The 50,196-nt window shown below is 58.5% G+C and carries 42 protein-coding genes, 2 pseudogenes and 1 riboswitch; of the genes and pseudogenes, 14 read left to right on the top strand and 30 right to left on the bottom strand.

Features of this window, described 5'->3' with window-relative positions; translation table 11 throughout:
- Positions 1-118 precede the first annotated feature (118 nt).
- Positions 119-1,033, top strand: a pseudogene (locus ACIQ3A_RS04725) (IS5 family transposase); the annotation flags it as partial.
- A gap of 717 nt (positions 1,034-1,750) precedes the next feature.
- Here the strand turns inward: ACIQ3A_RS04725 and ACIQ3A_RS04730 are convergent.
- From ACIQ3A_RS04730 to ACIQ3A_RS04795, 14 genes and pseudogenes are all read right to left on the bottom strand, one after another.
- The gene (locus tag ACIQ3A_RS04730) at positions 1,751-2,185 is read right to left on the bottom strand and encodes a BLUF domain-containing protein (protein ID WP_396430607.1); all 435 of its coding nucleotides are present in this window, start codon (positions 2,183-2,185) and stop codon (positions 1,751-1,753) included.
- Between the two features lie 51 nt (positions 2,186-2,236).
- Positions 2,237-2,485, bottom strand: a pseudogene (locus ACIQ3A_RS04735) (NAD(P)(+) transhydrogenase (Re/Si-specific) subunit beta); the annotation flags it as partial.
- 15 nt (positions 2,486-2,500) lie between these two features.
- Positions 2,501-3,514 carry a Gfo/Idh/MocA family protein gene (locus tag ACIQ3A_RS04740; protein ID WP_396430608.1) on the bottom strand — a complete coding sequence of 338 codons (1,014 nt, stop codon included), beginning with the start codon at positions 3,512-3,514 and terminating at the stop codon, positions 2,501-2,503.
- A gap of 99 nt (positions 3,515-3,613) precedes the next feature.
- On the bottom strand, positions 3,614-5,035 hold the full coding sequence (pntB, locus tag ACIQ3A_RS04745) for a Re/Si-specific NAD(P)(+) transhydrogenase subunit beta (RefSeq protein WP_396430609.1): 1,422 nt from the start codon (positions 5,033-5,035) through the stop codon (positions 3,614-3,616).
- 143 nt (positions 5,036-5,178) lie between these two features.
- Positions 5,179-6,783, bottom strand: coding sequence for a Re/Si-specific NAD(P)(+) transhydrogenase subunit alpha (locus ACIQ3A_RS04750; RefSeq protein WP_396430610.1), 1,605 nt, complete (start codon positions 6,781-6,783; stop codon positions 5,179-5,181).
- Positions 6,784-7,046: 263 nt separating this feature from the next.
- Positions 7,047-7,520: a CBS domain-containing protein gene (locus ACIQ3A_RS04755; protein ID WP_396430611.1), complete on the bottom strand. Its 474-nt coding sequence runs from the start codon at positions 7,518-7,520 to the stop codon at positions 7,047-7,049.
- 90 nt (positions 7,521-7,610) lie between these two features.
- Positions 7,611-9,326 (bottom strand): IlvD/Edd family dehydratase, encoded by a 1,716-nt coding sequence (locus ACIQ3A_RS04760; protein ID WP_396430612.1) that lies wholly within the window; start codon positions 9,324-9,326, stop codon positions 7,611-7,613.
- A gap of 73 nt (positions 9,327-9,399) precedes the next feature.
- Entirely contained in the window at positions 9,400-10,860 is a 1,461-nt protein-coding gene (locus ACIQ3A_RS04765) for an NAD-dependent succinate-semialdehyde dehydrogenase (RefSeq protein ID WP_396430613.1), read from the bottom strand.
- 23 nt (positions 10,861-10,883) lie between these two features.
- Complete coding sequence (locus tag ACIQ3A_RS04770; RefSeq protein ID WP_396430614.1) at positions 10,884-12,797, bottom strand: thiamine pyrophosphate-binding protein; 1,914 nt, start codon at positions 12,795-12,797, stop codon at positions 10,884-10,886.
- Between the two features lie 13 nt (positions 12,798-12,810).
- Positions 12,811-13,899, bottom strand: a complete 1,089-nt coding sequence (locus tag ACIQ3A_RS04775) for a Bug family tripartite tricarboxylate transporter substrate binding protein (protein WP_396430615.1) — start codon at positions 13,897-13,899, stop codon at positions 12,811-12,813.
- On the bottom strand, positions 13,877-14,914 hold the full coding sequence (locus ACIQ3A_RS04780) for a xanthine dehydrogenase family protein molybdopterin-binding subunit (protein WP_396430616.1): 1,038 nt from the start codon (positions 14,912-14,914) through the stop codon (positions 13,877-13,879). The genes ACIQ3A_RS04775 and ACIQ3A_RS04780 overlap by 23 nt, the downstream gene beginning before the upstream one ends.
- The gene (locus tag ACIQ3A_RS04785) at positions 14,911-16,887 is read right to left on the bottom strand and encodes a molybdopterin-dependent oxidoreductase (RefSeq protein ID WP_396430617.1); all 1,977 of its coding nucleotides are present in this window, start codon (positions 16,885-16,887) and stop codon (positions 14,911-14,913) included. Before ACIQ3A_RS04785 ends, ACIQ3A_RS04780 begins: the two co-directional genes overlap by 4 nt.
- On the bottom strand, positions 16,880-17,788 hold the full coding sequence (locus tag ACIQ3A_RS04790) for an FAD binding domain-containing protein (protein WP_396430618.1): 909 nt from the start codon (positions 17,786-17,788) through the stop codon (positions 16,880-16,882). Before ACIQ3A_RS04790 ends, ACIQ3A_RS04785 begins: the two co-directional genes overlap by 8 nt.
- A 13-nt stretch (positions 17,789-17,801) precedes the next feature.
- Positions 17,802-18,953, bottom strand: a complete 1,152-nt coding sequence (locus ACIQ3A_RS04795) for a zinc-binding dehydrogenase (protein ID WP_396430619.1) — start codon at positions 18,951-18,953, stop codon at positions 17,802-17,804.
- Positions 18,954-19,489: 536 nt separating this feature from the next.
- Between ACIQ3A_RS04795 and ACIQ3A_RS04800 the strand changes: the two genes are divergently transcribed.
- The 6 genes from ACIQ3A_RS04800 (at position 19,490) to gltA (ending at position 26,099) form a co-directional block, all read left to right on the top strand.
- Positions 19,490-20,446 (top strand): helix-turn-helix transcriptional regulator, encoded by a 957-nt coding sequence (locus ACIQ3A_RS04800; RefSeq protein ID WP_396430620.1) that lies wholly within the window; start codon positions 19,490-19,492, stop codon positions 20,444-20,446.
- Between the two features lie 235 nt (positions 20,447-20,681).
- Positions 20,682-21,644, top strand: a complete 963-nt coding sequence (locus ACIQ3A_RS04805) for a Bug family tripartite tricarboxylate transporter substrate binding protein (protein ID WP_396430621.1) — start codon at positions 20,682-20,684, stop codon at positions 21,642-21,644.
- A gap of 10 nt (positions 21,645-21,654) precedes the next feature.
- Positions 21,655-22,152 (top strand): tripartite tricarboxylate transporter TctB family protein, encoded by a 498-nt coding sequence (locus ACIQ3A_RS04810; RefSeq protein WP_396430622.1) that lies wholly within the window; start codon positions 21,655-21,657, stop codon positions 22,150-22,152.
- Positions 22,153-22,164: 12 nt separating this feature from the next.
- A complete protein-coding gene (locus ACIQ3A_RS04815; protein WP_396430623.1) occupies positions 22,165-23,658 on the top strand; it encodes a tripartite tricarboxylate transporter permease in 1,494 nt (497 codons plus the stop codon).
- A gap of 112 nt (positions 23,659-23,770) precedes the next feature.
- Positions 23,771-24,787, top strand: coding sequence for an XdhC family protein (locus tag ACIQ3A_RS04820; protein ID WP_396430624.1), 1,017 nt, complete (start codon positions 23,771-23,773; stop codon positions 24,785-24,787).
- Positions 24,788-24,800: 13 nt separating this feature from the next.
- Entirely contained in the window at positions 24,801-26,099 is a 1,299-nt protein-coding gene (gene gltA, locus ACIQ3A_RS04825) for a citrate synthase (RefSeq protein ID WP_396430625.1), read from the top strand.
- 61 nt (positions 26,100-26,160) lie between these two features.
- Here the strand turns inward: gltA and ACIQ3A_RS04830 are convergent, their stop codons facing one another.
- The 10 genes from ACIQ3A_RS04830 to ACIQ3A_RS04875 form a co-directional block, all read right to left on the bottom strand.
- On the bottom strand, positions 26,161-26,766 hold the full coding sequence (locus ACIQ3A_RS04830) for a CDP-alcohol phosphatidyltransferase family protein (RefSeq protein ID WP_396430626.1): 606 nt from the start codon (positions 26,764-26,766) through the stop codon (positions 26,161-26,163).
- Positions 26,759-27,439, bottom strand: a complete 681-nt coding sequence (locus ACIQ3A_RS04835) for an ATP-binding cassette domain-containing protein (RefSeq protein ID WP_396430627.1) — start codon at positions 27,437-27,439, stop codon at positions 26,759-26,761. The genes ACIQ3A_RS04830 and ACIQ3A_RS04835 overlap by 8 nt, the downstream gene beginning before the upstream one ends.
- Positions 27,436-29,169, bottom strand: coding sequence for an ABC transporter permease (locus tag ACIQ3A_RS04840; RefSeq protein ID WP_396430628.1), 1,734 nt, complete (start codon positions 29,167-29,169; stop codon positions 27,436-27,438). The genes ACIQ3A_RS04835 and ACIQ3A_RS04840 overlap by 4 nt, the downstream gene beginning before the upstream one ends.
- Entirely contained in the window at positions 29,166-30,392 is a 1,227-nt protein-coding gene (locus ACIQ3A_RS04845; protein ID WP_396430629.1) for an ABC transporter substrate-binding protein, read from the bottom strand. The genes ACIQ3A_RS04840 and ACIQ3A_RS04845 overlap by 4 nt, the downstream gene beginning before the upstream one ends.
- A 109-nt stretch (positions 30,393-30,501) precedes the next feature.
- Positions 30,502-31,230 carry a cytochrome c biogenesis CcdA family protein gene (locus ACIQ3A_RS04850; protein WP_396430630.1) on the bottom strand — a complete coding sequence of 243 codons (729 nt, stop codon included), beginning with the start codon at positions 31,228-31,230 and terminating at the stop codon, positions 30,502-30,504.
- 32 nt (positions 31,231-31,262) lie between these two features.
- A complete protein-coding gene (locus tag ACIQ3A_RS04855) occupies positions 31,263-31,658 on the bottom strand; it encodes a thioredoxin family protein (RefSeq protein WP_396430631.1) in 396 nt (131 codons plus the stop codon).
- Between the two features lie 33 nt (positions 31,659-31,691).
- A complete protein-coding gene (locus tag ACIQ3A_RS04860; RefSeq protein ID WP_396430632.1) occupies positions 31,692-32,195 on the bottom strand; it encodes a DoxX family protein in 504 nt (167 codons plus the stop codon).
- Complete coding sequence (locus tag ACIQ3A_RS04865) at positions 32,192-32,926, bottom strand: DUF2063 domain-containing protein (protein ID WP_396430633.1); 735 nt, start codon at positions 32,924-32,926, stop codon at positions 32,192-32,194. The genes ACIQ3A_RS04860 and ACIQ3A_RS04865 overlap by 4 nt, the downstream gene beginning before the upstream one ends.
- A complete protein-coding gene (locus ACIQ3A_RS04870) occupies positions 32,926-33,828 on the bottom strand; it encodes a DUF692 domain-containing protein (RefSeq protein WP_396430634.1) in 903 nt (300 codons plus the stop codon). Before ACIQ3A_RS04870 ends, ACIQ3A_RS04865 begins: the two co-directional genes overlap by 1 nt.
- Before the next feature lie 104 nt (positions 33,829-33,932).
- The gene (locus ACIQ3A_RS04875) at positions 33,933-34,259 is read right to left on the bottom strand and encodes a hypothetical protein (RefSeq protein ID WP_108406015.1); all 327 of its coding nucleotides are present in this window, start codon (positions 34,257-34,259) and stop codon (positions 33,933-33,935) included.
- Between the two features lie 184 nt (positions 34,260-34,443).
- Here ACIQ3A_RS04875 and ACIQ3A_RS04880 point away from each other — a divergent pair, with 184 nt between their 5' ends.
- Together ACIQ3A_RS04880 and ACIQ3A_RS04885 are read left to right on the top strand one after the other, a co-directional pair.
- Positions 34,444-35,004, top strand: coding sequence for a sigma-70 family RNA polymerase sigma factor (locus ACIQ3A_RS04880; protein ID WP_396430635.1), 561 nt, complete (start codon positions 34,444-34,446; stop codon positions 35,002-35,004).
- Positions 35,001-35,639, top strand: a complete 639-nt coding sequence (locus ACIQ3A_RS04885; RefSeq protein WP_396430636.1) for an NrsF family protein — start codon at positions 35,001-35,003, stop codon at positions 35,637-35,639. Before ACIQ3A_RS04880 ends, ACIQ3A_RS04885 begins: the two co-directional genes overlap by 4 nt.
- A gap of 12 nt (positions 35,640-35,651) precedes the next feature.
- Here the strand turns inward: ACIQ3A_RS04885 and ACIQ3A_RS04890 are convergent, their stop codons facing one another.
- Positions 35,652-36,836, bottom strand: coding sequence for an NAD(P)/FAD-dependent oxidoreductase (locus tag ACIQ3A_RS04890; RefSeq protein ID WP_396430637.1), 1,185 nt, complete (start codon positions 36,834-36,836; stop codon positions 35,652-35,654).
- A 101-nt stretch (positions 36,837-36,937) separates the two neighbouring features.
- A complete protein-coding gene (locus ACIQ3A_RS04895; RefSeq protein ID WP_396430638.1) occupies positions 36,938-37,948 on the bottom strand; it encodes a LysR family transcriptional regulator in 1,011 nt (336 codons plus the stop codon).
- A gap of 193 nt (positions 37,949-38,141) precedes the next feature.
- On the opposite strand from ACIQ3A_RS04895, the gene ACIQ3A_RS04900 reads away from it, so the two are divergent.
- The 4 genes from ACIQ3A_RS04900 (at position 38,142) to ACIQ3A_RS04915 (ending at position 43,258) form a co-directional block, all read left to right on the top strand.
- Complete coding sequence (locus tag ACIQ3A_RS04900; protein WP_108405963.1) at positions 38,142-39,113, top strand: TAXI family TRAP transporter solute-binding subunit; 972 nt, start codon at positions 38,142-38,144, stop codon at positions 39,111-39,113.
- A gap of 50 nt (positions 39,114-39,163) precedes the next feature.
- Positions 39,164-39,601: a DUF1850 domain-containing protein gene (locus tag ACIQ3A_RS04905; protein ID WP_396430639.1), complete on the top strand. Its 438-nt coding sequence runs from the start codon at positions 39,164-39,166 to the stop codon at positions 39,599-39,601.
- Positions 39,602-39,611: 10 nt separating this feature from the next.
- Positions 39,612-41,792, top strand: a complete 2,181-nt coding sequence (locus ACIQ3A_RS04910) for a TRAP transporter permease (protein ID WP_396430640.1) — start codon at positions 39,612-39,614, stop codon at positions 41,790-41,792.
- An 83-nt stretch (positions 41,793-41,875) separates the two neighbouring features.
- Positions 41,876-43,258: a formimidoylglutamate deiminase gene (locus ACIQ3A_RS04915; protein WP_396430641.1), complete on the top strand. Its 1,383-nt coding sequence runs from the start codon at positions 41,876-41,878 to the stop codon at positions 43,256-43,258.
- A gap of 27 nt (positions 43,259-43,285) precedes the next feature.
- Here the strand turns inward: ACIQ3A_RS04915 and ACIQ3A_RS04920 are convergent, their stop codons facing one another.
- Positions 43,286-44,365: a DUF6352 family protein gene (locus ACIQ3A_RS04920; RefSeq protein WP_396430642.1), complete on the bottom strand. Its 1,080-nt coding sequence runs from the start codon at positions 44,363-44,365 to the stop codon at positions 43,286-43,288.
- Entirely contained in the window at positions 44,362-47,073 is a 2,712-nt protein-coding gene (gene metH, locus ACIQ3A_RS04925) for a methionine synthase (protein ID WP_396430646.1), read from the bottom strand. The genes ACIQ3A_RS04920 and metH overlap by 4 nt, the downstream gene beginning before the upstream one ends.
- Before the next feature lie 55 nt (positions 47,074-47,128).
- Positions 47,129-47,229: riboswitch (S-adenosyl-L-homocysteine riboswitch) on the bottom strand.
- 137 nt (positions 47,230-47,366) lie between these two features.
- Between metH and ACIQ3A_RS04930 the strand changes: the two genes are divergently transcribed.
- Positions 47,367-48,107 carry a tyrosine-protein phosphatase gene (locus ACIQ3A_RS04930; RefSeq protein ID WP_396430643.1) on the top strand — a complete coding sequence of 247 codons (741 nt, stop codon included), beginning with the start codon at positions 47,367-47,369 and terminating at the stop codon, positions 48,105-48,107.
- 20 nt (positions 48,108-48,127) lie between these two features.
- Here ACIQ3A_RS04930 and ACIQ3A_RS04935 read toward each other — a convergent pair whose 3' ends face one another.
- Together ACIQ3A_RS04935 and queC are read right to left on the bottom strand one after the other, a co-directional pair.
- On the bottom strand, positions 48,128-49,174 hold the full coding sequence (locus tag ACIQ3A_RS04935; RefSeq protein ID WP_396430644.1) for a homocysteine S-methyltransferase family protein: 1,047 nt from the start codon (positions 49,172-49,174) through the stop codon (positions 48,128-48,130).
- Between the two features lie 26 nt (positions 49,175-49,200).
- On the bottom strand, positions 49,201-49,920 hold the full coding sequence (gene queC / locus ACIQ3A_RS04940; protein WP_396430645.1) for a 7-cyano-7-deazaguanine synthase QueC: 720 nt from the start codon (positions 49,918-49,920) through the stop codon (positions 49,201-49,203).
- Positions 49,921-50,196: the final 276 nt, after the last annotated feature.

Consider the following 50,196-nt stretch of genomic DNA (forward strand, 5'->3'; position numbering starts at 1 on the left):
GAGAGTTTGAAGATCAAAAAACCGACACAAGACGCCCAGATGACCCTCTTGTAGTGGCAAATTTCGAGCTGGCCCTATATGAATCAAGGACTTACGTCATTTTGTGTCGAACTCGGGGGCCCGCTCCAAAGTGGTTGAGGAGGCCAAAGCCCATGGCCTCGAGCTCAAGCAAACCTACGCCAAAGAAGGCCAGCTGCTGGGCTACAAGGCTGGGCGCTACGCTCATGCCCGGCAGTTCAAGCGCATGCGCAAAGTCATCAAACGCCAGCGCACCATCGTTGGACGCTTGCAGCGCGAGGTGGCTCGCAAGATGACAGCACTCGGTCAAGCTGTGCAAGAAACCCTAGGCCAGACCTTGGACAAAGCCAAACGTCTGGTCGCGCAGACGGCCAGCCGCAAAGCGGTGGACAACCGTGCAAAGCTTTACAGCTGGCACGCGCCTGAGGTCGAGTGCATCAGCAAGGGCAAGAGCCGCAATCCTTACGAGTTCGGCGTGAAGGTCGGTTTAGCCATGACGCTCAAAGGCAACCTGATCGTGGGCGCCAGGAGCTTTCCCGGCAACCCGTATGACGGTCACACGATGCACGAGCAGATCGAGCAAAGCGCCATCCTGATGCAAGGCTTGGGCGTCAAGCCCGAGGTGGTGTATGCCGATCTGGGCTACCGGGGTGTGGACAAGGACAACCCGGACATCCAGATCAAACACCGGGGCAAGGACAAGCGGCTGACCGATGAAGAACGCAGACTGCTCAAACGACGCCAAGCGATCGAGCCGATCATCGGGCACCTCAAAGCTGATCACCGCATGGACCGCTGCCACCTCAAAGGCTCAGAAGGCGATGCACTGCACGCGGTGCTGTGCGCGGCGGGCTACAACATCCGCTGGCTGCTGCGGATGATCGTCAAAAAAGGCTTGGGCCTTTTGTTGTGCCTGTTGCAGATGGGCAGTTTGACGGGCTTGTTGGAGAAATTGGCCGAAATCATCGGCCGTAACCGGCTGCAAAACTCAGATCAGCGCTGGGTGCTGGCTTGAAATGAATTTTGCAGGGACGACTATTTATTTGGGCATAGTGGACTGCTTCATGCCTGCTGCGCTGGAAGGTGCGGGAGGGAAGTCGCAAGGGGCTGTGTGTCAGGTTTGGGCTGCACATTCAGTCCTGCGTGCACCTACAGCGCTTGGCCTGAAACCCATGGCGCAAGCCGCTTGCAACGATTTCAACTAACAGATGTATCGACACGGACCGGGTGTATCAACCGGGTAGCTTCACCCACACACAAACCGCTTTGCAACAACAACCTTCCATCTCGTGATGCAATACTTGAAAAACTTGAGCAGGCCCTAGACCTTTTGCGGTCTATCGCTAAACTGAACTGATCTCCGTCTAGTGTGTGCCAATTCGGCCAGCAGCTCGCGTCGCCAGAGGCCGTAACCACTCTTGGTTAGAACAACGCTCTGCTTCATCGACCTCACCTCCACGCAACGCGCATGCCCATGGTGTGAGCGTACAGCGAAGAATAGCGATAAGCAGCGCATAAAAATGTGCTGGAACAACCGCGTCATGGTTAAGACCGTTTGATTTCGGCCGCTTCTGTCAAGCCCCTGAAAAGGGAAAGCTTTTGTTAGGCACAAGGATATCGGTCGAGCCAAACTTTTCGATCAGCGCGACAAATACCCGAGGACTTCCTGAATCCAAACAAAAAATCCGTCGCGTAAGCTCGTGAAAACTCTAAGTGCTGAGCAATACCCCACTCAGCTGGCGCTGTGAAAAAACTTCAAAAGTTTCAAGGCTTCTTCGTTGGACTGCTGAAATGTCGCTGGATTGAAAGTGCTGTCGCCAAGGCGAGCATGCCCTGGGAGGTCTGACAGCGTCGCATCGTCAATATTTTTAAAACCCATGGCCCACTCGCTGAACATACGGTTTTCAATATTCCCTTCACTGAGCGTCAGCACTGTGTGGTGACGTTTGTCGAGTCTGATCTTGTCATACACGGAACGCACTTCGGCTTTATCACCCTCCAACATCTGGATGAAGTGACCGCTTTTCCCTTCGCTCGAATACCGGTAAATCAACAGGCCCGATAGAGACTTCGAAGTATTCCATGCTCGGCTTTTTTGCAGCAACTGCTCAAGTTCGGGGGTAAGCATGGGTTTTGTGGATTGGCTAACATAAATCATGTAATACATTTTTGTCCTTGGGTTTTAGGTCTTGAAAGCCATCAACACTTCGTCCTGCATCTACTTGGCATCACCAAACAACATGCTGTTGTTGTCTTTGCATAACAGTAGATTATCCACGCCCGTGTACCCATTGCGCTTCATCACGATGCTGGTGCGCGACTTTCGCACTTCGAGCACCAGCATGCCGGTGCTCGGAATGGTCGTGTCGTATTGCGCCGCCGGACTCACGATGTTGTTGGCACCAATGACGATCGCTACATCGGTGCCAGGGAAATCGTCGATAGGTCCATCCATCTCGAGCACGATGGGCAGAGTGCAAAACTAAGCAAGAGGGTCAGCGAGCACCTCCGCGAGCTGCACACGCCTGCCTTCACGGGCTGAGATTATCCCTGCGCGAATCACACCGAGCGAACGAGTTGCATAGTCGCCACCTGTTTCAGGAGTTCCTTGGCCTCGCACTGCCGCCGCGAACTCGTCGAGTTCGTCTACGAAAGTATCGTTTTTCGTGAAAGGCACTGCCTCTGCCTTTTCGGTTCCCCGTTTGATGAAGCGAAGGCCGCCATGCAGGTCGTAATAAGCGCTGGCTTCCTTGCCATAAATATTCATTACATAATTTTCAGTGGCCGATGCGTAACTCGCGTTGACTGTCGAAAGCGCCCCGTTCTCATGCTGCAACAACAGCGTCGCCACATCGGGGTTGTCACCTGGCAGCACCAGTTGGGCCGCTTGTCCACTGACCGCCATGATCGGGCCCATCAGGTACTCCAGTACGTCGACATAGTGCACACCAATTTGAAGCATCACGCCGCCCGGCATGCCGGCTGCCTGGTAGCGCCAAGAATTAAGATCAATTTTGCCGAGTCGATCGCGGCTGATGTTTGCCTCTGCGTTGACCAGTTTGCCAAACACCCCGGCGTCGATCTGCTTCTTGATCCAGCGGAACTGGCTTTCTCTCCGGCGCTGGTAGCCCAGCGCCAGCACGACGCCTGCCTTGCGACAGGCTTCGGTAATCGCGCGCCCCTCCGCTAGGGTGTTGGCAATCGGCTTGTCAAGAAACACATGCTTGCCCGCTTCAGCGGCTTGTCGCGTGGTTTCCAAGTGCACGTTGTTGGGTGTGGTGTTGATGATGGCGTCGATAGACGGGTCGGCCAGGATGGCTTCGTAACTGCTCGCCGCAGCACAGCCATACTTTTCGGCAAAGGCTGCGCGCTTTTCTTCCGAACGCGTGTAGCAGGAGCGAATGACAAACTTGTCCGATCTCTTCATGGCATCGGCCAGAACATCGGACCACCAGCCCATGCCGAGGCAGGCAACATTGATAGGTGCAAATGACATCAGTTTTTCTCCAGTTGAGTAAGTGAATTTCAAATTTGTAACAGGCGAGGTGCTTATCGACCAAATAGCTGGTTAAGCGAACTCGGTAAGAAGGTTGCTTTAGCCCCGCAGGGCAGCCAACACCTCATCGAGCATTTTCTTGGCGTCGCCAAACAGCATGCGGTTGTTGTCCTTGTAAAACAGCGGGTTGTCCACGCCCGCATAACCACTGGCCATGGAACGCTTCATCACGATGCTGGTGCGGGCTTTCCAGACTTCAAGCACCGGCATGCCGGCGATCGGGCTGGTCGGGTCGTCTTGCGCGGCCGGGTTCACGATGTCATTGGCACCAATGACGATGGCGACATCGGTGTCGGGGAAGTCGTCGTTGAGTTCGTCCATCTCGTACACGATGTCATAGGGCACCTTGGCCTCGGCCAACAAAACGTTCATGTGGCCCGGCATCCGTCCGGCCACCGGGTGGATGCCAAAGCGAACGTTCACACCTTTTTCGCGCAGGTATTTGGTGATTTCAAACACCGTGTGCTGCGCCTGTGCCACAGCCATACCGTAACCGGGCACCACGATCACATTTTTGGCGTCGCGCAGCAACTCGGCGGTCTCAACGGCCAAGATGGGACTGACCTCACCGACCGGCTCTGCCGAAGCATCACCAGCCGCTTTGGGCGCAGCAGCGGTGGTGCCAAAGCCACCTGCAATCACGCTGATGAAGCTGCGGTTCATGGCGTTGCACATGATGTAGGACAAGATCGCGCCGCTGGAGCCGACCAGCGCACCGATCACGATGAGCAAATCGTTCGAAAGCATGAAGCCCGTGGCCGCAGCCGCCCAGCCCGAATAGCTGTTCAGCATGGACACCACCACCGGCATGTCCGCGCCACCAATGGCCATGACCATGTGGATACCGAACAGCAAAGCGATGGCGGTCATGATGAACAAGGGCAGCATGCCGTCTTGCACCGTGTGGGCGTTCATGAACTCTCGGCCAAAGTAAATCACCGCGATCAAGCCCACCAGGTTGAGCCAATGGCGGCCAGGCAGCAACAAGGGGCTGCCCCCAATACGGCCAGACAACTTGCCAAACGCGGCCACCGAACCGGAGAAGGTCACCGCGCCAATGAAGATGCCAATGTAGATTTCGCCCGCATGGATGGCATGCGCCGCACTGTCCAGGTTTTTGGACGCTTCGGGGTCCACATAGGTGGCATAGCCCACCAACACTGCCGCCATGCCCACCATGCTGTGCATCAGCGCGACCAGCTCGGGCATTTGCGTCATCTGCACTTTGCGCGCAGCGTACAAACCAATGACCGCGCCCACCAGCATGGCGCCGACGATCAAGGGAATGCCTTCAGCGGTCACTTGGGGGCCGAACACCGTGGCCAACACGGCCAAGCTCATGCCAACCATGCCGTAGAGGTTGCCGCGCCGTGCGGTTTCCTGGTTGGACAAACCGCCCAGACTGAGGATAAAGAGAATGGTCGCGCCGATGTAGGCGACCGTGGCCAAACTTGAGGTCATAACTGTCTCATTTCTTAATCGGTTGGGGACCGCGCTGAAGGTCTGTCCCCAAAATCATCTTTCGGTTGGGGACAGAGCTAAAGATCCGTCCCCAAAATCATCTTTCGGTTGGGGACAGAGCTAAAGATCTGCCCCCAAAATCATTACTTTCGGAACATGGCCAGCATGCGCTGGGTGACTGCAAAACCGCCAAACATGTTGATGGCCGTCAGCACCAGCGCCAATGCAGCCAAGATGCCAATCAGGGTGTTGGGCCGACTGGCCGCGTTGGCCATGGGCGAGATCTGCACCAGCGCACCGATGGCGATGATGGAACTGATCGCGTTGGTCACGCTCATGAGTGGGGTGTGCAGTGCGGGCTTGACGTTCCAAACCACCATGTAGCCCACAAAACAGGCCAACACAAACACCGTCAGGTGCGACAAGAACGCAGCAGGTGCGTAAGCCCCCACCAGCGCCAGCAGCACAGCGGCCACCGCGGCCACGATGAGCAACTGGCCCACGGGCATGGGGCCCGAAGGCTCGCCGTGGCCATGGCCTTTTTTCGCAGCCACAGCGGCAGCCGGCTTGGGTGCAGGCTTGGGCGCCACCACCAGCGGCGGCGCAGGCCAGGTGATTTCGCCGTCCTTGATGACCGTCAGGCCCCGAATGGCATCGTCTTGCATGTTGACGTCAATCACGCCGTCCTTGGTCTTGCACAGCTCTTCGGTCAGGCGGAACAAGTTGGTGCTGTACAGCGTGGACGACTGACGCGCCATGCGTGAGACCAAGTCGGTGTAGCCGACGATGGTCACGCCATGCTTGACCACCGACTTGCCCGGCTCGGTCAGTTCGCAGTTACCGCCTTGCTCAGCGGCCATGTCAATGATCACGCTGCCGGGCTTCATACTTTTCACCATCTCTGCGGTGATCAGCTTGGGTGCGGGTTTGCCAGGAATCAGCGCGGTGGTGATGATGATGTCCACCTCGCGGGCTTGGCTGGCATACATCTCGCGCTGTGCCGCCTGAAAACCTTCGCTCATGACTTTGGCGTAACCGCCACCGCCCGAGCCTTCTTCTTCATAGTCGACCTTGACGAATTCGCCGCCCAACGAGACCACCTGGTCAGCCACTTCGGCACGGGTATCGTTGGCGCGCACAATGGCGCCCAGGCTCGCGGCCGCGCCAATGGCGGCCAAGCCAGCCACGCCGGCACCGGCGATGAACACTTTGGCTGGAGGCACCTTGCCTGCAGCCGTGATCTGGCCATTGAAGAAGCGGCCAAACGCATTGGCCGCCTCCACCACAGCGCGGTAACCGCTGACGCCGGCCATTGAAGTCAATGCATCCATCTTCTGGGCACGGCTGAGCGTGCGCGGCAAGGCGTCGATCGACAGCGCCGTGACCTTATTGGCCGCCAGCTGCTGCATCAAATCGGGGTTTTGGGCGGGCCATAAAAAGCCGATCAGCGTCTGCCCTGGGTGCATCAAGGCCACTTCTTCAGGCGAAGGGGCGCGCACTTTGAAGACGATGTCGCTGCTGCTCCACAGGTCAGCGGCACTGGTCGCAATGGATGCACCAGCTTCAACATACGCCTCGTCAGACAGGTCGGCAAGTACCCCCGCGCCCTGCTCCACCACCACGTCAAAACCAAGTTTGACCAGTTTAGTCACCACATCGGGCACGGTAGCCACCCGTTTTTCACCGGGGAATATCTCTCGCGGCACACCAATGCGCTGAGGCTTGGGGGCGCTATCGCCTGTTTGCATGAATGTCTCCTAACTCAATTTACAAAAAAATTACCTTCGTAACACCAACTCATTTTTCGCCAAGATAAACGTCATGGGTCACGTCAAATTTGATGGGCATCAAGGTGAAATTGTCAGTACCAATCTAGTTCATGGATCCAAATTAAGCGCTGGGTTTATCCCTCAATAGGGGGATGAATATTTAAATCGAAAATTGAATACTTCACGAAGAAAATATAAATTTGCAACTTTAAAAACTACCAAGCCCAGTGTTTGCAATGAAATCAGAGTTGCGATCTATAAAGAGGCCAATCGCCTATGTAATGCTTCAACAACTTGTTTTCATTTTCTTGCTCTGCGAATACACTGCGAGCCACATCGTGAAATGACAAAATACCGATCAGTTCACGTTTGTCGAGAACAGGTATGTAACGCTGGTGATGGCTGATCATGAGCGCGCGAAGGTCATTCAAGTCCATATCTGCCGTGGTGCAAATCGGCGCCGAATTCATGACATCCCGCACCTTGAGCTCAGCCACTGGTGGTGTCGGTCCAGAACGCAGTTCCTTTTGACGTTGCGCCAAAACAAGAATAACTTCACGAAATGTCAGGAGTCCAACCACTGCGTTGTTGTCTATAACAACCAAGGACCCCAGGTCTTCGTCAGCCATGGTAATGATGCATTCCGAAAGCAATGTGTCGGAATTCACGGTCAATGGGTTTCGATCTTTCGATTTAATAATATCGATTACTTTCATGGCTATCTCCTTTGGTAGCGCTCAATCACGAATGTTGTCCAGTGCTCAGTTTGTGTGCCCTGAAGTTACCGCCCAACGGGGTATGGCATTTCAAATCGGTGGAGGGACTGCCCGCAGAAAATCAAAATCACACCCCTCATCGGCCTGCAGTACATGGTCTTGGTAAAGCTTGGAGTAGCCGCGCTGCGCCAATGCGGGCCGAGGCGGCAGATCGGCCCGTCGACGCGCCAGTTCAGCTTCATCGACCAACAGGTCAACGCGGCGCTCCTTGACAGATAGGCGGATACGATCGCCAGTGCGCACCAGCGCCAACGGCCCGCCCGCAGAGGCCTCGGGCGTGACATGCAAAACGATGGTGCCAAACGCCGTACCACTCATCCGCGCATCAGAAATGCGAACCATGTCCTTCACACCGGCGATTGCCAATTTTTTGGGAATCGGCAAATAACCCGCCTCAGGCATGCCACTTCCACTGGTGGGGCCAGCATTTTGTAGCACCATGATGTCATCCGCTTGGATGTCAAGTTCCGGATCGTCCACGCGCTCAGACAAGTCTTGCAGCGAAGTGAAGACCACTGCACGGGCCTCTTTTTCGAACAAACTTTTGTCGGCAGCAGAACGCTTCAAGATAGCGCCGCCCGGCGCAAGAGAACCAAAAAGCGCCACCAAGCCACCCACGGGCTCAATCGGATTAGACGCCTTGCGCACCACACGATGGTCGGCCCATTCACCTTCCTCGGCAGCCAAGCGTTCACCTAAGGTTTCGCCAGTGACCGAGAGCGTGTCCAGATGCAGCAGTGGCTTCAATTCGCGCAGCAATGCGCCCATCCCTCCAGCTGCATAGAAGTCTTCCATGTAGTTGTCACCAGTCGGCTTCAAATCAACCAGTACAGGCGTGGTGTCACTCAGTTGATTGAGCACGTCCAAGGAGACCGGGATGTTCAGCCGACCGGCCACGGCCGTGAGGTGGATGATGGCGTTGGTGCTGCCGCCCAGCGCGAGCAACACGCGCAGCGCGTTGTGCACCGACTTCGGTGTGATGATTTGGCTGGGCCGAATGGGGTTGTGGATCAACCGCACTGCATGTTCTCCGCTCGCCTCGGCAGCGCGCAAGCGGTCAGCGTGGACGGCTGGAATGGCGGCTGTACCCGGCAGCGACATGCCCAGGGCCTCGGCGATGCAGGCCATGGTGCTGGCCGTGCCCATCACGGCGCAGGTGCCTGCTGTGGTGGCCAGGCGCCCTTCCACAATATCGATCGTCTTGCGTTCAATCTTGCCTGCACGGTAACTGCCCCAAAAGCGGCGGCAATCGGTGCAGGCACCCAAACGCTCACCCTCGTGCCTGCCGGTCATCATGGGGCCAGTGACCAGTTGAATCGCGGGCACGTTGGCCGCAGCAGCGCCCATCAGTTGCGCGGGCACAGTTTTGTCACAACCACCGATCAAGACCACCGAATCCATGGGCTGTGCTCGCACCATTTCTTCGACGTCCATGCTCATCAGGTTGCGAAACATCAGGCTGGTCGGGTTGAGGAACACCTCACCCAGCGAGATGGTCGGAAACTCGATCGGCAAGCCGCCCGCAGCCAGCACGCCACGTTTGACGGCCTCCACCAACTCAGGCATGGCACGGTGGCAATTGTTGAAGCCCGACCCACTTGAAGCTATGCCCACCACCGGACGCTCCAACAGCGCCGTGGAATACCCCATCGACTTGATGAAGCTGCGGCGCAAATAAAGCGCAAAGGCGCGATCGCCATAATTGGTAAGGCCTCGTGCAATACCGTGCTCTGGAATATCTGCCATGAAAACTCCTGGTGAAAACCGCTTCTCAAACAGTCCATGAAACGGGGGGTGAATGGGGAAAACGCCCGTTATCCTATAACCGTGTCTTGATGTATTTGGCTTCCAAATAATCGCGGATACCCAGCGAGCCACCTTCACGTCCCATGCCGCTGTCTTTGGTGCCGCCAAAAGGCATCTCTGCGCTGGCAATGGCCAGTTCATTGACGCCCACCATGCCGGCCTCGATCGCCTCGCTGGCCAAGGTGGCGGTTTTCAGTGAACGGGTGAACAAGTACGAGGCCAAACCATATGGTGTGGCGTTGGCCAGAGCGATGGCTTCGTCAAAGCTGGCAAAGGATGCGATCGGTGCCACCGGGGCGAATGGCTCATCTTGCATGATGCGTGCGCTCTGCGGTACATCGGCCAATACCGTGGGGGCCAAATAGTATCCTTTGGTGCCCAAACCTTGTGGGCGCTCGCCACCCGCAACCAAGCGTGCGCCGCTGTCCAGTGCGTTGGCAATCAGCGCCTGAGCGTGCACCAGACCTCGCCGATTGGCCATGGGTCCAACATCTGACTCGGCCATCAACCCAGGCCCGACCTTCAAAGATCGCGCAACTTCTGCAAAGCGCTGGACAAAAAGGTCGTACCCGCTCTCGTGCACAAAAAAGCGCGAAGGCGAGGCACAGACTTGGCCGCAATTGCGGTATTTAAAGCGCGCACATTGCTCGGCCGCCGCCTCGATGTCAGCGTCTTCGAACACCAGCACGGGGGCGTGACCACCGAGCTCCATCGATACCCGCTTGATGCCCTCTGCGGCCAGATGAAGCATTTTTCGACCGACGGCAGAAGATCCCGTCAAGGTGATCTTGGCCACCTTTGGCGAACCCACCAAGACCTCAGAAATGAAGCCTGAATCGCCTGTGACCAGATTGACCGTGCCAGCTGGCAAGCCCGCATCGTGGAGCGCTTGGACCAACGCCATGCAACACCCTGCCGCCTCGCTGGCGGGCTTGACCACCACGGTGCAGCCTGCGCCCAAAGCTGCTGCGATTTTTCGTGCAGGCAACAAAGCCGGAAAGTTCCAAGCGGAGAAAGCGGCTACCACGCCCACAGGCTCAAACCGAACCTGCATGCGCACTTCGGGCACACGTGCCTGGAAGGTCTGCCCATAAATACGTTGCGTCTCGCCTGCATACCAGTCAAATTGGTCGGCCGCATCGTTGAGCTCACCACGGGCTTGGGCCAGCGGCTTGCCTGTCTCGGTCGACATCAGGCGCGCCATGTCGTCTGCGCGTTCGCGGATCAGCGCCGCAGTTCGGTGCAGCAGGCTCGAACGCTCCCAAGGCGATGTGTGCCGCCAAGTCCCAAATGCGGCATGGGCGGCGTCCACTGCGGCGTCCAAGTCGGCGCGCGCAGCCACAGGAATATGACCTATGACCTCTTCGTTGGTCGGGTCGATGACCTCTCGCACCTCGCCACCGGTGGCGCTTCGCCATTGGCCTTGGATGAATAAACCGTATTGACTGTACAAACCAAAGTCTTCGCGCTTCATGGGGAATTCCTCTAAAAAATGTATCAAATCAAAGTGGCCAGGTAGCGGCGCTGCACATCGTCACACCAATTGCCAACGTTCCAAGAGCCATAAGCACCCAGCCCGCCCTCGGGGCGCTCACCGGCGTAGACAGGCACATGGATCAGGGCAAGTCCGGCATGACGGTGGGCAGTTTGAAGCGCTTGCTGCAAGCTGGCAGCGTCTTCGCCGCCCCACACCGCCAACACGCCCTTCACGCTGGAGGCCATCTGAACGTAGTCCACCGCCACGCTATCGTTGGTGCGAAAGTCTTGGCCATATTGCGCGTGCTGCAAGCTGGAAATGGCGGCCATTCGCCGGTTGTCAAACACCACGATGGTTCCCCGTGCGCCATGCTGCACCGCGCTGATCAGGGCCTGCGGGTTCATCATGAAGGAGCCGTCGCCTGTAAAGGCGATCGGGTACTGCTGGGTGCTGGCCATGCCTGCTGCGGTGACTGCGCAGGTGGCGAAACCCATGTAAGAAGCGCCCGTCTCGGTGTAAGTCTGACCAGGTGCGTCGTCCTCGACAGTTTGAAAGCCATTGGCCTGCACATCGCCTGCATCAAAGAACTTGATTGCCTGCACCTCTCGGGCGAAGTCGCAGACGATTTTGATCGCTGCCGGTTGTGTCAGCACCGGGCGCTGCCAGACTTCGTCAAACAAAGGCGGTGTGGTCTGGCGCTCACGCAAGAAAGCTTTCCACGCTACTTTGCTGATGTTGCAACTGTCTAACCATGCTGCGCGGGCCTTGCTCTGTTCATCGGGCACACCCTCCAGAGCAGCCACCAACTGTGCCACCACAGAACCGATGTCACCCTGCAGCGCCAGTGTGCGGTTGTAATGCGCCAAGTCGGCCAGATCACCATTGATGTTGATCACCTGCTCGACCAACGGGTAGCCAACGCCCGAGCAATCGCTTTGACACACGGCACGCGTGCCAATGGCCAAGAGCAGCGTGGCATGGGCCATGGCATGGTTGCCACTGATGGAGCCTTTGCTGCCGCCCACATGCATGTATTGAGGGTGTGCGTCCGGCAAGACACCAGTAGAGCCCGGTGACACCACCACGGCTGCGCCGCAAAGCTCTGCCAGTTCGCGCAACGACTCGGCAAAGGCGCGGCCACCACCGCCGACCTTAATGACGATGCGAGGGTGACTGCGCAGCGCTTGCGCCGCTTGCTTGAGAAGGTCCACATCGGCCACGGCTGTGCGCGGTGCTTGCAGCGCTTCGGGCAAGGCTTCCAACTGCAAGTCATGAATGACCTGCGGCTGGGTATTGATGGGCAGCAGCAAGTAAAACGGTCCGGCCTTCACCGGGTGGTGCACGCACTGTGTGCCGCGACGCAAAGCATCGCGCAAGGCCTCTGGTGTGTGCAACACATACGACTGACCCATAAGAGCTGTCATTTGTCCATACAGCTGCTGCTGGGGCTTGGGGATCTGCTGCATGTTGTAGCCTTCACCCCAGGTCGTCTCGTCTCCATAAATATGATACAGGCCCACGCCATTGCAGGCGGCAGCCAATGAACCAGACATGGCCTGCAAAGCGCCTGGGCCAATCGACGTGACCACCGCGCAAGGCTCGCGCCATGCCCAAGCCAAAGCCGTTCCTGCATGCGCCATTTCAACTTCGTTTCGAAAGTTAAACACTTGCGTCACACCGGCTTCCGTGTATACGCGAAGCACCTCACCCAGGTCGGTTGAGCCGTGGCCGAAAATCGCTAAATACTTGCGCACGCCCTGCTTGAGCAGGCCCAACACCAAGGCTTCAGACAGAGTGAGGTTCAGTTGCTTGGGCAACGCGCCAGTGGCCAGCGCTTGCTGCAATCCACCGCAACGAGCGATGACTTTAGCCCGGGCTTCTTCGCCCCGGGTTCCCAGCGACATTACAGCGGACAGTTCAACACTTGGGTTCATTGATCGTCTTTCATTAATTCAATTTGAGACCGGCTTGGGCCATCAAGCGCGCGAGCATGACATCGTCTTTGGCAATGAGAGGGCCAAACTCAACCGCTGGCATGAAGGCGGGAACAAATCCCATCTTCTCTCCCTGGGCTTTGAATTCAGATGTCGCAATCGATTCTTCCAAAGCCCTCTCAAGGCGCGAAACCACAGTGGCTGGCGTACCCTTGGGTGAGGCAATGCCACGCCACATTTCGCCGTTGTAAGCCATACCAACTTCGGCCGCAGTCGGGACATTGGGGAAGGCGGGCTCGCGGGTCGATGCGAGCACACCGACAATGCGCAGGCTGCCTGCACGGACATGTGCCGTCAAAACAGATGGCACTGACACCAGCGCATCAATCTGGCCTCCCAATAAGCTGGGAACCACTTGAGAAGCGCCAAAAGGCACATGCAGCACATCGCTCTTTTGTCCATTGAAAAAGGCCACTGAGGAGATGTGCGTATGGCTGCCGATGCCCGAGTTGCCAACTGACACTAAGCCGGGGCGTTTTTTTACATCTGCCACCATCGACTGCAGGTCTTTCCAAGGTGCACTGGCCCTCACGGCGATGACCGGGTTTTCCACCGTGACGCGTGCAATGGCGTCAAAAGCTCGGTAGTCAAAAGGCGTCAAACCCAAGTGATACACCGTGCTGATAGAGGTGGAATTGAACACCAGTGTGTACCCGTCAGCCGGTTTTTGCTGCACATACTTGTAGCCAATGGAGCCGCCGCCGCCGGGCTTGTTGACCACGATAATCGGCTGGCCAAGCCGCTTGGCCATTTGTTCAGACAAAGAACGCGCAGTGACATCGGCCGCTGATCCCGCCGGAAAAAGAACAACCAACTCCACAGGCTTGGTCGGAAAACTTTGCGCAAAAACCGAATGGCTTGCGACGCTGCTGGCGACTGTGGCCATGCCAACGATGAGATTTCGACGGGAAATGAATTGACTTGTATGCTTCATTTTTGTCTCCGATAGGATAAATAACCGTGGCTTATCCTCGCCACTCTGATTTACAGCGAACCGATGAAAATGTTCAAGCGACTTTTCAGACGATTGTTGCGTCCACATCCACTTGCAGCACGGCGGCATGAGCAGCCGTACGCTTGGCCACCAATGCCTCCATGACGCGCTCGGGTGTGGCCGGTATGCGCGTCATGCGCACACCAACAGCGTCATGAATGGCATTGATGATGGCCGCTGCCGTGGGTGTGATCGCTGGCTCGCCGATGCCCTTGACCCCCAACGGTGTTTTCGGATCTGGCTCGGTCAAGAGCACCGAGGTCACATGCGGAATGTCCAACGCGGTGGGCAGGATGTACTTTGCAAAACCCGGCGTGGTGGTGACGCCATTGTGTTGGACGTATTCCTCCATCAAGGCATGGCCCATGCCCATGATCACCGAGCCTTCAATTTGACCCTCTACCTGCTGCGGGTTGATCACACGCCCCACATCGTGCGCAGCCCAAACACCAAGGACCTGCACCTCCCCAGTGTCGTCATCGACCTCGACCTCGGCCACCTGTGCGCCAAAGACATAGCTTTGCCAGGGTGTCGCTTCACCCGTGTCGGGCTGCAAGGCCGTGTGGGCTGAGGTGAACAGGCCGCTACCGACGATAACAATGCCCTTTTCTTTCTTCAATACGTGCACCGCGTGCTCCATGCTCATGCGCTTGCTCGCCGATCCTTCGACCCACACTTGGCCCGAAAAGGCATGCACACTTTCAGCACTAACGCCCCAGTAAGAGCCCATTGCAACGCGGAATCGACCAAAAGCCTCTCGGCATCCCAGGGCCACAGCATTTCCAATCATGTAGGTCATGCGCGTGGCACCGGCGTGGGCCGCTTCGGGCACTCTCGCAGTGTCGTTGTCGCCCAGCACGATATCCTCAGGCCGAACACCCATTTCTTGGGCTGCGATTTGGCACAAACCGGTCAGTACCCCTTCGCCGATCTCGGTCACACCGGTGGCGATCTTGACGGTCCCACCATCGTCCAACTCAACCCAAACCGCAGCACGGTCCATCGCTGCCGTGCGCGCAATCCCATACCAACCACAAGCTACGCCTCTGCCTCTGTGTTTCATGCCATGTCTCCTGAGTTACCCAGAATTTGGGCCGAATGCACACCCGCCTGGGCCTGGCCCTTCGGGGTGATGGGTTGGGTTCGTCCACCAATCAGGTAAGAGTGGCGAGAACCTTCGAAATTAAAGTCCTGACGCTTTGGCTGGCCTTGGCCTTCTCGATAAGGCACACCAGGCTCCCAGCCAGCGGCTTTAATGGCTGCGTCCAAACATTCGACAGCCAGCACACGGTCTAGTTTTTGGCGCGTGTGCGTGGTGGCACCGTCGCGCATCAAATTGATCCGCCGCAGGGCCACTGGATCCATGCCCAGCCGCTGAGCGCACAAGTCCAAATGGCACTCGGTGGCAAATTCAGATTGAAAAGCGCCAAAGGCCCGAAACGCACCACTGGGCGTGTTGTTGGTGTAAACACCGATCGAGTCCACCCAAACATTGGGAATTTCATAGGGCCCTGGGCCCAGAATGGCCGACTTGTTCATCACGCCGGGGGTTGACAAAGCATAGGCCCCACCATCGCTGACCATTACCATCTTGGTGGCTACGATGCGACCGTCGTTTTTCAGTCCCATCGTGTAACGGATGTTGAACGGGTGACGCTTGGCGCTAACCTTGATGCTTTCTTCACGAGTAAAGACATAGCGCACAGGCCGCCGTGTTTTGATTGCAGCCAAGGCCAAAATGCCTTGATAAATCATATCTTCCTTGCCGCCAAAGCCACCACCCACCGTGCTCATGATCATGCGCACTTTGTTGATGGGCCTACCCAAAATGCGGGCCAACATGTGGCGGTGGTGGGTGATATTTTGGCTGGGCGACTGCACCGTCACGCAACCGTCTGCTTCCACATAGGCCAAGCCCGCCTCGGGCTCGAGGTAAGCGTGCTCGATGGCTGGCGTGTCATAGGTCTGCTCGACAATTACATCGGCACTGGCCAGTGCGGCGTCCACATCACCCTTGCGGATGCGCGTGTGCTTACAGATGTTGTTGGCTGCAAAAGCGTGCAATTGCACCGCCCCGTCTTGCATCGCATCCTGCGGGTGGAACAAACTGGGCAGCTCTTCGTATTCAACATGGATGGCGGCTACGGCAGCGCGCGCAATGTCAAGCGTCTGCGCCGCCACAGCGACAACGGCTTCGCCCACGTAACGCACCACGCCACGGGCCAAAGTCGGCTGGTCTTCAATGAACACACCAAAGTTGTCAACGCCGGGAACGTCGTCGCAAGTCAGCACACACTCCACGCCAGGAATCGCGCTCGCTGCTTGGCTGTCGATGCGCACAATGCGTGCATGTGGGTGAGGACTTCGCAAAACCTGCATGTGCAGCATGTTGGGCATGAACATGTCAGCCGCATATTTGATAGCACCCGTGACTTTGGCAGGGGAATCGAGGCGTCGTGTGCGCTGCCCGATGAAGGTGTCCGTTGCAAGGTCTTCATCCAGCGCGCTGTTCGGCGTTATGCCGCTTTGCACATCGCGTGCAAGTTCGACCGCATCCAGGATTTTTTGGTAACCGGTGCAGCGGCAAATATTGCCGCCCAGCCCTTCTTTGATCTCGTCACGGTTGGCACCGGGATTGCGGCGCAAAGTGGCGGTCGCAGCCATCACCATGCCAGGGATGCAATAGCCGCACTGGCTGGCACCGCATTTGTTAAAGGCCTGTTGCAGCAAGGACATGCCGGAATCTCGGTCCATATCATCAATGGTCTCTACCGAGCAGCCATCAATTTTTTGTACGGGCGAGAGGCAACTTTTAATGAGTTTGCCGTCCACGAACACCGAGCAAGTGCCGCACTCACCGGCGCCACAACCTTCCTTGTTACCAGTCAGTTTGAGTTCTTCGCGCACAAAGTCTATAACGCGGTAGTGGTTAGGCACTGTGCGCTGCACCCGTCTGCCGTTCACGGTCGCATTAATTTGGACAGAGGGGTGGCAGCCTTGCGCCAAAGTCCCGCCCAAGAGCAGTGTGTCAGACATATGGAGTTTCCTTAGGTAGTCGGTGCAAATCAAGCCCGGCATGTGCAAGTGCGGTCGCCAAAGAACGTTCTACAAAGTTGCTCAACACCTCGCGCCGATAGCTTTGGCGGCTGCGCGAGCGGACCCTGTCGGCCACCTTGGCAGAGGCATCACGCAACGAAGCCGGAGTGGGTTTGAAACCTGTCAAAAGATCTTCAATATCACTCAGCCGTTCAGGCACAGGTCCTACCGCACCAATCGCAATGCGCAGATCGTCGATGCGCTGGTGGGCATCCAGCCGAACCAAAGTGGCCAGGCAAACGGTGGAAATGGCCAACGAACGGCGATGGCCCACTTTCTCAAAAGACACCCCATGGTCGGGCAGGGCGTCGAACTCGATCCGCAGCAAGATTTCTCCGGGCTGCAAAACAGTGCGGCTGGGGCCGAGGATGAACTCAGACAAGGGCACGGAACGCTCAATGAGCCGGCCCGCCTCGCGTCGCACCAAGGTGACGTGGGTGTTCAACGCCAGCAGCGCAGGCTGGGTGTCACCCGCCGGCGATGCGTTGACCAAGTTGCCGCCAACCGTGGCTTGTTCACGTATTTGATCATCGGCAAACCACAGTGCGCAGTCGCCCAGCAATGGCGCTTGTTGCTGCAGCAGCGGGTGGTGCTGCATCGCTGCGATTGGCGTAGTTGCACCCATGCGGATACGACCACCCGTTTGCGTCACGCCACTTAGCGAAGCAATCCGGCTGAGATCGACGATTGCAGGCAAATGCACGTCACCCGCACGGCCCTCTCGGGCCCATGGAAGCAGGTCGGTAGCACCAGCCAACAAGCGCGCAGCAGGTATGCTGTGCAGCATATCGAAAGCCTCGTCAAGCGACTTTGGCGTCAGGTATTGATCAAATGTCAGCACGGTCGGCCTCGCTTCAGCAACCTTCGGGATGGCCGATTTTCACCACCACCTTGATAGCGTCGCCAATGCGCTCTCTCGCATGGCGCAAAGCTTCGGGCACTTCTTCCAGCGGAAAAGTGTGGGTGTGGATCAGCTTGGCATCGAACCGTTTTTGCGCCATCAAGGCGGCAGCTCGGTGTGTCGCACTCTTGCCTTCACCACGGATGCCGAACATATAAATGTTGTTGCGCACCAATGCAGCGACGTCTACCGGTACTGCCTCGCCTGGAAATGCGGCGAGGCAAATGCGGCCACCTCGGCGCAGCATGGCCGCCGCGTCGTTCACCGCATTGGGTGCACCTGAGCACTCCAGCACGTAATGCGCACCACCCTTGGTGTACTCACGCACTTTTGCAACGGCGTCTTCTTTGGTCACATTGATGGTGTAGTCGGCACCCAGCTTTTTGCCCATCTCCAGGCGGTTGTCACGTGTGCCGGTCAAGATGACTTCGCTGGCTCCAAGCGCCTTGGCCACGCCCACCCCCATAAGACCGATAGGTCCTGGTCCCATGATGACGACCGATTGACCCGCCACAAGGCCGCCGATGACATCCAGGCCATACATCGCTGTTCCGGCAGTAACGATCAGCGTGGCCTCCTCGTCGCTCATGTCTTCTGGCACGTGGGCCAGTGTGTTGATGTTGTTGATGGCGTACTGCGTGAAGCCTCCGTCGGTTGTGAAGCCGTTGGCGCGGTGGCCCTTGTTGACGTCACCGTAGTTCTTGCCGTAGTTCAGGCATGAGGTGTACATGCCTTCTCTGCATCGCTCGCAACGTCCGCAGCCAGCGTGCACTTCAACCGTGACGCGGTCACCCACTTTGTACTCGTCAACGCCTTGGCCCAGCTTGACCACTGTACCCATGTATTCGTGGCCGGGGGTGAAGTTTTTGTTGAAAGGCAGACCGCCTTGAATTTGTGCCGGTGGCCCCTTGTGGATGATCTCCAAGTCGGTCGCGCACACGGCGATGGCGTCAATTCGTACCAGCACTTCCGCCGCACCAGGTGTTGGCACTGGCTTATCGACAAAGGTAAGTTGATCGGGATCGCCAAGCACCCAGGCTTTCATTGTTTCGGGAATTTTGTAGCTACGCTGACCCAAGAAGGCTGCGTCTGTGTTTGTATTCATGGTGTCTCCAGAGGTTGATGGTTAGGGGTTGTGATCGAACAGTTCGTGCGCTTTATGGTCCTAGCTCACTATCTCGATGGGGTCTATTGAACGCACACTTGCAGGTTCTCGCAAGGGGTAGATGAGCAGTTCTTGGACAAGTGCAAGTTAATCTTTGAATTGTCCAAACACTTGCTTTGCGGTATGGGGTTTTGGTCGCTGCACCTTTAAATGCCCTCCACCTAACGAGCTGACTTGACCGCCTCTCGCTGGCGTGAGCATCATGGTTTCGGTTTAATTTTTTTACGCTCCACCAACAAACCCTAGGCCTGTCGCCAGCATCCCGCTGCGTCTTTTTTGTAGCAGGTCTTAGAGCGTATTGAGTCACCATAAAACCCCAAGGTTTGGCCGTCTTGAATAAGGTCTCGCCAAATGGCTTTCTAAGGGTTTACGAGGTGATTGTTCAAGCTTTTTTAAAGAAATTTTTACTAAAGAATGGCTGTATTGATCAAGGTAGTCAGCGCATAATTTAAAAAGATTTTCGGATTGCACTCGCCATGAACCACAACGCCCATATTGACCCGGTACTTGACTCTGTCGAAGTCAGTGGGTGCGCGTCTGATTCAATCCACACCTACTCCATGATCGAGCGGTCTGACCGTTTGGACTTTGACATTCGTGACCAATCGGTGCGCCCACCAGTCACCCAACCGCACCGGCATGAATATTTTCAGATCTTTGCCAACCAAGCGGGGGCAGCGCCACACTTGCTGGGTGGCCGCCGCTGTGAATCGATTCCGCGATCCTTAATTTTTGTCTTGCCCTACCGCGTCCACTTGGCCATGGTAGAGCCTGGTAGCCGCTACCAATTGATCAATTTTTCCAGCAATTTTCTGAGGCCCGACTTTACGTTGACACCACTGGAAATGGAGGAAGCATCGATCGCGCATTACCCCGAACTCACGCCTTTCATTTACCAAGGTTGGTTTGACTTTGTTTTCGATCCTGTTGAATTCGCTTACATCGAAACTTTGCTACAACGTTTGCAAAAAGCCCACAATCACCGAACGCTTGGCACACTGGAGCGGGCACGGGGGGCGATACTTGAGCTGATTGGCATGACCACGGAAAGGTTTGCAACTGAACTGCAGTCGCTGGCAGAACAACGCATTTACCTGCAAGGCCACACGGATGCATTGCGGCGAATTTTCAAGTTCATCGATGAGAGCCTGCACCAGGACATCGGCTTGGCCGAGGTCGCAGAGGCTGCTTTCCTTTCACCCAATTATTTGTCGCAATTGCTTAAAAAGCACACTGGACAAGCCTTTGTCGACTGGTTGACGGGTCGCCGTATGGAACGGGCGCGGGACCTTTTGGCACACACGTCAGACCGAGTCAGCACCATTGCCCACCGGGTTGGGTTTTCCGATGAAGCTTATTTCACTCGGCGCTTCAACAAACGCTTTGGCGTAGCGCCGACAGCCTATCGCCGATCGCTGCGCGAAGCGACCTGAGCGGCACCTCGCCGATGGGGGCACGTGCCGATTGATCACGGCCGAGATGCGAATCAAAAAGATGGCCGACTTGGATAATCCTGCGAAATACTTGCACGTCACAAAGTTTTGACGTGTCCTAGCTTGCGTCATCGAAGTGTTCAAAGTTTAAATACCCTTTGGCGCAAGTGGTCGATTCCTTTTCGGGTCATCAGTTGCTGTGCGCCAATTTTTATACCAACAAGCAGGAGACATGATGATCGCAAAAATGACTTCCGTGCTGCGTATCCGCAGCCTTCAGCTCGCAGCCATGGCTGCATTGGCCCTCTCACCCTGGGGCTCAACACTGGCCTCTGACTACCCGAAACAGGCGGTGGAGATGACCGTGCTTTTTGGTGGCTCCAGCGCCACCATTGCACAAGTCTTGGCCGACGGCATGTCCAAGCAATTGAAAGTACCCGTTGCGGCAGTCAGCCGCACTGGCGGCGGCGGCGCCGCGGGCTACGCGTTCGTCAAGGCCTCACCACCCAACGGCTACAACATCGTCTGGAACTCCAACTCCATCAACACCACGTTTCACGGCGGCAACATCCCCTTCGACTACCGCAGCTTCGACCCGGTGGCCCAGGTAGGAATGGAGGTGCCTGCACTGGCCGTACGCAGTGATTCGGGTTGGAAAACCCTTGCGGACGTGGCTGCTGCTGGCAAAAAACAAAAACTCAAAGTGGGCATTTCTGGGCGTGGGGCTTTCACGCACCTGGCCTCTGCAGCGCTGTTCAAAAAGATGGGCATTGAGGTGATTTTCGTACCTTATGGCACTGGAAGTGCGCCAGTGGAGTTACTCGGTGGTCGAGTGGATGCGGCACTGCAGTGGCCTTCGCAGTTCACGGCGATGGCCGACAAAATTCACATCGTTGCAGTGACTTCGGATAAGCGCGTACCACTGGTGCCCCATGTGCCCACGGCCAAAGAGCAAGGCTTTGATGTCAGCATGGTGATGTGGCGAGGCATCGCGGTGCCAGCTGGCACGCCCAAAGACGTCATAGCACGTCTGCAAAGTGCGGTACAAGCCACAGTGACCAGTGCGGAGTTCAAAGCACAAAGCGTCAAACTCGGCTTTGAGCCCGAGTACCTGCCAGCTGTTGACTTTGGCAAACTGGTGGCCAGCGACGACGCAGAGTACGCCAAATTGATGCTTGAGCTCGGTCTGAAAAAATAAAAGGTTGTTTATGCGTTCGCATCGCTTTTTGGGGCCGCTGCTGAGCGTGTTCTCTGTGGGTTGGCTTTGGCTGACTTTTCAATACATCCCCTCCTCCAACACCCCGGGAGAGCCCGGTCCCCAGGCTTTTCCCATTGTGCTCGGCTGCGCGTTGTTGCTTTTGGGGCTGTCGATCACCGTGTCAGATTTTGCGCGCAAGAAAGCGGCTGCACCCACTAAAACCGATGCCCAATCCGACGTCAACCCTGAGCCCAAAAAGCATGAGCTGCGCATCGTACTGGGCACTTTCGGACTGCTGATGTTGTATGCCTTTCTCATGGAGAAAACCGGGTTTTTGGTGTCTACCCCGATTGTGCTGGCGTTGACCCTAGGCGGTTTGCTGCGCATCCGCCGTTGGGCTTTCATTGCCAAGATGTCGGTCGGTACCACCTTGGTGTGCTGGCTCGTCTTCGTTGTGCTGCTGCGCGTGCCGTTACCGGGCGGTTCGTGGTGGTGGTTTTTTCAATAAAGGGAGCGGTCAATGGACGCGATAACAACTGGACTTCAGATGGCGCTGACCTGGCAAGCACTGCTGGCGGTGGCTGTCGGTAGCGTGGTGGGCGTAGTCTTCGGCGCCATCCCTGGGCTGACTTTCTCAATGGCCTTGGCGCTGCTGCTGCCCTTCACTTTCGGCATGGCGGCCACACCGGCGATTGCATTGCTGATGGGCATTTACATCGGCGGCATGACGGGCGGGTCTGTTTCGGCCATCCTGATCGGTATCCCAGGTACACCTTCGGCGGCAGCCACTGTCTTCGATGGCTACCCCATGGCCATGAAAGGTCAGGCCAGCGTGGCACTGGGGGGGGCCGTGATTGCCTCGGTTTTTGGGGGCATGTTCAGTTTGCTGGTGATGATGCTGTTGCTTGAGCAACTGGCCGGACTGGCCATCAAATTTGGCCCAGTTGAGATTTTTGCCTTGGTGCTGTTTGGCTTGTCCACGATCTGCGGCCTAGGTGAGCGCTCCATGGCCCGTGGTTTGGTTGCGGGTGTGCTGGGCCTGATGTTGGTAATCATCGGACTGGACCCGATCGACGGCGTCGCCCGACTGACCTTCGGCACCGTAGAACTGCAACAAGGGGTGAATTTGCTGGTGGGCATGATCGGTCTTTTCGCCGTTCCCCAAGTGATCTCAACCTTTATCGACTATGGTCGGGTCGAGGCGAAATCGGTGGGCACCGATGTGCGTGCGAGCCTGCCCACCTGGAAGCAATTGAAACAACGCTTCGGCTTGATGGTGCGTTGCAGCGCCATTGGCACTGCGATCGGTGCCATTCCCGGCACTGGCGGTCCGATCGCGGCTTTTTTAGCCTACGACCATGCCAAACGTTTTGACGCAAAACCCGAGGCTTACGGACAGGGCGAGCTGTCTGGGGTGTTGGCACCCGAGAGTGCCAACAACGCGGTCACGGGCGGCACCATGATACCGCTGCTGAGCCTGGGTATCCCCGGCGACCCGGCCACGGCGGTCATCTTGGGCGGCATGATCTTGCATGGTCTGGCCCCCGGGCCTGCTTTGTTTCAAACAGACCTGCCCGCCATCTACGCCATTTACATTGCCATTATCATTTCTTACATCGTCACGCTCGTGGTTCAGATCTGGGGTATCCGGTGGTTCGTGAAAGTGATGAGCGTTCCCGCACACCTCATGGCGGTGGTGATCATCGTGATGTGCGTGTTGGGCTCTTACGCCATCCGCAATTCCATGTTCGACGTGTATCTGATGGCCGTCATGGGCCTGATCGGTTACTTGCTACAGCGTTTGCGCATACCGGTGGCGCCGGTGGTGCTCGGGCTGGTGCTGGGCAGCACCTTAGAAAACCAGTACCGCACCGCTTTGATATTGAGCGAAGGCAGTCATCAAGGCTTTCTGGACAGCAAGGTAGCTTTGGGCTTTTTCATCCTGACGGTGCTGATGATCGGTATGCAAATGTGGTCGTCACACAAGAAAAACCCAGCACCAGCGATCGGCTGAGTGTTTTGTTGAACGAATCCGAGCAAACGTCTCATCACTGCCTGGCAGGGCTGTGCCCAACCATCGAAACTCAAGCCCATCCAATGTTGGCCTTGGTAAAAAAGTAAGCGCCATGGACAGTTTAGATTTACAGGTTTTATCGCAGGCACGTGACTGGTTTAAGGAGGGTCATCGCGTTTGGCTGGTCACCGTCATAGAAACATGGGGGTCGGCACCGCGCCCGCCTGGTGCGTTGCTTTGTTTGCGCAGCGACGGCCTGGTCGTGGGGTCGGTTTCTGGTGGCTGCGTTGAAGACGATTTGATAGAACGCGTTCGCACCGGAGAGCGGGTCTCAAACCCATCGCTAATCACCTACGGTGTCAGCAAAGAAGAAGCCGCTCGCTTCGGCTTACCCTGCGGAGGCAACTTGCGCTTGGTACAAGAGCCTTTGCAGTGCGTGAAGTGGATCGATGAGATTTTGAGCCTGACATCAAGGCACCAACTGGTGGCACGCACGCTGGATCTAAACACAGGCGAAATCGTAATTGAAACCGCGGCAAGAGGGGAGCAATTTGAATTCAACGGCATCCGCTTGCGCGCGCTTTTCGGTCCCCGTTGGCGGCTTCTGATCGTTGGGGCCGGTCAGCTCTCGCGGGTACTGGCTCAAATGGCCTTGTCACTGGACTTTGAGGTCATTTGTTGCGACCCACGTGAAGAATATCACCTCACTTGGGATGTCAAAGGCACTGCGTTCAGCAAAGAAATGCCCGACGACCTTGTCTTGCGACTTGAGCTGGATCCACACAGTGCAGTCGTCGCATTGACACATGATCCTAAGCTGGACGATATGGTGCTGTTGGAAGCATTGAGATCGCCTGCTTTCTACGTCGGAGCACTCGGATCGCGAAACAATACCGCAGTACGTAAAGAGCGGCTTGCCATGTTTGACTTATCCAAGACGGAGATCGATCGCCTGCATGGCCCCATAGGACTGGACTTGGGCGGAAGGACACCGGCCGAAATTGCTGTGTCGATCGCAGCGGAGATTGTCGCTGTGAAAAATGGGGTACCGCTGATTCAGAAAAAGGAAGGCTCAATGCTGCCATTGAGTTCTGAGATTGCTCGCAACACCTTTTTAGATGTTCATTAACAAAGGATTCCGCATGAAACTCGCTGACTACAAAGCCACGCTGTCGTTTAGCAATGGCAGCCCTTCCATTGAACTTCCAGTTTATAAAGGCAACATCGGTCCAGACGTGATTGACATTCGCAAGCTGTACTCCAAAAGCGACATGTTCACCTACGACCCGGGTTTCCTGTCCACCGCCTCTTGTCAATCGGCCATCACCTTCATTGACGGTGACAAGGGTGAACTGCTGTACCGCGGCTACCCGATTGAACAACTGGCCGAAAAAGCCGACTTTTTAGACACCTGCTACCTTTTGCTGAACGGAGAATTGCCTGTAGGTCAGCAAAGCACTGACTTCCACAAGCTGGTCAATGAGCACACCATGGTCAATGAGCAGATGCAGTTTTTTCTGCGCGGCTTTCGACGCGACGCCCATCCAATGGCCGTTCTGACCGGTCTGGTGGGTGCCATGTCGGCCTTTTACCACGACAGCACAGACATCAACAACCCTGAACACCGGCACATCGCCGCTATTCGCCTGATCGCAAAAATGCCCACCCTGGTTGCCATGGCCTACAAGTACGGACTTGGCCAGCCCTATATGTACCCACGTAACAACCTCTCGTATGCAGGCAACTTTCTTCGCATGATGTTTGGTACGCCCTGTGAAGACTACAAAGTCAGCCCGGTACTCGAACGCGCTATGGATCGCATATTTATCCTGCATGCGGAACACGAGCAAAACGCATCCACCTCTACCGTTCGTTTATGCGGCTCGTCTGGTACCAACCCGTTTGCGGCTATCGCGGCAGGCGTTGCTTGCTTGTGGGGGCCTGCCCACGGTGGGGCCAACGAAGCCTGCCTGAAAATGCTCGAAGAAATACAAGCCAAGGGTGGTGTTGCTAAAGTTGGCGAGTTTATGAACCAGGTAAAAGACAAAAACTCAACCATCAAGCTCATGGGCTTTGGTCACCGTGTCTACAAAAACTATGACCCCCGCGCCAAGCTGATGCAAGAAACCTGCAATGAAGTGCTGGCCGAGTTGGGCTTGGAGAACGACCCTCTTTTTAAGTTGGCAAAAGAACTGGAAAAAATCGCCTTAGAGGACGACTATTTTGTCAGTCGCAAGCTCTACCCTAACGTGGATTTTTACTCGGGCATCGTGCAGCGCGCAATCGGCATACCCGTGAACCTGTTCACTGGCATCTTCGCCTTGGCTCGTACCGTCGGTTGGATCGCTCAATTGAACGAAATGATCAGTGACCCTGAATACAAAATTGGCCGCCCCCGTCAGCTTTTTACCGGCTCAACCCGCCGCGACGTTCAACGCTAAAGCGCACAAGTTATAGCAACGTTTGTTCCTCTTGTCTGACGATACGATTCCTTGAACATCGTTACTTCAAACGCTGAAACCCCCAACCAACCCGCATCCCCGTCGTCACCGCACACAAGCCCGCAAACCCATAAGCCAACACCGCAAAGTGTTCCGGCCAGATGCACATGGCGGCAAACACGGTGATGGTCTCGGTGGCTTCGGTGAGGCCGCCCAAGAAGTAAAAGCTTTTGCCCGGTAAGGCGGTGTCCGTCAGGCCGCGCTTTTCGGCCATCACGGCAAAGGCGAGAAAGCTGCTCCCGGTGCCGATGAAGCTGGCCAGCAGGGCTGCGGCGGGCAGCGCGTTGGTGGCGGGGTTGGCCACCGCAAAGGCCAGGGGGATGGCGGCATAAAACACGAAATCCAGCGCGATGTCCAAGAAGCCACCCGCGTCGGTGGGCTGGGTCAGGCGGGCCACGCTGCCGTCCAGGCCGTCGAGCAAGCGCGAGGCCAGCAGCAACGCCAAGCCCCACCACCACGCTTGCAGCGCAATGGCCACGGCGGCGGCCATGCCAATGGCAAAGCCCAACCAGGTCAGCGCGTCGGCCCTGACGCCTGCGCGCACCAAGCCGCGTGCGGCGAAGTGGAGCGCGGGGCGCAACAGGGTTTGGGCGTGGCGGTCAAACATGGCTTGGGGTTTCTTCGGTGGCGGCGCGCAAGTGCACCACGCGCAGCGGGTCGGCCACATCTTGTTCGTCGTGCGTGACCAGCACCACCGGGATACGCCGCTCGCGCACATGGGCAAACACCCAAGGCCGCAACTGCGCGCGCAAGGCGGCGTCGAGTTTGGAAAATGGCTCGTCCAGCAACAAGGCTTGTGGCTCGGCCAGCAGCGCCCGCATGAGTGCCACGCGGGCGCGTTGCCCGCCCGACAAGGTGGACGGATCGCGTGAGCCCAAACCGGCCAAGTCAGCCTCTTGCAGGGCTTGCTGCACACGCGCCTGGCGCTGTGCAAGTGGCAAGCTGCGAGGCACAGCAAACAGCAGGTTTTCGGCCACCGTCATGTGTGCAAACAGCAGCGCATCCTGAAACACCAGGCCCACTCCGCGCAGGTGCGTTGGCAACGGCGTGAGGTCGTGGCCATTCAGCAGCACGCGGCCTGCAAACTGCAAGGGCTGCAGGCCTTCGGACACACTGGCCAGCGTGCCTGCGATGGCGGCCAGCACCGAGCTTTTTCCGCAGCCGCTGGGGCCCATGAGCGTGAGGATCTCGCCCGCGGCCACTTGCAGGCGCAGGCTTTGCACCATCGCCTGTGTGGGGGTGCCCAAACGGTCAATATCCACCTGCAGTATCGGGTTCATGCCTGGTCTTTCATAGGCTTGATTTTCTCAAATTGGCGTGGCCTGCCCAGCCAGGCGGCCCAAGCAAAGACCAACACGGGCAAGAGCATTTGCAAAGCAGCATAGGCGCTCATGAGCGAGCGCTGCGCACCAGATGCGAGGGTGACGGCTTCGGTGGTGATGGTGGCAAAGCGGCCTGCGCCTACATAGAGTGTGGGCAGGTACTGCGCCACGCTGACGGCAAAGCCTACCGCCCAGGCCGAGGTGATAGCGCGTTTCAGCAATGGCCATTTGACGCGGGCCAAATAAGCCCAGCGGCCATGGCCCAGGCTGGCGACCAAGGCGCGTTGGCGCGGGTCCACCGCCCGGTAAGCGGGCTCCAAGGCCAGCAGCACATAAGGCAAGACCATGACCGAGTGCGCCAGCAACAAGCCCAGCCATTGCCCCTCCAGATGCCATTGCAGCGCGATGCTGTAAAGCCCCACTACCCACAACACCGATGGCAGCACCAGTGGCAGCAACCAGACCGGACGCAGCACTTGTTGCCAGCGGTGGCTGGCGGTTTCAAGCCAGGCGATTGACCAGATGAGGCACAGGCTGGCCGACGCGACGGCAAGGCCCAGCGTGGTCCAGACGGTGTTGGCACTGGCCATCACTTGTGCCCAGGCATCGCCTGTCCAAAGCGATGGCCACAATTTGGGGAATGGCCACACGCCCGACACACTGCCCACGGCCAGCGCAAACCAGACGGCAATATAGGCCAGGCCGATGGTGCCCCAAACCCAAGACATTCGGCGGCAGGGGTGCCTTGCTAAAAAATGCAAGGGGTTAGCCAAACCACCCTTTGGCTGCAGGGGCGGCCTACCACTCAGACCCGCCGCATGAAGGCCCTTGGCTGAATGTGGAAGCGAGCCACTGCTCGTGAATCTGCGCAAGACGACCGTCGCTTGCAAAACCGCGACAGCACAAGCTGCCAACAGCGCAACGCTGACAGTGAGCAAGCCCGCAGCCGCCACCCCCTGCGCCTGCATGGCCGCATCGGCATCGCCCAGCCACTGCCAGGCCAGCACCGCCAATGTGGGCGGCGATGCAGGGCCAATGATCAGCGCCATGTCCACCACCGTCAGGCCATAGGCCAAGACCGCCAGCAACGGCCAGCGCAAGCGCGGAGCCAGCTGCGGCCAGACCACTTGGGCGAAGGCTTGCGCGGGCGGATGGCCCAAAGTTTGAGCGAGTGCAGATTCAGCCTGCCAGCGGCGACGCAGGTCTTCGCGCTGCATTTGCGTGGCAGCGACCCACAGCAAAAAAGGCACCTCCTTGAGCCAGAGTGCCAGGATCAAACCCAGGCCCCACGGGTCTTGCGTGGTCAACCAAGGCGGCGGCGCGTCAAAGCCTGTGAGACCGGGCGATACCCAGCGCAATGCCCAACCGCTGGGCGAAAGCCACAGCACCAAGCCAATGGCCATGGCCGCATGCGGCGTGGCCAGCCAAGCGGGCACAAGGCTCAGCCAGCTGGCCAGCTTTTGGCGGATGAAGCCATTGGCCAGCAACCGTGCCACCGACCACCACACCAGGAGCGTCGAAACCAGCCCGGTCCACAGCGTCATGCTCCAAGCGCGCAAGGTTTGTGGGTCGGCCCACAGGGCCTGCCAGGCGGACGCGTCAAGGGCCTGCACCAGCGCGGCCCACAGCGCCCAGCCCATCGGCAGGCCAACAATCAGGCACAGCAACAAAGGTACCAACGGGCTCAAACGCCGTAGCGGCGAATCCACTCTTTTTCGAGCGCATCGACCCATGAGGCGTGGGGCTCGGGCAACACGGGTGCACTGTGGCTCAGTTGCCCAGGGCGCATGGTGCCCTGAAAGCGTGCACGCTCAGCGACAGGCAAGCGGGTCACATCCAGCACGGTGGGGTCGCCCCACACGTCGATGTCGGCTTTGCGCGCCTGCGCAGCGGGTGACAACAAAAAGTTGGCCACCACCTGCGCAGCGGCTTTGCTGGGCGCGTTGTACGGGATAGCAACAAAGTGGGTGTTACCGATGGTGCCTTTGGCAAACTGCCAGCTTTGCACGGTGGCGGGCAGGCGTTTGGCGGCGATCTCGTTGGCCGCTTCGTTGGGGTTGAAGGTGAGGGCCAGCAACAACTCACCGTCGGCCATCATCTGGCGCACCGCCGCCGAGTTTTGCGGAAACTGTTTGCCACCGCGCCACAAGTGCGGATGCAGTGCGTCCAGAAAACGCCACAGCGGGGCCACTTGCGCCTCTAGCGCAGTGGGCGTGACGGGCTGGGCCAGGGCTTTGGCATCGGTTGCGTGTTCGATCAGCGCCTGCTTGATGAAGGTGGTGCCATGAAAATTGGGCGGGCGTGGGTAGGTGATGCGCCCGGGCTGCATGCGGGCCAAGGCCAGTAGCTCGGCCATGCTTTGTGGTGGTTTGGGCAGGCGTTGGCTGTCGGCAAAAAATGTCAGCTGGGCCATGCCCCAGGGCGACTCCAGCCCTTCGGTGGGCACCGAAAAATCCACCAGCGTGGTGGGCTTACCAACTGTGTCTACCCACTGAAAATTCGGCAAAGCCAGAGCGAACGGCTTGGACAGCAGACCATCGCGCTTCATGGCAGCAAAGTTTTCGCCATTGATCCAGACCAGATCGACCGTACCTTGGGTGTCTTGGCGGCCCGCCTGTTTTTCAGCCCGCACGCGCTTGACCACATCGGCCGCATCCGTGATCTTGACGTGTTGCAGCTTGACACCAAAATCGCGCTGCAACTCGGCCGCTGCCCATTGCAGGTAAGCATTGATGCGCTCGCTGCCCGCCCAGGCGTTGAAGTAAACCGTCTGGCCACGGGCAGTGCGTTCGGTGTCAGCCCAGGCCACGGTGGATGCGGGGGCAACGGCCTGCGCGGCCCAGGGGGTCAAGGCGGCAGCACCTGCAAGGGTCAAGGTCTGGCGACGGTTGATCTGAAATGAAGAGCTCATGTTGAAAGAGACCGCCTGCGCGGCGCTGTTCACGGTTAAAAGCCAAAGGTATGCATTTTCGCAGCATGCCAATTCGCTGCATGACTCGGGCCATTGGGTCAAAAAAGCCTCAAAACAAGGTGGTCGCACGCAACCAGGCGTCTGGCAACAAGGGTACGACTTGGGCTTCGAGCCATTTGTCAGCGCCCGTAGCAATGGCCACGCCTGCCAGAAAAATCAGGCCACCAAACACCTTCTTGACCCGGTCTCCATGCGCCAGCACCTTCTCGCGCACCGACTGAAAGCCCTGGCGCGAGGCATAGGCCACCGCCACCAAGGGGATGGCTGCGCCCATGCCAAACAGCCCCAACACCATGCCGCCGCGAACGGCACCGCCTTCGCTGGCGACCAAGGTCAAGGCCGCAGCCAGCAAGGGGCCTGAGCAAGGGCTCCAGACCAAGCCCAACACAGCGCCCAACAGCAATGCCCCACCCAGCGTGTCGCCCTTCAGACGCGATGACGCGCCGTTAGCCCCACTGGCCAGCGGCATCATCCATTGGGTGAAGCGCTCGTTCAACACCGGCACCCACATCATGGCGCCCAGCGCCATCAACAGCACCGCACCGAACAAGCGCACATGCTCGCTGTCCAACCCCATGGCCGGACCTGCCGCACCCAGCACCACGCCGATGCCCGCAAACGACAAGGCCATGCCCACACCCATCGCCAAGGGCGCCCAGCGATTGCCCTGCGCAGCCCCGCCCAGCACCATGGGCAAGATGGGGAAGACGCAAGGCGACAAAGTGGTCAAGCTCCCGGCCAGCAAACTCAAACCCAGGTGACTAAAGGCCAAATCCATGACGTGCTCGCAAGTGGGTAGAGGGGAATGGCTTACTGAGCCGACAACAACGCCGACTTCAGCGCTTGCGGGTCGGTCACACCCCCCGAACGGTGCTTTTGTTCCTTGCCCTTGAAGACGATCAAGGTCGACTGCGAACGAATGCCCATCTCGCGCTTGAGTTGGCGCTCTTGGTCGTAGTCCACCACCAGCAAAGTGCCAGGCACCGAAGCGTCGCCTTGGAAGCTGTTGAACACTTTTTCTTGCACCAGGCAAGTGGGGCACCATTTGGCATGAAAGTGCAGGCTCACGGCTTCGCCCGCTTGCTGTTTTTGCGACAAAGCCTGGGCACTGTAGGCAGAAATATCCAGTGCGTTTGCTGTCCCTCCGAATGTCCATAAAGACAGTGCCAAGCCCCAAGCAGAAAAGGTGGTAATCGGGTGTTTCATGTGTCAAGTCCTTCAAAAATTGTTGTCAAGCGGTCAAACTGGGGCGATCCACCTTCGAACCAGTGCATCCAGCGACAAACGCCCAGGCCCCATGAACACCAGGGGCAGCAACATTGCGAGGTAGATCACGGGCAGCTTGAAGTTGCCATGGCCTTTGTCGGTCAGGGCATAGCCCTTGAGCAACTCGTCGAAGGTGGACCAGGATTCGGGCCAGTGCACGCTCAGCATGGCCACCACCGAGAGGGCCATCAGCGATGCCGAAAAGAACCGTGTGCCCAAACCGATGACCAAGGCGATGGCCCCAACGATTTCAAAGCCCGTGGCCAAGGCCCAGTTCAAATCCGCCGGGATCAGATTGAAAGGCCAGGGAAACTGACCCTGAATGTCTGCAAACCAGTTGTTGCCGTGCAGTTTTTCAAACCCAGCCTCGCCAAACTCCCAGGCCAGCAAGAGGCGCAAGCTGAGCAGCCCGATCCACAAACCGATCATGTCGAGTGCGGTGATGGCATGTCGGCCGATGTTGAAAGCGTTTTTCATGTCCGTGTTCCCAGTAAGACGCCTTGCTCGCGCAGGCTGATGAGGAGTTGTTGTCCAAAGCCTTGCAAAGCATCCGGATCGGGGTGGCCCATCTCGTGGGCGAGTTGCGCAAAGGTTTGCTGGCCTGTCAAACCGCTGTCCAGCAGGGTGATGACATGGGCCGTGACGGCGTTGATTTCGGTGAATTGCACCTCGTGATGAGCATCACGAAACACCACCAAAAAAGTGGCCTCGGGTTTGCGCACTTGCCAGTTTGGGCCCATTCGGTGCACCGGCCATTCGCTGACCACATCCACGCGTGCGGGGTTGAGCAGCACAGGTGCTTGCATCAAGTCGCCTCGCGGGTCGTGTGCGGGCAGCGGTACGTCCATCACATCCACCACCAGTTCAGCCCATTCGTAGTGGGCCAGATCGGCCAACCAACGTGGCAGGGGTTGGGCGATGGCGTGTTCGCTCAGGTAGCGCACAAACTCACGCGGAATCTCGCGGAACCAAGGGGTGTGCGATGGCCAGTCTCGGTAAAAGGTGCGGCACAGCCTGCGCCAAGGGCCTTCGCCCAACATCTGGCGGCAAACCGGAAAGCAGCTGTCCACAAAGCCACAAATATTGTTGAACAGCAGTTCGTTGTAAACCGCCATGCGGCGAGCGGGCACACCAAATGGGCGAGGGGTGTGGTGCGGATCGCGCAGGTGTTGCGCCAGATCGTGTTGAAATTTTTGAAAAGCCAACATCACGCCACCTGCCTGGTTGAGCTGGATGCAGGCACTTGCGACTGCAAACACGGCAGGCCCAACACTTGTTGTTGCAAGCGGGCGATGTGCTCCACTTCTTGTGTCAGTGTCTGCAGCTCAGGGATGTTGAAGTCGCGTTCCAAGCATGTGAGCACCGGGTGCCCGATGCGCTGGTAGGCCGCTTGCAGCAGTTGCCACACGGGGTCGATCACGTCGCTGCCGTGGGTGTCGATGAGCAAGCCATCGTCTTCGACATAGTGCCCAGCCACATGCACATAGCAGGTGCGCTCCAGCGGCAGTTGGAGCAAATAAGCATGGGGGTCAAAACAAAAGTTCTGGCTGTTGACGTAAATGTTGTTCACGTCTAAGTGCAGCAGGCAGTCGGCCTGCTCGACCACGGCGCGCACAAATTCGGCCTCGGTCATTTCGGCACCCGGTGGGGCGATGTAGGCGGAGGCGTTTTCTACCCCGATGCGCATGCCCAAAATATCTTGCACACGGGCGATGCGTTCGGCCGTGTAACGCACGGCCTCTTCGGTCATGGGGATGGGCAGCAGGTCATACAAGTGGCTGTCGTCAGCGCACCAGGACAGGTGTTCGGTGAACAGGCTCATGCCGTGTTCGCGCATGAAGTCGCGGGTGCGGCGCAGCAAGATGTCGTCAAGTGGCCCGGGGCCGCCCAATGACAAGGACAGACCATGGCAGACAAAGGGGTAGCGTTCGGTGAAGGCGCGCAAGTCGCGGCCTGCGCGGCCACCCATGCCAGCCCAGTTTTCAGGGGCCACCTCAAAAAAACCGATGGCTTCGGGTACCGCCTGTTGAAGAGCAGGAATCAATTCGCGGCGAAATCCCAAGCCTGACCAAGTGTTGTCAACGCCGATGCTGTGTGTGTGGCGTGCCATATGAATTGCCCACGAATGAAGTTTTAAATGCAGGGCTTCATGCCCTCTGCACACCCCCTTGGGTGCGTGCGCAAAGTTCATGAACCCAAAATGGTTGGACCGATTTACTTCTTTTTGTCAGCGCCGCACTTGGCTTCGCCGCACTTGCCATCTTTGGCTTTGCTGTCCATCTTTTTGTCAGCACCGCATTTGGCTTCGCCACACTTGCCGTCCTTGGCCTTGGCACCCATTTTTTTGTCAGCGCCACACTTGCCTTCACCACACTTGCCGTCTTTGGCTTTGCTGTCCATCTTCATGTCGGCCTGGGCGACTTGGTAGCCCGCATCCAGGGTTTTGGCAGCAAACGGGTTGCCAGCAGCATGGGCAGGCAAAAGGGTGACGGCCGCAAATGCAGTGCCCAAAGCGATGGTGATGAGGTGTTGCTTGTTCATGAAAAACTCCTGGAAGGTTGAAACAATGAAGGTTTTAAATTGACCGCTTTTGTCGGTGCCGTGTAGCACTTGTGAATCGCTGTCATGGTTTAATCCGCTTCCAAGCACTGCAAAGTTACGAAATAATTTGCCTATTTGTTTCCATTTGTATCTGTAACTTTTTCACCCCGCCGGACGAACTGAATTGAGCGAAAGCCTGCAAACCATTGAAACCGAACTGCACGCGGTGTGGATGCAATCCCTTCTGGGGGATGCCGCCAGCTACCAACGTGCATTGACACTCATGAGTGGTCATGTGCGGCGCTTTCTGCAAAAGCGAATGCAATCTCAATCCAGTGATGTCGAGGACCTTGTGCAAGAAACGCTGATGGCCATCCATCAAAAACGCCACACCTATCAAAGCGACCAGCCCCTGACGGCTTGGATGTACGCGATTGCGCGCTACAAATGGGTCGATCACCTGCGGGCTCACGGCCGCCGTGAAGGGCTGCATGACGATATCGATGACTGGACAGACACCCTGGCGGTGGACAGCGAAGAACAGGCCAGCGATGCGCACAAGGATCTGGCCATCATGCTGGCCGACTTGCCTGCGCGCCAGCGTGAAGCCATCGAGCACACGCGGCTGATTGGCTTGTCAATCACAGAAACCGCCCAGCGGACCGGACAAAGTGAAGCCTCTGTCAAAGTCAACATTCATCGGGGTCTGAAAACCCTGATGGCCAAATGGGGAGCGAGCGCATGAAGACAAACGACCTGATTGCCTTGCTGGCCAGCGACACGCTGCAGCCGCAAAAACCCGTGCCCCAGCAGTTGCTGCGCAAACTGGCGCTGGGCGCAGTGGTCTGTGGCGTGTTGTTGCTCGCCTTGTTTGGTGTGAACCCGCGCATGGGCGAGATGGCGACACACCCCGCCTTTGCCACCAAGATGCTGTGGTTGGCCGCCTTGATGGGCTTCAGTCTGTACGGCCTGTTTCGCCTGGCCCGGCCCGGCTTGGGGGCAGGTCACACCCTGTCGGGCATCGGCCTGGCGCTTTTGGCCATGCTCAGCCTGGGCTTGGTGCAAGTGCTGCAAACCGAGTCGGGCGCTCGTAACGCGCAGTGGATGGGCGACTCATGGCAGGTCTGCTCAGTGAGCATTGCGGCCTTGTCTTTGCCAGTACTGGGTGCTTTACTCTGGGCCTTGCGTCAGCTGGCCCCCACCCGACCCGTGTTCGCTGGCGCGGTGGCGGGTGTGCTGGCGGGCAGCCTGGCGGCGAGCATTTATTCGATGCACTGCCCCGAAACCAGCCTGACGTTTTTCGCCGTCTGGTATGTGCTGGGCATGGCCCTGAGCACGGGCTTGGGTGCGCTGCTGGGCTCGCGCTGCTTGCGCTGGTGACCGATGAAAGGCTCAGGCCACCGCGCCTGAGCCATACCGACCGTGCAGTAAGTGGCCAGTTCTGAAGCGCTCTAGGGCATAGGGCGCCAAAGGCACATCGGTGGGCAAGCCCAGGGCTTGTTGGGCCAACACCCGGCCAACTGCTGGCGAGAGCTTGAAACCGTGGCCTGAAAAACCAAAGCCCACCACCAAACCTGGCACATCCGGCACGCTGCCCAACACCGGATTCCAGTCAGGCGTCACGTCGTACACGCCCGTCCATGACGAAGCCAGGCCGGCTTCGGCAAACGAGGGGAAGCGGTCCGAAACCTGTTCGCCCAAGTGCACCACATCGTCCATGGAAATCTCACCCTGGGTATTGTCTGGCCCGCTCAGGGTTTCGCCCGCTGTGCCCTCACTCACCAACATTTGTCGCCCGCCATAACTGCGGCAATACAGCATGCCGTGCGAACCCAGGTCTTTGTAAACCGGCATGGCATAGGTGTACGCCTGGGGGCCTTCGAGCGAAATCACCTTATGCCGCTCGGGCGTCAGAGGCACCTGAATGCCCGTCCATTCGGACAGCTCCTGCGCCCAGATATTTTGCGTGCTGATGACCACGGGTGCATGGAACACCCCACTGGCCGTCTCGACGCCTGAAACGCGGCCTTGTTGCACCAGCAAACGCGTGACCCGCTCACCTTCCATGAACTTCACGCCCAGTCTGCGGGCTGCACGCGCGTAACTGCTGGCCACCAGATAGGCATCGGCAAAGCCGGCCTCAGGCTCAAAGCCAATCAAAGCCGCGTCGTCAAAACGGCAAATAGGCAGGATCTCAGCCGCCTCTTGGGGGCTGAGCCGGCTGACTGCGATGCTGCGCGCCTCTTGTGCAGCCAGGGCATCGCGCAAAGGCGACAGCTTGGGGCCTTCGGGTGAAGCAATCAGATACCCGCAACGCACCAAACCGGCGCTGGCGTCTTCGTCTTGCAAATGCGCGGCAAAGTTTTCAAACACGGTCCAGGACTGCTGGGCCAGCGCCATGTTCTCCAGCACAGAATAGTGGGTGCGCAGGATGCCACTGGATTGTGAGGTGGTGCCCGAGCCGATTTGATCGCGCTCCAGCACCAAAACACGTTTGGCGCCCAGGGCCGCCAGGTTGTAGGCCACCGATGTGCCGATCACCCCGGCCCCAATCACAATCGCATCCCATGAATTCACATCGCACTCCAGTCGTTGGGTGCAAGCTTAATGGCCAAGCCCCAGCGTGCTTTCAGTTTTGCATCCGTTGAACATCAGCATCAGCCATGGCGCCAAATGGCTCAGGGTCTGCTGTCTTCGTCCACGCTCAACAAATCGGCTGGTAATTTCAGCTCGGCCACCCATTGGCGCTGCAGATCACGCACCGCCACGCGCACCATGGCGGCGATGTCCTGGGCCAATGGCCCCAACTCATCTGGTCGGTAGACGAGGTAAAAAGTCCGCTTCAAGGGCGGATAAGCCTGACCCTTGTGGCGCAAGACGCTCAAGGGCACGCACTTCAGCCGCATGGCGTGGTAGCGCGATTGCCAAAGGCACAAAGGGGTTGTCAGCGCGATGCCAAGGTCTTCGCGCACCAGGCTCAACAAAGGGTCGGTCGCATCAAATTCAAAAACACGCTCGATCTCGGGGTCATGGCGGCTCAGGTACGCGTCCACCAAGGACCCCATTTTGGAACGGGTGCTGTAGTGCATGAACGGTCTTTGCCGACTGAGCTGGTGCAAAGACGCCAAGGGCGGCACTTGCAGTTCCAGCGGAACAGCCAGCAAAAATTGCTCCGAAAACAAGGCCAGACATTCGCGCCCTGGAACAGGTTTGGGGTCGTCGGTGGTGATCAACACATCGAGCTGGTGGTTGTCAAACTGCTCGGCCAAGCCGGGATTGATGCCTGAAATCAGTCTGAGGCGCTGGACACGCCCAGCCAGGCCCCGCACCATCTGCGGGCCAATCACCGCGGCAAAGGAGTCGACGCATCCCAGTCGGAGCAAAGACCTTTTGCTGCGGCTCAAGGCGCGCACGGTTTCGGCCATCTGGCCTGCCCGCGAGAGCAGGTCGTGGGCTTGCTCGTACAAGCGTTGCCCGGATGCGGTCGGGTGCGCAGGCCGGGTGGATCGGTCCAGCAAGGAGGCCCCCAGTGATTCTTCAAGCTGCCGCACATGCTGGGAAACACCCGCCTGGGAAATCTCCAGCCGATGGGCTGCGGCCGACACAGAGCCGGTTTCCACCAGCGCCACCCAACTGCCCAATTGCTCCCAAGAGGGTGGCAACAACTTGTCTGCAGAACGTTTTTTCATGGTTGGGGGGTGCGGCTGTCTTGGACGGAAAGTGGCTGTATTGGTTTTATTGATGTTGAGTATCAATTTTGGCGAAGGCTTTACAAGGGAGGGCATTCCACACCACACTGTAAACCTGCGTGCAACCCATGCCTTGAGGCACAGGTTCATGGCTGACATTTTGAACGAATCAACCACTCACAAGGATCCCCCGATGAAAATCACTCGCCGACTGGTCTTGACCCTGGTGGCTTCTGCTGCCGTCCTCTCGGGCGCTGCTGTCGCCCAACAGCGCGTTTTCTTTGGCATCGCCACCGGCGGTACAGGTGGAACTTACTACCCCTTGGGCGGCATGCTGGCCCAATTGATTTCCAACAAAGCGTCGGTCGATGGCAAAAAAATCACTGCCACCGCAGAAGCCGCCGGCGCCTCGGTGGGCAACGCGAAACTTTTGGGCACCAAAGACATCGAGTCGGCCTTCGTGGCGGCAGACATTCTGGATGCCGCCTACAACGGCAAGGCACAGTTTGCCAACGCGCCCCTGAAAAACCTGCGCGCATTGGGCGCCCTCTACCCCGAGACCGTGCAGCTGATCACCCGTGCCGATTCGGGCATCAACAGTGTCAAGGACCTCAAGGGCAAAAGCATCTCTTCAGGTGCGCCCGGCTCAGGCCAGTACCAACTGGTGACCGACTTGCTCAAGGTCCATGGCATGGCCCGGACCGACGTGAAGGAGGACAGCTCTTCCTTCACGCAAGCTGTTGACAAAATCAAGGACGGCAACTTGCACGCCACCCTGATCACCGGCGGTGTGCCCGTGGCGGCCGTGACCGACTTTGCCCAAAGCCATGCCCTGAAGATCATCCCGCTGTCTGGCCCCGAAGTGGCCACCTTGCTCAAAGAGCAGCCCTACTACACCCAAGTGCAATTGCCTGCCAACAGCTACAAGGGGCAAACCGCTGTGGTGCCCACCCTGGCGGTGATGGCGATTTGGGCCACACACGATGGCGTGCCCGAAAACGTGGCTTACGAAGTGACCAAGGCCTTGTATGAAAACACCGCCATCATGGGTCAGGTGCATGTTCAAGGCAAAAACATCACGCTGAACACTGCAACCGCTGTGGCCAGCGTGCCCCTGCACCCCGGTGCCTTGCGCTACTTCAAGGAAAAGGGCATTGCCAAGTGAGATGCCCCAGGCGCCAAGCCCCATGGGCGTTGGCGCTGGTACTTGCTGGCTTGGGCACCCCCCTGGCAGCAGGGGCTTGCGAGCTGGTGCTGACCGAACACCGCAGCGGCATTTTGTTGAGCCGTTTGCCATTGAACCCGACCCTGCCTGCCTTTGATGTGGCTTTCACCCACTCTGTTTTGGGCACCCCAGTGCTGGACCGCTATGTCTGGCGCCCTGGCCCACAAGGCTGGCGCGCGCATTTGGTAGAAGAGCGCTTTGAAGGAGAAGGCTACGGCCTTCCGACTGCCGCAGCCTCGGGTGAGCGCCTCGAACGGCATGGGCCCGGTTGGCGCTTGCTGCTGGACCGGGTGGTCGACCCCCTGGTAGTTTTGCCTTTACCAGCCCAAGCGATGCGGGTGGTGCTGCCGGATCAACGCGAATTTTTGCTGGGCCAGCTGAGCCAGAAATCAATTGAAATGCGGGCTGAAAATTGCCCATTGCCATGATGGAAAACCCATGACGACCAAGCAGCAAGAAATCGATCGTCTGATTGAACAGTTCGACCCCGAATCGAGTTTTCGCCGCTTGGCCGGCTGGAGCGCCAAGATCGTGATGGTTTTGTGTGCCGGTCTGTCGGCCTGGCACTTCTACACCGCCGGCTTTGGTCTGCACAACGAGATTGCCCACCGTGCGATTCACTTGTCGGTGGTGCTGGGGCTTTGCTTTTTGGTTTTTCCACGCCAAAAGCGCCTGCCAGGCCACTGGGAGTGGACGGTCTCAATCGGCCTGGTGTTGTTTTACCTGTTCATGGGCTGGAGCCTGCTGAGCAAGCTCTCAGAGCCAATACCCGACGCCATGCGCTACGCCTTCATGGCGGTGCTGGTCGCGCTGGCTGGCTTGTCCCTGCCCTTCAAACACTTTGATGGCAGCCACACCCACATTCCATGGCGCGACTGGGTGTTTGCCGCACTGGCCTCGGGCTTTTCGCTGTACCTGCTGGTTTTCTTTGAACACATCTACATTGAGCGGCCCGGCCAGCACACACCGCTGGATTTGATGATGGGCGTGATCGCCATTGCCATGGTGATCGAGGCGACCCGCAGAACCATGGGCATCTTTTTGCCCTTGCTGGCCATCGCCGCTATTTTTTACGGCCTGCTCGGGCCTTACCTGCCGGGCGGCCTGTCGCACCGGGGTTACAGCCTGTCGCGAATCGTGGCCCACCTGTACAAAGGCACGGAAGGCATTTACGGCATTCCCGTCGGCGTAGTGGCCACCTTCGTCTTTCACTTTGTGCTGTTCGGCATCATGGCCCAGCTCACCGGGCTGGGGCAGTTGTTTGTCAACCTGGCCACGATTGCGGCAGGCCGTTTTTCGGGCGGCCCCGCCAAAGTCAGTGTGGTGTCTTCTGGCCTGTTTGGCATGATTTCCGGCTCGGCCATTGCCAACACCGTGACCACCGGGGTCATGACGATTCCACTCATGAAGAAAGTAGGCTTTTCACCGCGCTTTGCGGGCGCCGTCGAGGCCTCTGCTTCTTGCGGCGGCCAAATCACACCGCCCATCATGGGCGCTGCGGCCTTCATCATGGCCGAGACGCTGGGCATTCCGTACAACACCCTGATCCTGGTGGCGATCGTGCCCGCCATGCTGCACTACTTTGCCATCTTGTTCATGGTGCACCTGGAAGCCAAGCGTCTGAAATTGCAGGGCATGAACCCGTCAGACATTCCATCTTTGATGTGGGTGATCAAAAGTTCATGGCATTTGTTCATTCCGTTGGTGGTCATGGTCACCCTGCTGTTGATGCAGTTCACACCCTTCTTGGCGGCTTTCTGGGGCATCACGCTCACCGTGGCTTGCTCCTGGATTCCGCGCCTGCTGGGCCCTCTGGGCAAGAACATGACCGGCCTGGCGGTGGGGCCGCAGGCCTTGGTACAAGGCTTCGAGATGGGGGCCAAGGCGGCGCTGGGCATTGGTGCGGCCTGTGCCTGCGTGGGCTTTGTGCTGGGCATCACCACGCTGACCGGCATGGGCTTCAAGTTCTCCGCCTGGGTGATCGATGTGTCGGGCGTTGCCGCACAAATGTTCATGGTGCTGGACGTATTCGACATGTTTGAACTCAAACAAGTGACCATCTTGTTCGGGCTGTTGTTCACGGCTGCGGCCTGCATCATCATGGGCTCAGGCGTACCGACCACACCTACCTACATCATCCTGGCGGCCATCGTGGCGCCTGCGCTGGCGGGTCTGGGCGTGCCGCAACTGGCCACCCACTTCTTTGTCTTTTATTACGGTGTACTGGCCGATGTGACACCGCCTGTGGCGTTGGCAGCATTTGCCGCAGCGGGCATTGCACGCAGTGAACCCATGCGCACCGGCATGACGGCGTTCAGACTGTCCATGGGCAAAGCACTGGTGCCCTTTGCCTTTGTCTACACCCCAGCCTTGCTGATGATTAATTTCACCTGGTCGGCGTTTTTGTTGGCCTCGGTGTGTGCTGTGGTGGCCGTGATGGGCCTGGGTGCAGCCTACACCGGCTTTGTGGCGCGGCCAATTGCCAAGCCGACTTTCTGGTTGCTCAATTTTCTGTCCTTGTCCTTGATCTTTGCCAACCCAGTGGTCGCTGCCGTGGCCATTCCCGGGGTGCTGCTGATCTTGCTGTGGCACAACCGGCCCTTGCCCAGCACGGTCTGATTCCCCCCTGCCACCTGGCCACTTCAACCGAAAGCACACGTCGATCTGGCTTGCCATTGAGACGACGACCCCACTGAACGCCGATGACCTACTCACTCTTCGCAGAACACGCCTTGTTGCCGACAGGCTGGGCGCGCGATGTGCTGCTGCAATGGACCGCTCAAGGCCAGTGGCAAGCCATTGTGGCCGGGCAAACACCCACAGCCGATGTGCCACGCGCACTGGGCCCGGTGTTACCGGGCATGCCCAACCTGCACTCGCATGCTTTTCAGCGTGCGCTGGCAGGCTTGACCGAATACCGCAGCAACCCCCAAGACAGCTTCTGGAGTTGGCGCACGCTGATGTACCGGTTTGCAGCGCAACTGAGCCCTGGGCAACTGGAGGCCATCGCCACCGGCCTGTATGTGGAAATGCTTGAAGCAGGCTACACCAGCGTCTGTGAATTTCACTACCTGCACCACGCTGCACATGGCCAGGCTTTTGCCGAGCCGGCCGAGATGTCACTGGCTTTGATGCGCGCAGCCCAGCGCACGGGCATGGGCCTGACACTGCTGCCCGTGCTGTACCAGACCAGTGGTTTTGGTGGCACGGCCCCCACCGCAGGGCAAGGCCGTTTCATCCACAGCACCGACGCCATGCTGCGCTTGCTGGAGCGCCTGCAGCCTTTGTGCCAGGCCCAATCTGCCCGACTGGGTCTGGCACCGCATTCCTTGCGTGCCGTGCCGCCTGAGGGTTTGCGCGAGATACTCCTTGGCCTGGATGCGCTGGATGCCACAGCGCCCATCCACATCCACATTGCCGAACAACGCGCCGAGGTCGATGCATGCCTGGCCTGGTCGGGGCAGCGCCCCGTGGCTTGGTTGCTTGACCATGCCCCGGTGAATGCGCGCTGGTGCCTGGTGCACGCCACCCACATGGACGCTCAAGAGTACCGCCGTGCTGCAGAGTCTGGCGCTGTGGCTGGGCTGTGTCCCACCACCGAAGCCAACCTGGGCGATGGCATTTTTGAGTTCACCACCTGGCAAGGCCACCAGGGTGCCTGGGGCATTGGGTCGGACAGCCACATTGCAGTGCATCCTGCCGAGGACTTGATGATGCTCGAATACAGCCAGCGACTTTCTCTGGGCCAGCGCAATGTGGCCGCGGACGCCACGCAGCCAGAGGTAGCCCAGGCCTTGTGGCAAGGGGCTGTGGCGGGTGGCGCGCAAGCGGCCGGCAGGCCGGTGGGGGGCTTGGCCCCAGGGCAGCAGGCCGACTTCATCGTGCTCGACGCTTCGCACCCCACACTGACCGGCTTGCCCCCGGAGATGATGCTGGCCAGCCATGTGTTTGCCAGCAGCCGCAGCAGCGCGGTGTCGCAGGTCTGGTCATCTGGCCAGGCTTTGGTGCAACAGGGCCGGCATGCCCTGCACGAATCGGCCATGGCGGGCTTGGTTCAGGCCCGCAGCCAATTGCTCAAGGGTTGATCCGTTTGCATTGGCGTTCTCGCCTATTCAGACAGGGCCCGCCAGCGGCAAATTGAGCAACAGGTTTTGCGGCTTGAGTTTGAGAAAGCCCTGCGCGTTCATGGCCAAACCCAGATAGACCGGCTTGCCCTGTACATCGGCACGCATGTCTTGCGGGTTGTCAAAGCGCAGCTTGAACAGGCTGATGAGTTGCTGTTGTTGCTTGGCATCCAGCTCGTTGCCCGTGTACAAATCATTGAGCAGCGCCGTGGCTGTGGCGTCCAGCCCCACGTGCCAGCGCCAACTCGGATCGTCCACTTTTTGCACGGCTTCGATCTGCACCGCCACACCCAGAAAGTGTTGCACCCAGCGGGCCAGCACCCAGGACAAAGCTTTCAGGCCCGAACGGGCGTTGACCATGCTCAAAATCAAACCGTGGGGCAACTCGTTCTGGATTTCATGCGTCATGTCGAGCAAGAACGCGTAACGACCCAGGCCTTCGCGCTGTACAAAATACCGCGCGGCATTGTCCTGGTGCAGCACCTTCACGTCGACCGCCTTGAGTGGGGCACCCCCTTCGATCAGCAGGCGGCCCATCTCGCCCAAGCCACCCGTGGCTTGCAAGCTGTCCAGCGTGTCACTGTCACCCGACAGCACGCGGCCCGCTTCGACGGTGATGCGCTGGCGGCGAAAGAGCAATTCAGCGGCACGCCAAGTCCAGGCATCCTCCACACCCTCCAGCAGATTGCAGACGATGGCCTGCACCACCAGATCGATGAACAGTGGCGGCCACTGGACGTCGCCACTGCGCATCCAGCCCATGTAAGCCGCTTCGAGAGAGCCGGCCGCCTCCACGTTGTCACGAAAGCGCAAAAAGAGTTCGTAGTTCTCCCGCGCATCATCGTCCTTGACGGCTTTCAAGTCACCGGGTGCCACCTGCATCGATGGCGCATCCAGCAAGGCCTGGTGCAAACGCTTTTCAGCTTTGCACGATTCAGGCACCAGCGCGAGCTCAGGGCGCTGCAACCACAAGCGCCAATAGTCTGGCGTGGGGCTCATCCAGCCGCGCTCGTTGCGCGTCAGGTGCTGGTGGCCGCAGGCGGTCCAGAAGTGGTGCGAGGTGTTCACAGATTTGGCGCCAACAAGCGTTGCAGGGCGTTGACTTCCACGCCACTGCGTTTTGCCAAATCCCTGACCTGGTCATCGCCCAGCTTGCCGACACTGAAGTACTGCGCATCAGGGTGTGCCAGGTAAAAACCGCAGACGCTGGCAGCAGGGGTCATGGCCAAGCTGTCGGTCAGGCCCATGCCAATGTCTTCACACTGCAGCAGCTCAAACATGGCTTTTTTAGCGCTGTGATCGGGACAGGCGGGGTAGCCGGGCGCGGGTCGTATGCCCTGGTATTTTTCGGCAATCAGGTCTTCGTGACTCAGCGCTTCACCGGCGGCATAGCCCCACAGATCGGTGCGCACTTTTTTGTGCAGACATTCGGCCAGGGCTTCGGCCAGGCGGTCGGCCAGCGACTTGAGCATGATGGCGTTGTAGTCATCGTGCGCGGCCTCAAAGGCCTCGGCGCGTTTGTCAGCACCAATGCCGGCGGTGACCGCGAACACGCCCACATGGTCTTTGGCGCTGCCTTGCGGCGCCACAAAATCAGCCAAGCAACGGCTGGGACGCATCACCCCATCGATGCGTTGTTTCTCGGACTGCTGTCGCAAGCCGCGCCAAGTCATGGCCAGCTGGCTGCGCGACGCGTCCGTGTACAGCGCGATGTCGTCGTCGTTCACCGTGTTGGCGGGGTACAGGCCCAGCACCGCGTTGGCCGTCAGCCAACGGCCGTCGATGATTCTTTGCAGCATGGCTTGGCCATCGGCCAACACCTTGCGGGCTTGCTCGCCCACGATCTCGTCGTCCAGGATGGCGGGGTAGGGCCCGGCCAAATCCCAAGTCTGGAAGAACGGGCCCCAGTCGATGTACTGCGCGATCTCGGCCAGGTCGAAGTTTTTGAAGACCCGACGGCCGATGAATTTGGGCACAGCGGGCACGGCCTTGGCCCAGTCGATCGGCGTCTTGTTGGCGCGGGCTTGCGCCAGCGTCCACATGGGGGTTTGCTTTTTGTTGGCGTGCTGCTCACGCACCTTGTTGTAGTCGGCGTTCAGCTCGGCGATGTATTGGGTCGCTTGCTCAGACAGCAAGCCTTGCGCCACGCTCACGCTGCGTGAAGCATCGGGCACATACATCACCGGGCCACTGTAGTGGGGTGCAATTTTCACGGCGGTGTGGACGCGGCTGCAAGTCGCGCCACCAATCAGCAGCGGCATCTGGCGATCACGGAAATACGGGTCTTTTTCCATCTCGCTGGCCACGTACTGCATCTCTTCGAGGCTGGGCGTGATCAAACCCGACAGGCCGATGATGTCGGCTTTTTCCGCCTTGGCCTTGGCCAAAATTTCGTGACAGGGCACCATCACACCCATGTTGACCACTTCGAAGTTATTGCACTGCAAAACCACGGTGACGATGTTTTTTCCGATGTCGTGCACATCGCCCTTGACAGTGGCGATCACGATCTTGCCCTTGGCCTTCACGTCATGCCCGGCAGCTTCTTGGGCCAATTTTTCAGCTTCGATGTAGGGCAGCAAATGCGCCACCGCCTGCTTCATCACACGGGCGCTTTTGACCACTTGCGGCAAAAACATCTTGCCTTGCCCGAACAGGTCGCCGACCACGTTCATGCCGTCCATCAGCGGGCCTTCGATCACATGCAGCGGGCGACCGCCCTGGGCCAAAATACCGCGGTAAGCCTCTTCGGTGTCGTCGGTGATGAAGTCGGTGATGCCGTGCACCAGGGCGTGCGAGAAGCGCTGCGCCACGGTCACTGGCGCCTCGGGATTGCCGCGCCATGCGAGTCGGGTGGTTTCGTCCTTGGCCGCGCCTTTGGCGCTGTCTGCGATTTCCACCAGACGCTCGCCAGCATCGGGGCGCCGGTTCAACACCACGTCTTCCACGCGTTCACGCAGTGTGGGCTCGAGGTCGTCGTACACACCCACCATGCCGGCGTTGACAATGCCCATGTCCATGCCCGCCTGGATGGCGTGGAACAGGAACACGGTGTGGATGGCTTCGCGCACCGGGTCATTGCCCCTGAAGCTGAAACTCACGTTGGACACGCCGCCCGACACCTTGGCACCCGGCAAGTGTTGCTTGATCCAGCGCGTGGCGTTGATGAAATCCACCGCATAGTTGTCGTGCTCTTCGATGCCTGTGGCAATCGCAAAAATATTGGGGTCAAAAATGATGTCTTCGGGTGGGAATTGCACCTCATCGACCAGCACACGGTAAGCGCGTTCGCAAATTTCTATCTTGCGTTCGTATGTGTCGGCCTGACCTTTTTCATCGAACGCCATCACCACGGCCGCCGCACCGTAGCGCTTGACCAGCGTGGCCTGGCGCTTGAACTCGTCCAAGCCCTCTTTCATGCTGATGGAGTTGACGATGCCCTTGCCCTGGATGCAACGCAAGCCGGCTTCAATCACCGACCATTTGGAAGAATCCACCATCACTGGCACGCGGGCAATGTCGGGCTCGCCAGCCATCAGATTCAAAAAGCGCACCATCGCCGCCTGGCTGTCGAGCATGGCTTCGTCCATGTTGACGTCGATGATTTGGGCGCCGTTTTCCACCTGCTGACGCGCCACAGCCAAGGCTTGCTCGTACTCGCCATTCAGGATCATGCGGGCAAATGCCTTGGAGCCGGTCACGTTGGTGCGCTCACCAACGTTGACAAACAGCGAATCGCTGCCGATAGAGACAGGCTCCAGACCGGACAACTTCAAGGGGGGAACAGAAACGGTTTCAGACGCGACAACAGACACAGGCTCACCTTGGGCTTACAGGTGAGCGTCGTTGTGCAAGATCATTCAGACATTGAACGGCCCCAAGCCTGACCTGCTGCACCTAGACGGCGGCGGGCTGCAACGCTCCTTGGGGAAGCCCCGATTTTAACCGGGCCGCTGCAATGCTGCAGAAGCTTGAAAGCATCAGAGAAAGCAGGGCTTGTCGCCTGCAGCAACCGGGGCGCAAACCTCTGGCCTCGACAATGGTGGAACTCTTCAAACATTTGGCTGTCATGACCCCGTTCACACCTGGCCTGCTGCAAGGCGCTTCAAATTTTCGCGATGTTGGCGGTTACCGCAATGCCGAGGGTCGGCGCGTGCGACGCGGCCATGTGTTTCGATCGGACCATCTGGCGGGGCTGACGCCCAAAGACCTTGGGCAATTGCAGGCACTGGGGGTGCAGCACAGCCTAGACTTTCGGGGGGTGGCCGAATACATGGCCACGCCCTATGCCATTCCTGGCGTGCAGCGCGTGGCGCTGACGATCGAGCCCACCGTGATCGCCCGCATGCAGGCACTGTCGGCACAAGGCATCGTGCCCACCACTGACGAAACAGTGGAATTGATGCGTGAGACCTACCGCAATTTTGTCACCCACAACGCGGACACCTTCGGGCTTTTTTTGAAGCATTTGCTGGCGCAACCCACGCCCCAGGTGTTTCACTGCACAGCGGGCAAAGACCGCACGGGTTTTGCGGCGGCCTTGCTGTTGTCGGCCCTGGGCGTGGACCGCCCCACCATTGAGCACGACTATCTGCTCACCAACCAGCTCTACAAGCGCGATGTGCGAATGGAAGGCCAGGGCCACCCGCACGTGATGCAGGTGCTGTGGCAAGTACAACCCGAATTTTTGAACGCCGCGTTCGAGGTGGTGGATGCACAGCACGGCGGCATGCCCGGCTATTTGCACGGCGCAGTCGGGCTGAGCCCACAAGAAGTTTCAGAACTACAGCGGCTATTGCTGGAAGACTGAGGGCGGTCAACAAAAACCGCTTAGGCTGCTTCTTTGTAAAAGAAGCCGCTGTGCACGTTGCGCGGCACCAGCGGCGCGACCGCCCGGGTGATGGCGCCGATGTGGTCTGGCGTGGTGCCGCAGCAGCCTCCGACGATGTTGACCAGGCCTTCGGCGGCAAACTCGTGCAGCAAGCGGCTGGTCACCTCTGGGGTTTCGTCAAAACCGGTGTCACTCATGGGGTTGGGCAAGCCCGCATTCGGGTAGCAACTGATGAAGGTATCACCGGCCACCTTGTTCAGCTCCTGGATATAGGGGCGCATGAGCGTGGCGCCCAGTGCGCAATTGAGACCAATGGCCAAGGGCTGCGCGTGGCGCACGCTGTGCCAAAAGGCGGTGACGGTCTGGCCGCTCAAGATGCGGCCCGAGGCATCGGTCACGGTGCCGCTGATGATGAGGGGCAAGCGTTCCCCGCTTTTCTCGAAGAATTCTTCGATCGCAAACAACGCCGCCTTGGCGTTGAGCGTGTCAAAAATCGTTTCGACCAACAGCACGTCCGAGCCGCCTTCGACCAGGGCCTCGACCTGTTCGCAGTAAGCCGCACGCAATTCCTCAAAATTCACATTGCGGGCACCGGCGTCGTTCACGTCGGGGCTGATGCTGGCGGTTTTGGGCGTGGGACCCAAAGCGCCGACCACAAAACGGGGTTTTTCAGGGGTCGAGAATTTGTCGCAGGCCGCGCGGGCTAATTTTGCCGAAGCCAGGTTCATCTCGCGGGCCAGGTGCTGCATGTCGTAGTCGGCCTGTGCGATGGTGGTGGCACCAAAGGTATTGGTCTCGATGAGGTCGGCCCCGGCGGCCAGATAGCCTTCGTGGATGTCACGGACCACATCGGGTCGGGTCAGGCTCAACAGCTCGTTGTTGCCTTTGATGTCTTTGGGGAAGTCTTTGAAGCGTTCCCCCCGGTAGTCGGCCTCAGTGAGTTTGAAGCGCTGGATCATGGTGCCCATCGCCCCATCGAGGATGGCAATGCGGTGTTTCAAGATCTCGGGCAGCGCCTGGGCGCGGGTGTAATTCAGGGGTTTCATGGGGCCTATTGTAAAAAAACCGCGCATCAGACTTTTGAATAGCGCCCAAATCCCGCCGCCCTGAGCTGGCATGCCGGGCACTGGCCACAGCCATAGCCCCATTCGTGGCGCAGGCTGCGGTCGCCCAAATAGCAGGTGTGGGTGTGTTCAACGATCAAGTCCACCAGCGCCTGACCGCCTTGGGCCGGCTCGGCTTTTTGGCCCAGATCGTGCGCCAGCTGCCAAGTCTGGGCCTTGTCAATCCACATGAGCGGGGTTTCGATCAGCAGTTTGCGGTCCATACCCAGCGACAGGGCCACTTGCATGGCCTTCATGGTGTCGTCGCGGCAATCGGGGTAGCCCGAAAAATCGGTCTCACACACCCCGGTCACGATCACTTGCAAGCCGCGCCGGTAAGCCAAGGCGGCGGCCAGCGTCAGGAACAACAGGTTGCGCCCCGGCACAAAGGTGTTGGGCAAGCCCGAGCTTTCCAGGGTGATGGCGGTGTCGCGGGTCAAGGCGGTGTCGCTGATCTGCCCCAGAATGCCGGCATCCAGCAAATGGTCTTCCCCCATTTTGGAAGCCCACACCGGAAAGCGCGCCCGCATGGCCGCCAACACGTGCAGGCGGGCATCCAGCTCGACTTTATGGCGCTGGCCATAGTCAAAGGCCAGGGTTTCGACCCGCTCATAGCGGCTCAAGGCATGGGCCAAACAGGTGGTGGAGTCTTGACCACCAGAAAACAGAACCAGGGCAGAAGTGTGCATGGGCTGGGATGGTAAACGGTATGGCTCGGCAAAGAGCTGTCAGAGTCTGGGCGCGGCGGACTCCTCATGAGGCGGGGGTACGCCAAAATCTTCGCCCGTCGCGCCCAGACTCTGACAGCATTGGGTTGATGGCGTTAAGGGCATGAAAAGAACGCGCAGTCCATGGTCTTGTGTGGGTGGGAGGGGGCGGGCACGGGGTGACGATTTTGGCGTACCCCCGCCTCATGAGGAACCCTGGGGCCCCCCCCCCCCCCCCCCCCCAACACCCCCCAAAAC

It is taken from the genome of Limnohabitans sp., assembly GCF_044361985.1.
Classification (GTDB): Bacteria; Pseudomonadota; Gammaproteobacteria; order Burkholderiales; family Burkholderiaceae_C; genus Limnohabitans_A.

Bases quoted from the DNA above. Each gene is read 5' to 3' on its own strand.
- ACIQ3A_RS04730 (WP_396430607.1), bottom strand. From the start codon at position 2,185: ATGTATTACATGATTTATGTTAGCCAATCCACAAAACCCATGCTTACC.
- ACIQ3A_RS04740 (WP_396430608.1), bottom strand. From the start codon at position 3,514: ATGTCATTTGCACCTATCAATGTTGCCTGCCTCGGCATGGGCTGGTGG.
- pntB (WP_396430609.1), bottom strand. From the start codon at position 5,035: ATGACCTCAAGTTTGGCCACGGTCGCCTACATCGGCGCGACCATTCTC.
- ACIQ3A_RS04750 (WP_396430610.1), bottom strand. From the start codon at position 6,783: ATGCAAACAGGCGATAGCGCCCCCAAGCCTCAGCGCATTGGTGTGCCG.
- ACIQ3A_RS04755 (WP_396430611.1), bottom strand. From the start codon at position 7,520: ATGAAAGTAATCGATATTATTAAATCGAAAGATCGAAACCCATTGACC.
- ACIQ3A_RS04760 (WP_396430612.1), bottom strand. From the start codon at position 9,326: ATGGCAGATATTCCAGAGCACGGTATTGCACGAGGCCTTACCAATTAT.
- ACIQ3A_RS04765 (WP_396430613.1), bottom strand. From the start codon at position 10,860: ATGAAGCGCGAAGACTTTGGTTTGTACAGTCAATACGGTTTATTCATC.
- ACIQ3A_RS04770 (WP_396430614.1), bottom strand. From the start codon at position 12,797: ATGAACCCAAGTGTTGAACTGTCCGCTGTAATGTCGCTGGGAACCCGG.
- ACIQ3A_RS04775 (WP_396430615.1), bottom strand. From the start codon at position 13,899: ATGTGGACGCAACAATCGTCTGAAAAGTCGCTTGAACATTTTCATCGG.
- ACIQ3A_RS04780 (WP_396430616.1), bottom strand. From the start codon at position 14,914: ATGAAACACAGAGGCAGAGGCGTAGCTTGTGGTTGGTATGGGATTGCG.
- ACIQ3A_RS04785 (WP_396430617.1), bottom strand. From the start codon at position 16,887: ATGTCTGACACACTGCTCTTGGGCGGGACTTTGGCGCAAGGCTGCCAC.
- ACIQ3A_RS04795 (WP_396430619.1), bottom strand. From the start codon at position 18,953: ATGAATACAAACACAGACGCAGCCTTCTTGGGTCAGCGTAGCTACAAA.
- ACIQ3A_RS04800 (WP_396430620.1), top strand. From the start codon at position 19,490: ATGAACCACAACGCCCATATTGACCCGGTACTTGACTCTGTCGAAGTC.
- ACIQ3A_RS04805 (WP_396430621.1), top strand. From the start codon at position 20,682: ATGATCGCAAAAATGACTTCCGTGCTGCGTATCCGCAGCCTTCAGCTC.
- ACIQ3A_RS04810 (WP_396430622.1), top strand. From the start codon at position 21,655: ATGCGTTCGCATCGCTTTTTGGGGCCGCTGCTGAGCGTGTTCTCTGTG.
- ACIQ3A_RS04815 (WP_396430623.1), top strand. From the start codon at position 22,165: ATGGACGCGATAACAACTGGACTTCAGATGGCGCTGACCTGGCAAGCA.
- ACIQ3A_RS04820 (WP_396430624.1), top strand. From the start codon at position 23,771: ATGGACAGTTTAGATTTACAGGTTTTATCGCAGGCACGTGACTGGTTT.
- gltA (WP_396430625.1), top strand. From the start codon at position 24,801: ATGAAACTCGCTGACTACAAAGCCACGCTGTCGTTTAGCAATGGCAGC.
- ACIQ3A_RS04830 (WP_396430626.1), bottom strand. From the start codon at position 26,766: ATGTTTGACCGCCACGCCCAAACCCTGTTGCGCCCCGCGCTCCACTTC.
- ACIQ3A_RS04835 (WP_396430627.1), bottom strand. From the start codon at position 27,439: ATGAACCCGATACTGCAGGTGGATATTGACCGTTTGGGCACCCCCACA.
- ACIQ3A_RS04845 (WP_396430629.1), bottom strand. From the start codon at position 30,392: ATGAGCTCTTCATTTCAGATCAACCGTCGCCAGACCTTGACCCTTGCA.
- ACIQ3A_RS04850 (WP_396430630.1), bottom strand. From the start codon at position 31,230: ATGGATTTGGCCTTTAGTCACCTGGGTTTGAGTTTGCTGGCCGGGAGC.
- ACIQ3A_RS04855 (WP_396430631.1), bottom strand. From the start codon at position 31,658: ATGAAACACCCGATTACCACCTTTTCTGCTTGGGGCTTGGCACTGTCT.
- ACIQ3A_RS04860 (WP_396430632.1), bottom strand. From the start codon at position 32,195: ATGAAAAACGCTTTCAACATCGGCCGACATGCCATCACCGCACTCGAC.
- ACIQ3A_RS04865 (WP_396430633.1), bottom strand. From the start codon at position 32,926: ATGTTGGCTTTTCAAAAATTTCAACACGATCTGGCGCAACACCTGCGC.
- ACIQ3A_RS04870 (WP_396430634.1), bottom strand. From the start codon at position 33,828: ATGGCACGCCACACACACAGCATCGGCGTTGACAACACTTGGTCAGGC.
- ACIQ3A_RS04875 (WP_108406015.1), bottom strand. From the start codon at position 34,259: ATGAACAAGCAACACCTCATCACCATCGCTTTGGGCACTGCATTTGCG.
- ACIQ3A_RS04885 (WP_396430636.1), top strand. From the start codon at position 35,001: ATGAAGACAAACGACCTGATTGCCTTGCTGGCCAGCGACACGCTGCAG.
- ACIQ3A_RS04895 (WP_396430638.1), bottom strand. From the start codon at position 37,948: ATGAAAAAACGTTCTGCAGACAAGTTGTTGCCACCCTCTTGGGAGCAA.
- ACIQ3A_RS04900 (WP_108405963.1), top strand. From the start codon at position 38,142: ATGAAAATCACTCGCCGACTGGTCTTGACCCTGGTGGCTTCTGCTGCC.
- ACIQ3A_RS04910 (WP_396430640.1), top strand. From the start codon at position 39,612: ATGACGACCAAGCAGCAAGAAATCGATCGTCTGATTGAACAGTTCGAC.
- ACIQ3A_RS04915 (WP_396430641.1), top strand. From the start codon at position 41,876: ATGACCTACTCACTCTTCGCAGAACACGCCTTGTTGCCGACAGGCTGG.
- ACIQ3A_RS04930 (WP_396430643.1), top strand. From the start codon at position 47,367: ATGACCCCGTTCACACCTGGCCTGCTGCAAGGCGCTTCAAATTTTCGC.
- ACIQ3A_RS04935 (WP_396430644.1), bottom strand. From the start codon at position 49,174: ATGAAACCCCTGAATTACACCCGCGCCCAGGCGCTGCCCGAGATCTTG.
- queC (WP_396430645.1), bottom strand. From the start codon at position 49,920: ATGCACACTTCTGCCCTGGTTCTGTTTTCTGGTGGTCAAGACTCCACC.